The 57671-nt window shown below is 61.1% G+C and carries 47 protein-coding genes and 2 pseudogenes (2 of these 49 only partly in view); 29 read left to right on the top strand and 20 right to left on the bottom strand.

The genetic code is table 11. The annotated features are described in order from the left end of the window. The 14 genes from hutH to PSH91_RS02255 all read left to right on the top strand — a co-directional run. On the top strand, positions 1 to 191 hold the 3' portion of the coding sequence (gene hutH / locus PSH91_RS02320) for a histidine ammonia-lyase (protein ID WP_047225942.1). The gene continues 1354 nt to the left of window position 1, outside the view; only the last 191 of its 1545 coding nucleotides appear in the window; the start codon falls outside the window, past its left edge; its stop codon occupies positions 189 to 191. After that, the gene (locus PSH91_RS02315) at positions 184 to 609 is read left to right on the top strand and encodes a thioesterase family protein (RefSeq protein ID WP_076382963.1); all 426 of its coding nucleotides are present in this window, start codon (positions 184 to 186) and stop codon (positions 607 to 609) included. Before hutH ends, PSH91_RS02315 begins: the two co-directional genes overlap by 8 nt. Next, positions 606 to 1196 (top strand): outer membrane lipoprotein carrier protein LolA, encoded by a 591-nt coding sequence (locus tag PSH91_RS02310; RefSeq protein WP_305467174.1) that lies wholly within the window; start codon positions 606 to 608, stop codon positions 1194 to 1196. The genes PSH91_RS02315 and PSH91_RS02310 overlap by 4 nt, the downstream gene beginning before the upstream one ends. Continuing rightward, positions 1180 to 3519: an MMPL family transporter gene (locus PSH91_RS02305; protein WP_173407461.1), complete on the top strand. Its 2340-nt coding sequence runs from the start codon at positions 1180 to 1182 to the stop codon at positions 3517 to 3519. The genes PSH91_RS02310 and PSH91_RS02305 overlap by 17 nt, the downstream gene beginning before the upstream one ends. Before the next feature lie 8 nt (positions 3520 to 3527). Further along, positions 3528 to 4673 (top strand): sodium:proton antiporter, encoded by a 1146-nt coding sequence (locus tag PSH91_RS02300; RefSeq protein WP_370695184.1) that lies wholly within the window; start codon positions 3528 to 3530, stop codon positions 4671 to 4673. Beyond that, positions 4660 to 5907, top strand: a complete 1248-nt coding sequence (locus PSH91_RS02295; RefSeq protein ID WP_047225947.1) for an NAD(P)/FAD-dependent oxidoreductase — start codon at positions 4660 to 4662, stop codon at positions 5905 to 5907. The genes PSH91_RS02300 and PSH91_RS02295 overlap by 14 nt, the downstream gene beginning before the upstream one ends. Positions 5908 to 5917: 10 nt before the next feature. Next, positions 5918 to 6646 (top strand): class I SAM-dependent methyltransferase, encoded by a 729-nt coding sequence (locus PSH91_RS02290; RefSeq protein ID WP_047225948.1) that lies wholly within the window; start codon positions 5918 to 5920, stop codon positions 6644 to 6646. Continuing rightward, complete coding sequence (locus PSH91_RS02285; RefSeq protein WP_173407463.1) at positions 6643 to 7125, top strand: DUF3261 domain-containing protein; 483 nt, start codon at positions 6643 to 6645, stop codon at positions 7123 to 7125. Before PSH91_RS02290 ends, PSH91_RS02285 begins: the two co-directional genes overlap by 4 nt. Then, positions 7122 to 8318, top strand: coding sequence for a beta-ketoacyl-[acyl-carrier-protein] synthase family protein (locus tag PSH91_RS02280; protein ID WP_173407464.1), 1197 nt, complete (start codon positions 7122 to 7124; stop codon positions 8316 to 8318). Before PSH91_RS02285 ends, PSH91_RS02280 begins: the two co-directional genes overlap by 4 nt. Then, complete coding sequence (locus tag PSH91_RS02275; RefSeq protein ID WP_092395582.1) at positions 8315 to 8782, top strand: hotdog family protein; 468 nt, start codon at positions 8315 to 8317, stop codon at positions 8780 to 8782. Before PSH91_RS02280 ends, PSH91_RS02275 begins: the two co-directional genes overlap by 4 nt. Then, entirely contained in the window at positions 8779 to 9507 is a 729-nt protein-coding gene (gene fabG / locus PSH91_RS02270; RefSeq protein WP_281459617.1) for a 3-oxoacyl-ACP reductase FabG, read from the top strand. Before PSH91_RS02275 ends, fabG begins: the two co-directional genes overlap by 4 nt. Beyond that, complete coding sequence (locus tag PSH91_RS02265; protein ID WP_047225953.1) at positions 9507 to 10733, top strand: beta-ketoacyl-ACP synthase; 1227 nt, start codon at positions 9507 to 9509, stop codon at positions 10731 to 10733. Before fabG ends, PSH91_RS02265 begins: the two co-directional genes overlap by 1 nt. 239 nt (positions 10734 to 10972) lie before the next feature. Then, entirely contained in the window at positions 10973 to 13420 is a 2448-nt protein-coding gene (locus PSH91_RS02260) for a dermonecrotic toxin domain-containing protein (protein ID WP_305467168.1), read from the top strand. 31 nt (positions 13421 to 13451) lie between these two features. Then, on the top strand, positions 13452 to 15026 hold the full coding sequence (locus tag PSH91_RS02255; protein WP_305467167.1) for a hypothetical protein: 1575 nt from the start codon (positions 13452 to 13454) through the stop codon (positions 15024 to 15026). Positions 15027 to 15117: 91 nt separating this feature from the next. Here PSH91_RS02255 and PSH91_RS02250 read toward each other — a convergent pair whose 3' ends face one another. Beyond that, positions 15118 to 15411, bottom strand: a complete 294-nt coding sequence (locus tag PSH91_RS02250) for an addiction module antidote protein (protein WP_281459619.1) — start codon at positions 15409 to 15411, stop codon at positions 15118 to 15120. 238 nt (positions 15412 to 15649) lie between these two features. Between PSH91_RS02250 and PSH91_RS02245 the strand changes: the two genes are divergently transcribed. Next, the gene (locus PSH91_RS02245; RefSeq protein ID WP_305467165.1) at positions 15650 to 16591 is read left to right on the top strand and encodes a lipid II-degrading bacteriocin; all 942 of its coding nucleotides are present in this window, start codon (positions 15650 to 15652) and stop codon (positions 16589 to 16591) included. A 455-nt stretch (positions 16592 to 17046) separates the two neighbouring features. Here the strand turns inward: PSH91_RS02245 and PSH91_RS02240 are convergent, their stop codons facing one another. Beyond that, the gene (locus PSH91_RS02240; protein WP_173407467.1) at positions 17047 to 17949 is read right to left on the bottom strand and encodes a LysR family transcriptional regulator; all 903 of its coding nucleotides are present in this window, start codon (positions 17947 to 17949) and stop codon (positions 17047 to 17049) included. Positions 17950 to 18089: 140 nt separating this feature from the next. Here PSH91_RS02240 and PSH91_RS02235 point away from each other — a divergent pair, with 140 nt between their 5' ends. Next, entirely contained in the window at positions 18090 to 19343 is a 1254-nt protein-coding gene (locus PSH91_RS02235; RefSeq protein WP_223194559.1) for an MFS transporter, read from the top strand. Between the two features lie 35 nt (positions 19344 to 19378). Here the strand turns inward: PSH91_RS02235 and gspM are convergent, their stop codons facing one another. From gspM to PSH91_RS02175, 12 genes and pseudogenes are all read right to left on the bottom strand, one after another. After that, positions 19379 to 19735, bottom strand: coding sequence for a type II secretion system protein GspM (gene gspM / locus PSH91_RS02230; RefSeq protein WP_305467163.1), 357 nt, complete (start codon positions 19733 to 19735; stop codon positions 19379 to 19381). Between the two features lie 177 nt (positions 19736 to 19912). Further along, positions 19913 to 20980: a uroporphyrinogen decarboxylase gene (gene hemE, locus PSH91_RS02225; protein WP_107321412.1), complete on the bottom strand. Its 1068-nt coding sequence runs from the start codon at positions 20978 to 20980 to the stop codon at positions 19913 to 19915. A gap of 240 nt (positions 20981 to 21220) precedes the next feature. Beyond that, positions 21221 to 22639: an FAD-dependent oxidoreductase gene (locus tag PSH91_RS02220; RefSeq protein WP_047225960.1), complete on the bottom strand. Its 1419-nt coding sequence runs from the start codon at positions 22637 to 22639 to the stop codon at positions 21221 to 21223. Positions 22640 to 22672: 33 nt separating this feature from the next. After that, on the bottom strand, positions 22673 to 27121 hold the full coding sequence (gltB, locus tag PSH91_RS02215; RefSeq protein ID WP_047225961.1) for a glutamate synthase large subunit: 4449 nt from the start codon (positions 27119 to 27121) through the stop codon (positions 22673 to 22675). A 349-nt stretch (positions 27122 to 27470) separates the two neighbouring features. Further along, on the bottom strand, positions 27471 to 29033 hold the full coding sequence (locus PSH91_RS02210) for an AAA family ATPase (RefSeq protein ID WP_305467160.1): 1563 nt from the start codon (positions 29031 to 29033) through the stop codon (positions 27471 to 27473). Positions 29034 to 29043: 10 nt separating this feature from the next. Further along, entirely contained in the window at positions 29044 to 30144 is a 1101-nt protein-coding gene (aroB, locus tag PSH91_RS02205; RefSeq protein WP_047225963.1) for a 3-dehydroquinate synthase, read from the bottom strand. A 147-nt stretch (positions 30145 to 30291) separates the two neighbouring features. Next, positions 30292 to 30810 carry a shikimate kinase AroK gene (aroK, locus tag PSH91_RS02200; RefSeq protein WP_003196983.1) on the bottom strand — a complete coding sequence of 173 codons (519 nt, stop codon included), beginning with the start codon at positions 30808 to 30810 and terminating at the stop codon, positions 30292 to 30294. 4 nt (positions 30811 to 30814) lie between these two features. Continuing rightward, a complete protein-coding gene (gene pilQ, locus PSH91_RS02195) occupies positions 30815 to 32887 on the bottom strand; it encodes a type IV pilus secretin PilQ (RefSeq protein ID WP_047225964.1) in 2073 nt (690 codons plus the stop codon). Then, positions 32884 to 33429 (bottom strand): pilus assembly protein PilP, encoded by a 546-nt coding sequence (locus PSH91_RS02190; protein WP_047225965.1) that lies wholly within the window; start codon positions 33427 to 33429, stop codon positions 32884 to 32886. Before PSH91_RS02190 ends, pilQ begins: the two co-directional genes overlap by 4 nt. After that, on the bottom strand, positions 33426 to 34049 hold the full coding sequence (gene pilO, locus PSH91_RS02185; protein ID WP_047225966.1) for a type 4a pilus biogenesis protein PilO: 624 nt from the start codon (positions 34047 to 34049) through the stop codon (positions 33426 to 33428). Before pilO ends, PSH91_RS02190 begins: the two co-directional genes overlap by 4 nt. Then, positions 34046 to 34616 (bottom strand): annotated as a pseudogene (locus PSH91_RS02180) (PilN domain-containing protein). Before PSH91_RS02180 ends, pilO begins: the two are co-directional and overlap by 4 nt. Further along, positions 34616 to 35680, bottom strand: coding sequence for a pilus assembly protein PilM (locus tag PSH91_RS02175; RefSeq protein ID WP_047225968.1), 1065 nt, complete (start codon positions 35678 to 35680; stop codon positions 34616 to 34618). The pseudogene PSH91_RS02180 and the gene PSH91_RS02175 overlap by 1 nt, the downstream one beginning before the upstream one ends. Before the next feature lie 207 nt (positions 35681 to 35887). Here PSH91_RS02175 and PSH91_RS02170 point away from each other — a divergent pair, with 207 nt between their 5' ends. Next, a complete protein-coding gene (locus PSH91_RS02170; RefSeq protein ID WP_173407570.1) occupies positions 35888 to 38332 on the top strand; it encodes a penicillin-binding protein 1A in 2445 nt (814 codons plus the stop codon). 256 nt (positions 38333 to 38588) lie between these two features. On the opposite strand, the gene PSH91_RS02165 is transcribed toward PSH91_RS02170, so the two are convergent. The 3 genes from PSH91_RS02165 to rpmE form a co-directional block, all read right to left on the bottom strand. Next, positions 38589 to 39857 (bottom strand): malic enzyme-like NAD(P)-binding protein, encoded by a 1269-nt coding sequence (locus PSH91_RS02165; RefSeq protein ID WP_047225970.1) that lies wholly within the window; start codon positions 39855 to 39857, stop codon positions 38589 to 38591. 181 nt (positions 39858 to 40038) lie between these two features. Beyond that, the gene (locus tag PSH91_RS02160) at positions 40039 to 40824 is read right to left on the bottom strand and encodes a thermonuclease family protein (RefSeq protein WP_305467157.1); all 786 of its coding nucleotides are present in this window, start codon (positions 40822 to 40824) and stop codon (positions 40039 to 40041) included. Positions 40825 to 40865: 41 nt separating this feature from the next. After that, entirely contained in the window at positions 40866 to 41087 is a 222-nt protein-coding gene (gene rpmE / locus PSH91_RS02155) for a 50S ribosomal protein L31 (RefSeq protein WP_047225972.1), read from the bottom strand. 292 nt (positions 41088 to 41379) lie between these two features. Here rpmE and PSH91_RS02150 point away from each other — a divergent pair, with 292 nt between their 5' ends. The 10 genes from PSH91_RS02150 to PSH91_RS02105 all read left to right on the top strand — a co-directional run bounded on the left by PSH91_RS02150 (position 41380) and on the right by PSH91_RS02105 (position 54535). Then, complete coding sequence (locus tag PSH91_RS02150; protein ID WP_305467155.1) at positions 41380 to 43599, top strand: primosomal protein N'; 2220 nt, start codon at positions 41380 to 41382, stop codon at positions 43597 to 43599. 209 nt (positions 43600 to 43808) lie between these two features. Then, entirely contained in the window at positions 43809 to 45545 is a 1737-nt protein-coding gene (gene argS, locus PSH91_RS02145; RefSeq protein WP_160893804.1) for an arginine--tRNA ligase, read from the top strand. Position 45546: 1 nt separating this feature from the next. Further along, on the top strand, positions 45547 to 46242 hold the full coding sequence (locus PSH91_RS02140; RefSeq protein ID WP_047225975.1) for an SPOR domain-containing protein: 696 nt from the start codon (positions 45547 to 45549) through the stop codon (positions 46240 to 46242). A 281-nt stretch (positions 46243 to 46523) separates the two neighbouring features. Next, the gene (gene hslV / locus PSH91_RS02135) at positions 46524 to 47054 is read left to right on the top strand and encodes an ATP-dependent protease subunit HslV (RefSeq protein WP_003186641.1); all 531 of its coding nucleotides are present in this window, start codon (positions 46524 to 46526) and stop codon (positions 47052 to 47054) included. 49 nt (positions 47055 to 47103) lie between these two features. After that, a complete protein-coding gene (hslU, locus tag PSH91_RS02130) occupies positions 47104 to 48441 on the top strand; it encodes an ATP-dependent protease ATPase subunit HslU (RefSeq protein ID WP_047225976.1) in 1338 nt (445 codons plus the stop codon). Positions 48442 to 48610: 169 nt separating this feature from the next. Then, positions 48611 to 48988: a gamma-butyrobetaine hydroxylase-like domain-containing protein gene (locus PSH91_RS02125; RefSeq protein WP_076383002.1), complete on the top strand. Its 378-nt coding sequence runs from the start codon at positions 48611 to 48613 to the stop codon at positions 48986 to 48988. Positions 48989 to 49263: 275 nt separating this feature from the next. After that, positions 49264 to 50943 carry a class II poly(R)-hydroxyalkanoic acid synthase gene (phaC, locus tag PSH91_RS02120; RefSeq protein WP_188252165.1) on the top strand — a complete coding sequence of 560 codons (1680 nt, stop codon included), beginning with the start codon at positions 49264 to 49266 and terminating at the stop codon, positions 50941 to 50943. 258 nt (positions 50944 to 51201) lie between these two features. Beyond that, positions 51202 to 52059, top strand: a complete 858-nt coding sequence (gene phaZ, locus PSH91_RS02115) for a poly(3-hydroxyalkanoate) depolymerase (protein WP_047225979.1) — start codon at positions 51202 to 51204, stop codon at positions 52057 to 52059. 112 nt (positions 52060 to 52171) lie between these two features. Continuing rightward, positions 52172 to 53854, top strand: coding sequence for a class II poly(R)-hydroxyalkanoic acid synthase (phaC, locus tag PSH91_RS02110; protein ID WP_160893810.1), 1683 nt, complete (start codon positions 52172 to 52174; stop codon positions 53852 to 53854). A gap of 60 nt (positions 53855 to 53914) precedes the next feature. Further along, complete coding sequence (locus PSH91_RS02105; protein ID WP_305467150.1) at positions 53915 to 54535, top strand: TetR/AcrR family transcriptional regulator; 621 nt, start codon at positions 53915 to 53917, stop codon at positions 54533 to 54535. A 246-nt stretch (positions 54536 to 54781) separates the two neighbouring features. On the opposite strand, the gene PSH91_RS02100 is transcribed toward PSH91_RS02105, so the two are convergent. From PSH91_RS02100 to PSH91_RS02090, 3 genes are all read right to left on the bottom strand, one after another. After that, on the bottom strand, positions 54782 to 55654 hold the full coding sequence (locus tag PSH91_RS02100) for a phasin family protein (RefSeq protein ID WP_076383008.1): 873 nt from the start codon (positions 55652 to 55654) through the stop codon (positions 54782 to 54784). Positions 55655 to 55664: 10 nt separating this feature from the next. Beyond that, entirely contained in the window at positions 55665 to 56087 is a 423-nt protein-coding gene (locus PSH91_RS02095; protein ID WP_076383010.1) for a phasin family protein, read from the bottom strand. Between the two features lie 252 nt (positions 56088 to 56339). Next, entirely contained in the window at positions 56340 to 56615 is a 276-nt protein-coding gene (locus tag PSH91_RS02090; RefSeq protein ID WP_076383012.1) for a polyhydroxyalkanoic acid system family protein, read from the bottom strand. A gap of 155 nt (positions 56616 to 56770) precedes the next feature. On the opposite strand from PSH91_RS02090, the gene ubiE reads away from it, so the two are divergent. Next, positions 56771 to 57541 (top strand): bifunctional demethylmenaquinone methyltransferase/2-methoxy-6-polyprenyl-1,4-benzoquinol methylase UbiE, encoded by a 771-nt coding sequence (ubiE, locus tag PSH91_RS02085; protein WP_047225985.1) that lies wholly within the window; start codon positions 56771 to 56773, stop codon positions 57539 to 57541. Beyond that, positions 57541 to 57671: pseudogene (locus PSH91_RS02080) on the top strand (SCP2 domain-containing protein); it runs 494 nt beyond the window's last position. The gene ubiE and the pseudogene PSH91_RS02080 overlap by 1 nt, the downstream one beginning before the upstream one ends.

Genomic DNA, 57671 nt, shown 5'->3' with positions numbered 1-57671 from the left:
TGGCCGCCAACCAGGGCGTGTGGCTGCGCAGCCGTGCCGAAGATGCCCGACCGCTGCCGCCGGCCTTGGCCGACATGCACGAACAGCTGGCCGTGGATTTCCCGCCAGTCATCGAGGATCGCGCCCTGGAAGGCGAATTGCGCCTGTGCCTGCAACGCATCGCCGAACAACACTGGAGGCTGCATGCGTAGCCAAGGGGTGTTGCACGTCGAAACGCAGATCGTGGTGCCGTTTTTCGATGTCGATTCGATGAACGTGGTCTGGCACGGTCATTACGTCAAGTACCTGGAAGTGGCCCGCTGCGCCTTGCTCGACCTGATCGGCCACAACTACAACGACATGCTCGCATCCGGCTATGCGTGGCCGGTGATCGACCTGCAACTGCGCTACGTGCGCAGCGCCGTGTTCGGTCAGACCCTGACCGTGCGCGCCAGCCTGGTGGAATGGGAGAACCGCCTGAAGATCAATTACCTGATCAGCGACGCAGCCACGGGTGAACGTCTGACCCGCGCCAGCTCGGTGCAAGTGGCGGTGGACGTCGCGAGTCGCGAAATGCTGCTGGCCTCGCCGCGGGTCTTTGTCCAAGCCGTCGAGAGGAAACTACCGTGAAACGCCTGTTCATCTGGCTGCTGTGGGGCTTGGCGCCCTTTGCCCAGGCGTTCGACTTGCAACAGTTGAGCGAACAACTGGCGCGCCCGGACGTGATCCACGGCCAGTTCATCCAGGAAAAACACCTGCGCGCCCTGCCCCAGCCGCTCACCAGCAAGGGCCGTTTCGTATTGGCAAAAAACCATGGCCTGCTGTGGCTGCTGCAAACCCCGCTGCAGCAGGATTACCGCATCACCCCCCAGGGAATCGCCCGGCGCGATGGCGGCACCTGGCAGACACTGCCGAACAAGAGTGCCGGCGCCGAACAGAATCGGTTGTTCCTTGCGGTGTTACAGGGCGACAGCAGCGGCCTGCAACGGGACTTCGACCTCAGTCTGTCGGGCCAACCGCAGCAGTGGAAGCTCACCTTGACCCCGCGCTCGGTGCTGCTCAAACAAATCTTCAACCAGATCAACATCGATGGCGGCGAACTGGTGCAGCGTATCGAACTGCTGGAAACCCAGGGTGACCGTACCGTGCTGCGCATGCAAAACAGCACCAGCGCGAAAGCCTTGAGCGAAGCGGAGCAACATGACTTTGCCGAGTGAACACAAGCTGCCGCGACTGTTCCTGATTCTGCTGTTGGCGGTGATGGCGCTGGCCGGTTGGCAGTGGCGCAATGGCGCGCCGCTGTCGGCCAACCTCATGGAGCTGGTGCCCGGTACCGCTCCTGATGCGCTTGAACTCATCGCCGAACAACGCATGCAAGAACCCCTCAACCGCGAGGTGCTACTACTGGTCGGGCACACCGAGCGCCAACAGGCGATCGCTTTGGCGCAAACCCTTGGCGAGCAATGGCAAGCCAGCGGTTTGTTCGACAAGGTCCAGTGGACGTTGCAGGCCGATCTGCCGGCCTTGCGCGCGCAATTGCTCAAGGGGCGACTGGCAATGCTCTCGGCCGCGGATCGGCAACAATTGATCGATCAGCCCCAGGCCTTCATCCAGCAACGGGTGCAGGCGCTCTTCGATCCGTTCAGCGGCTTCAGCCTGGTGCCGAGCCAGGACGACTGGCTGGGCCTGACCGGGCGCATCCAGAACAGCCAGCCCCAACGCGGTGCGATACAGCTGGACGTGGGCAGCGGCGCGCTGATTGCCGAAGCCGACGGCAAAAACTGGGTGATGCTGCGGGCCCGCACCCATGGCAACGCTTTCGACATGGACCTGCCGCTGCAAGTGGCCGACCTGCTGCAACGCAGCCGTGATCAGGCGGGCCTGGCCCAAGGGCAATTGCTGGCGGCCAGCGGCCTGCTGTACGCCGCCAGTGGCCAACAACAGGCTTCGCGGGAAATCACCTGGGTGGGCGGCGGGGCGACAATCGGCATTTTGCTGTTGCTGTTGCTGGCCTTCCGACGCTTGCGAGCGTGGCTGGCATTCGTGCCGGTACTGGTGGGTATCCTGTTCGGCGCGGTGGCCTGCGTGGCGCTGTTCGGTCGCATGCATGTCATGACCCTGGTGCTGGGTTCCAGCCTGATCGGTGTGGCGGTGGATTATCCGCTGCACTACCTGTCCAAAAGCTGGAGCCTCAAACCGTGGCGCAGTTGGTCGGCCCTACGCCTGACCCTGCCGGGACTGAGCCTGAGCCTGGCGACCACCTGCATCGGCTACCTGGCCCTGGCCTGGACGCCGTTCCCGGCCCTGACCCAGATCGCGATCTTTTCCGCCGCCGGTTTGATCGGTGCTTACCTGACAGCGGTTTGTCTCTTGCCGGCACTGCTCAAGGGCGTGGACTTACACCCGGCCCAGTGGCCGCTGCGGCTGTGCGAACACCTGCTCAGGGCGCGCGAAGCGTTGCTGGCGCGGGTGCGAACACCGGTCTTGTTAGGGCTCTTGCTGATCTTCTGCGCCGGCGGCCTCTGGCAACTGACCACGAAAAACGACATTCGCCAATGGATCGGCACGCCTGAGCAGTTGACCGACGAAGCCCAGGCCATCGCCCGTATCACCGGCTTCCAACCCACCAGCCAATTCTTCCTGATCCGCGCCGATAATCAGTCACACCTGCTGGAACGTCAGACGGTGCTCAACGAGCGGCTGGAGCAGTTGATTGGCCTGGAGAAGCTGGAGGGCTACCTGTCGCTGAACCAACTGGTCAGCCCGCCCGCCGAACAGCAGAAAGTGCGTGACGCCCTGGCCCGGTTGCCGGCGTTCTGGCAACCGCTGCTGGACCTGGGAGTGCCGGTCGCCGCACTGCAAGCCGAACTGACGCAATTGCAGGCCTTGCCGGTGACCGACATCGATACCGCACTGGCCGGCCCCCTGGCCGAACCGTACCGCACACTCTGGCTCGGCCCGACGGCGGAGGGCGTGGCGGCGGTGGTCAGCCTGCAAGGCTTGAATGATGCAGCGCTGCTCAGGGTGCAGACGCTGGATCTGCCCGGCGTACAACTGGTCGATCGTCTGGGGGACCTGAACCGGGTCTTTGCCGCCACGCAAGTCAGCGCCGCCGAATTGAAACTGGCCTCCTGCGTGCTCATCTTGCTGTTATTGACCTGGCCGTTCGGTGTCGGCGGCGCCCTTCGCGTCGTCGCCCTGCCGTTGTTGGCGGCGCTGTGCAGCCTGGCGAGCCTCGGCTGGCTGGGCCAGCCACTGACCCTGTTCGGTCTGTTCGGTCTGTTGCTGGTCACCGCCATCGGTGTCGATTACGCGATCCTGATGCGCGAACAGATAGGCGGCGCCGCGGTGAGCCTGCTGGGCACCCTGCTGGCGGCAGTCACCACCTGGTTGTCGTTCGGCCTGTTGGCAGTTTCCAGCACGCCGGCGGTGAGCAACTTCGGCCTGGCGGTCAGCCTGGGGCTGGCCTTCAGTTTCATGCTGGCGCCGTGGGCCGGGCATCAGACCCACGCGGCAGCGGTTACGGAGCCGGCCCAGTGATCATCCTGATGTTCTGGCTCATGGCCCTGGGGCTGTTCGCGGTGGCGACAGTCATCGGTCGTCGCTTCGGACTGATCCCGATTGTCAGCCAACTGCTGTTTGCGACGCTTGGCCTGCCGTTGCTGATGTACTTCTGGATCGAACCAGGCTGGCAGCTCAACGGCGCGCAACTGGTGGCGCCGGTGTGGCTGAGCAATCTCTACAGCCTCGCCTTCGCCCTGTTGCTGGGGCACATCCTCAGCGACGTGATCGACCTGCGGCTGGACCGCCAGAGCGTGAAAGTCGCCCTGCCCAGCTTCGGCGTTCCATTCGCCTGCGGTTTGGCGACCGCGCTCTGGCTGCTGCCGCCCCAGCCCTGGATCAGTTCCCTGGCGGTGGGGCTGCTGTTTGCGATCACCGCCATTCCGGTGCTGTACCTGTACCTGCGTCACATCGACTACCCGCCCGCCGCCACACGGCGCCTGGTGCAAACCGCGATTCTGATCGACTTGATCTGCTGGAGCCTGTTCGCCCTGGCCCAAGGCAGCCTGCACCTGGCCAGCCTGTTGCTGCCGTTGGCCGGTGCCTGTGTGCCGCTGCTGTTGCGACTGCTTGGCCTGCGCCAGCCGCTGCTGCACAGCGGGATCTTTTTCGCCCTGCTGGTGGTGGCCGAACACTACCGGCTCAACGCGCTGATTGTCGGCATCGGCTATCTGCTGTGCATGGCCGCGCTCAAGGTGCCGCTGGTGTTGCCGCTCAACACGAACTGGATGCAAGGTTTGCAGACCTACCTGGCGATCCCGCTGATCCTCACCTTCGGCATCGTGCAGATCAACGTCCACAGCGCCCTGAGTCGCCTCGACTGGCTCCAGATCGGCGCATTGCTGCTGTTACCCATCGCCAGCAAACTGCTGGGCAACTGGCTGGGACTGGGCTGGGCCGGGGCCTCGTTCCCCGGCGCCAGTCGCTGGCGCGAAAGTGTCTTGCTGAACATTCGCGGCTTGAGTGAAATCGTGTTCCTCAACCTGCTGTTACAACAACAGCTCATCAGCCCGGCGGTGTACTTTGCGCTGATGCTGATGGGCCTGATCGCGACATTGCTGCCGGCCCTGGCCGGCTTCCACCGTATTCCCTCGATTGCCGTCCCGGCCAGGAGCTCCAGTGCCAACAGTTGAAATGGAACGTCGACAGGTCGTCGTCATCGGCGCAGGTCCCTCTGGCGCTATCGCCGCCGCGCTGCTCAAGCGCAAGGGCCACGATGTGCTAGTCATCGAGCGCCAGCATTTCCCACGGTTTTCCATCGGCGAAAGCCTGTTGTCCCATTGCCTGGACTTCGTCGAAGAGGCCGGCATGCTCGAGGCGGTGAATGCCGCCGGGTTTCAGCGCAAGAATGGCGCGGCGTTCGCCTGGGGCGAGCGCTACAGCGCCTTCGATTTCGGCGATACCTTCAGCAAAGGCAAGCCCACCACCTTCCAGGTGCAGCGCGCCGACTTCGACAAGCTGCTGGCCGATCAGGCGGCGTTGCAAGGTGTCGAGATCCGTTATGGACAGGCCATCACCGGCGCCGACTTCTCACTTGCCAAACCACAACTGGGCGTCCAGCGCGAAGACGGCAGCGCGTATCTCGTCGAGGCCGATTTCGTCCTCGACGCCAGCGGCTATGGCCGGGTCTTGCCACGCCTGCTGGACCTTGAGGCGCCCTCGAACTTTCCGCTGCGCCAGGCGGTGTTCACCCACATCGAAGATTGCATCGATGCCCCAACCTTCGACCGCGAAAAAATCCTTATCACCACTCACCCGACCCAACGCGATGTGTGGTTCTGGACCATCCCGTTCAGCGACGGGCGCTGTTCAGTCGGCGTGGTCGCGGCGGCGGAACATTTCGCCGGTCGCACTGACGATCTTGACGCTTGCCTGCGCGGCTTCATCGACGAAACACCAAGCCTGGCCGGTGTACTCAGCAACGCGATATGGGACACCCCGGCGCGAACCATCGGCGGCTACTCGGCCAATGTCAAAACGCTGCATGGCCCAGGCTTCGCCCTGCTGGGCAACGCCGCGGAGTTCCTCGACCCGGTGTTCTCTTCCGGCGTGACCATCGCCATGCGCTCGGCCAGCATGGCCGCTGGGGTGCTGCATCGGCAGTTGCAAGGAGAAAGCGTGGACTGGCAAAGCGAATTCGCCGAGCCACTCAAACGTGGCGTCGACACCTTCCGCTGCTACGTCGAGGGCTGGTACGCCGGCACCTTCCAGGACGTGATTTTCTACACCGACGGCTCGCCAGACATTCGCCGCATGATCAGCGCGATCCTGGCCGGTTACGCCTGGGATGAGCGCAATCCGTTCGTTAGCGAACCCAAGCGGCGCCTGCGCATGCTGTCGGAAATCTGTGCGAGCCCGGCACCATGAGAAAGCAGCCATGAGCTACCTGAGCGACAACTACGTCGAAGAGACCCGCTTCGGTTTCTGGTTCCTGCGCAGCCACACCTGGCAGCACCATGTCTTGCGGGTGGCGATCAATGACCTGCGCAACCTTTTCAGCGGCCCGTTGCCGGTGGCTCCGGTGCTGCTCGATGCCGGTTGCGGCCAGGGCAAGTCGTTCCAATACTTGCGCCAGGTGTTCGCGCCACAACGCCTGATCGGCGTCGACGCCGACCCTCACAGCCTGGACCTGAGTCTTGCGGAAGCCGCACGCCAAGGCATGGCCGTGGAACTGGTCGGCAGCGATTGCGCGACGTTGACGGTGCCTGATGACAGCGTCGACCTGCTGTTCTGCCATCAGACCTTTCATCACCTGGTGGAGCAGGAAAAAGCCCTCGCCGAGTTCTATCGCGTGCTCAAGCCCGGCGGCTATCTGATGTTCGCGGAGTCCACGGCGGCCTACATCGATACCTGGGTGATCCGCTGGCTGTTCCGTCATCCCATGCACGTGCAAAAAAGTGCCGCGCAGTACCTGGAGATGATCCGCGATCAGGGTTTCCAGTTCGAAGCCGCCAACGTCTCGTATCCCTATCTGTGGTGGAGCCGCGCCAGGGATTTCGGCCTTCTCGAACGCTTCGGCCTGCGCCGCCCGCGGCCCTTTGGCGAGCGGGAGGAAACCCTGATCAATGTAGTGGCCCGTAAACCCGTTGAAGGGACTGTCGAATGATTCGTGCGCTGCTTTTTGGCTGCTTGCTGTTGCTCGGTGCCTGCGCCAGTCAGGCGCCGCTGCCGGAACGCACACCAACCCTGGCACTGCCGCTGCAGTTGCATATCGAGCGGCAACTGGCCGGACAGCGCCAGGATTGGCTGCTGGTGATCCAGCGCGAAGGCGCCGGTATCCGCTGGTCGATGCTGGACCCGCTGGGCATTCCCCTGGCCCGCCAACGCCTGGTGGACGGCCAGTGGCAAGCCGACGGACTGCTGCCACCCAATGCCGAAGCCCGTGAGCTTTTCGCCGCGCTGTTGTTTGCCCTAACGCCTGAAACCGAGCTGCCGGGCAACTACCCCACCGCCCGGCAAGAGGCTCGGCAACGAACCCTGGGCCAACGCTGGCAAGTGCGCTACAAGCAACCGCTGGATTTTGAACTGGGCCTGCACGAAGGCCCGCACTACCGCATCATGCCGTTGACCGAGAGTACCCCATGACCGCTTATTTGAATGCCCTGGGGGTAATTTGCGCCCTGGGCCGGGGTAAAGATGAAGTGGCGCGCAACCTGTTTGCCGGCGACTGCGGCGGTGTCCGCGTGCAGGATGGCTGGGTGGCCGAACGTAAATTGCCGGTGGCCTCGGTGCCCGGTGAACTCGCTTGCATACCGCAATCTTTGATCGCGCACCGCAGCCGCAACAATCAGTTGCTGCTCGAAGCGGGGATGCAGATTCGCGATGAGATCGATCAGGCCATCCAGACCTACGGTCGCGCTCGCATCGGTGTCGTGCTGGGCACCAGTACCTCGGGCATCGAAGAAGCCAGTCAGGGCATTGCCCATTACCTGCATGAGCAGCACTTCCCCGACGGCTACGACTACCAGCAACAGGAGCTGAGCGCACCGGCCAACTTCCTTTGCGACTGGCTGGAGCTGAGCGGCCCGTCCTATGTGATATCCACCGCCTGCACATCCAGCGCCCGGGCCTTGATGAGCGCCCGACGCCTGCTCGACCTGGGCCTGTGCGATGCGGTGCTCTGCGGCGGCGTGGACAGCCTGTGCAAACTGACCCTCAACGGCTTTTCGGCCCTGGAAGCGGTATCGGGCGAGCGCTGTAATCCGTTTTCGGTCAACCGCAGCGGCATCAACATCGGCGAGGCCGCGGTGCTGTTTCTCATGAGCAGGACGCCGGGACATCCGGCACCGATCGCCTTGCTGGGTGACGGCGCCAGCTCCGATGCCCACCATATTTCAGCGCCGGAGCCCAGTGGTCGCGGCGCTCGCCAGGCCATGGAAAAAGCCTTGCGTCGCGCCGGCCTGCAACCCGGCCAGATCGATTACCTGAACCTGCACGGCACCGCCACGCAACACAACGACGCCATGGAAAGCCAGGCAGTGGCCGGGCTGTTTCCAGCGGGAGTGCCCTGTTCGTCGACCAAGCCCATGACCGGCCATACCCTCGGGGCCGCCGGGGCGCTGGAAGCGGCGTTCTGCTGGTTGAGCCTGAGTACGCAAAACACCGCCCAGGCCTTGCCGCCGCATGTCTGGGACGGCCAGGCCGATCCTGCACTGCCGGCATTGAAGTGGATCACTACCGACACCCGCCTGAACCCGACATCACCGCGCCGCCTGATGAGCAACTCGTTCGCCTTCGGCGGCAATAACGTCAGCCTGATTATCGGAGACGCCCCATGATTGACTGGCCGCTCGCCGAACTCCTGCCCCACGCCGGCGACATGATTCTCATCGACCGCGTCCTGGCGTTCGATGATGAACAGATCCACACCCTCGCCACTGTCAAGCCCGACGGGTTGTTCAGCCGCGACGACGGCGGGCTGCCTGCCTGGGTCGGCATTGAATTGATGGCCCAGAGCGTCGCCGCGTTTGCCGGTTGTCATGCACGCCGCCGCGGCGACGCCGTGGAGCTGGGTTTTTTGCTCGGCACCCGCAAGTTCGAATGCAATGTCGAATTTTTCCCGGCCGGGACCGAATTGACCATCCACGGTTTGCGCTCGCTGGAAGACGACAACGGCATGGGCGTGTTCGAATGCCACATCAACGCCCCGGGCATTCATGCCATGGCCCGGTTGAATGTGTTCCGGCCACCTCAGCCAGCCCACTACCTTCATGAACCGTCCGCAACAGGAAATACGCCATGACTGAATCCGTACTGGTCACCGGCTCCAGCCGTGGCATCGGCCGTGCCATCGCCCTGCGCCTGGCCCAGGCCGGGTACGACATCGTGCTGCATTGCCGCAGCGGGCGCGCCGAGGCTGAGGCCGTCCAGGTCGAAATCCAGGCGCTGGGCCGCAATGCCCGGGTGCTGCAATTCGACGTGTCGGACCGCAGCGCGTGCAAAACCATTCTCGAGGCTGATGTTGAAACCCACGGTGCCTATTACGGCGTGGTGCTCAACGCCGGCCTGACCCGCGACGGCGCATTCCCGGCCTTGAGCGAGGACGACTGGGATGTAGTGATGCGGACCAACCTGGACGGTTTCTACAACGTCCTGCACCCGGTGATGATGCCGATGATCCGTCGGCGCGCCGCTGGGCGAGTTGTTTGCATCACCTCCGTTTCGGGGCTGATCGGCAATCGCGGCCAGGTCAATTACAGCGCGTCGAAAGCCGGCCTGATCGGCGCGGCAAAGGCGTTGGCAATCGAGTTGGGCAAGCGCAAGATCACTGTCAATTGCGTCGCGCCCGGACTGATCGATACCGCCATGCTCGATGAAAACGTGCCCGTGGAAGAACTGATGAAAATGATCCCCGCCCAGCGCATGGGTACCCCGGAAGAAGTCGCGAGCGCGGTGAATTTCCTGATGTCCGCCGAGGCCGGCTACATCACCCGGCAGGTCCTGGCCGTCAACGGAGGCCTGTGCTGATGAAGCGCGTCGTCGTTACCGGCATGGCCGGCATCACCTCTCTGGGCAGCGACTGGGAAACCATCGCCGCCAACTTCGCCGCCAACCGCAGCGGCATACGACGCATGGATGAATGGGACCGCTTCACCGAGCTGAACACTCGCCTGGCCGGGCCTGTCGATGATTTCCAGGTCCCGACCCACTGGACGCGCAAGCAACTGCGTAGCATGGGTCGTGTATCGCGCCTGGCCGTCGGCGCCGCCGAACAGGCCCTGGCCGATGCGGGGCTGTTGGGCGATGAGTCGATCAAGGACGGTCGCATGGGCGTCTCCTGTGGTTCGTCAACCGGCAGTACCGACGAGATCAAGGCGTTCGGCAACATGCTGCTCAACAGCGTGGCCGAAGGGTTGAACGCCAACTCCTATGTACGGATGATGCCCCACACCACGGCGGCCAATATCAGTATCTTCTTCGGGCTTACCGGACGGCTGATCCCCACCTCCAGCGCCTGCACCAGCGGCAGCCATGGCATCGGCTATGCCTATGAGGCAATCAAGTTCGGTCGCCTGCCGCTGATGCTCGCCGGCGGCGCGGAAGAGCTCTGCCCGACCGAAGCGATGGTCTTCGATGCGCTGTACGCCACCAGCCTGAAAAACGACGCCCCGCAGACCAGCCCACGGCCCTATGACAAGGACCGCGATGGCCTGGTGATCGGTGAAGGCGCCGGCATGCTGGTACTCGAAGAACTGGAACACGCCCTGGCCCGAGGAGCGCGAATCCATGCCGAAATCGTCGGCTTCGGCAGCAACGCCGACGGTCAGCACGCTACCCGTCCCGAACTGAGCACCATGCGCCGGGCCATGGAACTGGCCCTGGAAGACGCTGGCCTGGAACCTGCCGCCATCGGCTACGTCAACGGCCACGGCACCGCCACCGAACAGGGCGACATCGCCGAAACCCTGGCCACCAGCAGCCTGTTTGGCGAACACATGCCCATCAGTTCGCAGAAAAGCTTTCTCGGTCATACCCTCGGCGCCTGCGGTGCGCTGGAATCGTGGTTCAGCATCGAAATGATGAACCGCGATCTCTACGTGCACACCTTCAACCTCGATGAGGTCGATCCCCAGTGCGGCAAGCTCGACTACCTGTGCAATGAGTTCAGGTCCATGAGCAACGAGTACGTGATGAACAACAACTTCGCTTTTGGTGGGGTCAACACCTCGTTGATTTTCCGCCGCTGGCGCTGAGTTGGATTGATATCCCTGTTGCCCGTGATCAAGGAATGAGGGGCTGCGACCGGCATTGATCGGCTTGCACCAGGCAGCCAAACAATCTGTGGGAGCAAAACTTGTCCCCACAGATGCAGTGGCTTCGACCGTTTCGTTCGTACACCGCCTGACACCGCTGCAGGCGGTATCTATCTACCACCCTGCCTGCGTTCTTCTCCCATAGGTTGCTCCTTCCGAAAATTTCTCAGGAAGAGAACATGCTGGAAGACAACCCGTTACAGGCCGACAGTGCCATGGCCACAAGCGCTGCGCTGATAAACCGGCTCAATGCCTCGCAGCAGCAGATGATCCACCTGAACGGCGCCGTTCCCCGTCCGTCGAAGGTGACAGCCCAACATATGGAGTACTGGCTGGCGAAAGCCTTTCCCAGCCTGGCGAACACTCTGGTAGCCAAAGACATACTGGTGTGCCGGCGGCAGGACGAGCCGACTTCAAAACGAACGGTGGTGCAGACTGTTCCCCTCGATACGCTTTTCTGGCGCGCGATCGCCGGCGAGATCAACGCGCGCGAGTTCTTCCTCGAATTGGACAATATCGACATCGTCACGGGTAAGGACGATGCCACGCAAATGCCGGCAGTCCTCAATAGTCGTGACGCAAAGGAAGAGATCAGGCGGCGGATAAGCGTCACGCCCGCGTCTCATGCACGACTGCTGGAGCGGGCGCTGGAGCATTTTTGGGATAAACCTGCCGAGTTCAGCCAAGGCCGCAGTGTCAGCGACTGGCTGGCCGATGAGTTCGGCACGCAACTCAAGGCACAGGCGGATCTCCACCGGCTGGACGCTGTGTTGAGCCTGCCGATGCACAAAGCGGTGGCGGACTTCGCCCTGTCGGCGCCGGACGGCGCGTCCCGTGCCAAGCTGGCGGAGCGTGTCCGGCCCGGGGTCTACGGTTTGAATCTGACCCCCGAAGGGTGGGGGTTCAGCGTACCGATGCCGGGGGCGGTTGCGCTGACGCAGCATGATAATGCCGATCATCCGGGGGGCGCGGTGCTATGCAGCCCGGGTAGCCCACTGGAGGTTTACGCTGACTTGACGACGTTGAAGGCCAGCCTGGTGGAAGACGGCACTCAGGATACGGTGAGCACGGCGTCAATGGCGCAGAACTTTCTCGCTCGCCTGGTCACTGACCTGCGAGCGGCGCAAAAAACCGCCGTGAGCGAGGTTCTATCCAGCGGCCCGGCAGAGGGAGAGAGTCTCACCACCTGGATGGCCAGGATAGATGCGGCGGCGGACCTCAGGCACAAGCTGGATCTGTCCGGCGCCATGGACGAGCGCGAGTTACGGCTGAACCGGAAAAAACTGCACGACTGGCTGCACCGCGACCCTAACGTTATCGGCAGCGACCGTCTGGCCTGGTGGAAGGCCGTGCAGGACTTGCAGCAAACCCTGACAGATTCGCCACCACCGCCGGACCCGGTCACCCTGGCAACCCCTGACGCCCTTCATGACCGGACTCGCACCCTGCTTGCCAGGTTCATCAAGGAGAAGTACCCACCGGTCGATCCTGACCAGGTCTCTCTGAGTATCCGCAAGCATCTGCTCGATCCGCACGCCCCGACAGGCGAGTCGCCATTCGGCTCCGGGCTCTCGTCGGGCAAGGTGAAGGGCCTATTTGATGACCGCCGCTCCCTGACGCAGTGGGCAATGTCCAACCTGACGCCGGAGGAACGCACGGCCAGCGACACCACGGTGGAAGGTCCGCTGAGTTTTGCGCAGATTGTAGAAGTCATTGAACGGGCAAACATCGGTGCCCGGCTCTCGCCCGCGTTGCAGCTCGCAGCCCGGGAACAGCAAGCACAGTGGATGTCCCTGAAGGCCAAACAGATGCGGGCGCAGGCGTGGGCCGCCCATATCTCGGGCGACTTTACCCACGACAAGGACAATACCGGGCTGAACCTGGTGCTGGCGGCGCTGGACAGCCCGACGCCGCAGGGGCGCAGCAAGGTCAACGGACATGAGGTGGTGGTCCGCCAGATCCAGTGGGGTGACAGCGTACTCAAGGAGCTGCTGGCCTTTGGGGTGAAGACCCTTGGCAGCCGGCCTTCGTTGACCCTGTACACACCAGAAGCACCGGACGGCAAGCAGTTCAGGGACGTCGATGCCGGAAGCGACCGGGAGCTGGAGGCGGCCCTGGTGCGGACGCTCACCGCCACGCCGGAAATGACCCGCTGGCTGATTTCGCACCTGCCGCTGCTCAAGCAAGCCGATCAGCTTGCCAGCCTGGTGCCGTCCGCGGAAAACCTGACCCTCAACGAGAAGATCAAGAAAGTGACGCAACCCACGTTCTCCTGGATCAAGCACAGGGTTCAGGACGACTTCGCATTGAAAGTCTATTCGCCCGTGGTTAAAGGCAACCTTTTCAAAGCGCTGCATGAGACGCAGATCACCCAAGCGATCCAGACGGCGGACCTGCTGACCGTGACCAACGCCGAGCGCGACAGCACAGCGGCACAAGATGGGCGCAGGACTGCAGTCATGCTACTGACGGGGGCGATGTCAATGTTCTATGCAGGCCGGCTGGGTGGGGTACTGGGCCGCGCGATTCTGCCCGTGATGACCGGCGGTGCTGCGGTGTCGGCGATAAAGGATGAGGGCGGCAGCTTCAGCCAGTGGACGAGTGATCTTATCAGCGGCGCTCGGTGAGGTACTGGCAGAGGGCGGTCAGGACCTGATCATGTCCCGCGCGGCACGGCGCCGGGGTAAGCCTCGCCCGGCACTTTCAGCCTTGCCCCGCATGCCGGACCCGGAGCTCGAACCGTTCATCCTCAAAGGGTTCGACGGCAAGGGACTGGTGCCCGAGGGGCGCAATCGGTACAGGGACGCCGGTGGGCAGGGCTATCTGAAGCTGGGCAAGGACTACTGCAAAACCGCCATACAAGCAGGCGAACGAATCATCTACGGGCCGAACAACCGTACCGACCAGCGGACGGTAACCTGGGAAAATGGCCGCTGGCAGATCGAAGAACCAAAACGGCTGCTCGGTGGTGGAGTCATACAAAGCCTGTTCGGTCGGACTCCGGAAACCCCGCAACAGAAAACCTATAACGCGTTGGTAGAGGGCGTCCTCGTCGACCATCAGTGGCCGTCTCGGGCAGTGGTGAATACGGCAAAAAAAGTCATCTATTCGATGCCCGAGGAACTGGCAGAGCGTATCGTGCGCGAGAGCATGAATGACATCCACGTACGCGACATAGACACTTATCGCTCACGAATAAACTGGATAAACAAAGGATACCAGGACCTCACGCAACATAAAAAGGCCCACGACAGCCTGCTGTATAAATACAACGTATGGCAGGCCGTCGACTACTGCACCAGAGACATCGACTCCCAGGCAAGAGGGATCCAGCTGACGGCCGCTCAAAAGATAAAAGTATTCGACATGACCCTGCCGCTGAAAAGGGAGCTTTTCGACAGCGAAGGCAACTTCAAGATGATGATGTCCTCCTTGCCCGACAATCTCACCGGCGCGTCATTCATTACCATCATCCCTGAACAGGGGAAAAAGAAAGCCGCCATGACTAAAATCCAGGACGATATTCATGACGTGGTCGAGGCAGCGGAAAAGCGCGTTTGGGTCGATCTGGGCGAGCGGTACTCAGGGACGGGACCCGAGGTGGAAGCGGCCAGGGAACAATATAAACAGAACCCTGAAAATTTCCGGGCGTATAAAAGTAACAAACTCAGCGCGTTCAGGGACGAGATGAAAAAAAGACACAAGCCCGGCCTCCTGACCGAAATCCGCAACCATAAGATTCCTTATGTCATCGTCAACAAGGGCAAGTCGCAGCGGAAAACGTTATTGGTCACCGGCGAGGACATCACGAACTTCAGTAAAAACCTCTCGAACTACGACACGTTTGATATCGAGGTCGTGACCCAAGTCCCGACGAAGAAAGTCACCGGCAAGCCTGCGGCCGCGACCGCCCCCCTCGCTGTTGCGGAAGGCCCGGTTGTCGCAGACAAATTTTCGACAAGCACCAGCCTGCTGGCCGAGTCACAGATGTCATATGACACTTTTACTGAGGCAGCCAAAACGAAAATAACGGAAATCATGGCTGACATTCGTGCAGGCCGGGTCACCACCAAGCGCATCAACCGGTATTACTGGTACGACATGGCGCAACTGTCACCCGGGAGTGGCAGAGGCGCATGGCGCGCTGCCTTTGAACGCAAGGGCGATACCTGGACCCTTCAAGGGTTTTATGACTATCACGTCAATAGGCCTGCGACGGTATGGGAGGGTTAAGGAATACGGTAAATAGTTGGGCCGATGCTGAGGCTGTAACGAAGAAGGGCGCCTTATGGCGCCCTTCACAAACAGACTGGCTTGTCATTCATCATGCTGACCTGTTCAGGTGCTGGCATGCAGTTTCAGTCCCAACGCTTTGACAACTTTTCAAAATAGTGCCGAACTCAGGATTTCCTTCCCCCGACAAGGCGCGGTAAAGATTTTCCCGGGACAGCCCGACATCACGGGCCAATTCCGCGAGCTCGTGCAATGGTTCCCAAGGCTTTGCGATGAATGCAGGATCGTCTCCTGCCTCCTCCATGCATGCGTCCAGGTAGTTAGCCATGTCCTCTTCGGTCTTGAGGTACTCGGCAGAGTCCCAGCGAGTGAGTTGTTCGGTCATGGGTTTTGCTCCTGCCAGGATTTCGCTGCGCCTGGTCTGTTTCTCAGGAGGGTACTGAATTCGTCGCCAAGCCTAGGCAGGCAACTTCCGCAACTTTCGTAATCCATTTCCCAAGCGGCCATTAGGTCATTGAGCCAACTCCTGCCCTATGCTTAAGTAAAAGTCCAGACAAACATACAAAACTACAAAACTACAAAACTACAAAACCGCAGACTTTAAACTCAAAAGGATTTGAACCATGAAACAGAAAGAAATCACTTTACCCGCCACTGATATCACGGGCACTTGGAGAGGTTCCTTAGGTGGATACTGGTCTACGGACGGAATTATCATTGACGGAACTTATATATATCCACCTCCTCAACCCGACGTATTGACAGAAGATGATGACCTCTACATAACCGACCTTATAAAAACTCAAACGGGACTGGATGATTTCACCTTCAACCTTAGAATCCTCGACAAAGCCATAAACCATAAAAACGCCTACGGCGCAATAAAAGACATATGGCGAATTGTCGAAAAAGAGCGCGGCTGGGTAGCACCTTACTGGCGTATAAATGATGTATTTTTTAAAAACAAAATGATTAGCTTCAGCCTGGCTGATGCGCTTGAAAGAAGCGGCTTTACGTCTAGAGAAGCCATCATCGCTGTGGCCAACTCAAAATACGCCCGCAGTACAACATTCAAACTCGAAACACCAAAATTATCTGGAGGCACATTCAGCCCAGTAAAAGCATTAGCACACTATTTATGGGGGAAGGGTGAGAAGCTCGAAGTCGACATAAATAGCATTGGCTTACAAATAAAAGAACACAACCTGTCTTTATTAAAACAGACAATTGAACATACCAAGACACCCGGAAAGTATCACCTCGTGGATCCAAAGGTGGGTTATGACACCGGTAGAGACAGTTGGATCAGTGGTGCTTATCTGGGGCGAATCACTCTTCGCGTCGAAGGTGACTTCATTCGCCACAAGGACACCTCCTGGCAATTTCTGGGAACAGTCAAGACCTACCATGATTTTTATGATTTCAATAAAAGCAATAGACCGCTGGCACTGGAACAATTAACTACCGCCGGCAGGGTTCTACCAGGAAAAAGTTACGAAATCGATATATCAGGCGAACACAAAATACACTTGATAGGGAAGGGTTTCCAGACCCCGAATTTTTAAGCGAAACGCCATGACCATGGGCAACACTTTGTTATCGACAATGAGATAAATCATGAAAACCCACAACTATTTATCGCTCTATTTAATCAGCCTTTCAACCACTCCATTCATCGGCGGCTACAATTTATACTCGAACTTCACAAACAATCTTTACGCTGCCGACCATGATATTATCGCCATCCCATTTTCAGCGATTATTGGCACCCTACTCATATCACTACTATGCCTTCTCTTCCAGCACCCTTATCGCTTGAAAAAAATAAACAATTCGCCCAGCAACCTCCTCACAAAGCTCGCGAGCTACGTCTCCACCGCTTTAACCGTAGCCATATTGGTCCACCATGTAAGCTACTGGACATCCCCACACCACTTGCAGATTTTCAGCATATTCTTAATCACTCTCTGCCTTTACATTTATTACCAACTTCAACTTTATGGAGTCATCGGTACCTACTCTAAGAAACAGACAAATCCACGACATTAGTCAACAACTCCACAAACGCCCTTGCCATCGGCGAGCACTGATCCTTGCGTTGCACCAGCCACACCGCCGACATTGCCGCCGGATCAAGCAGTGGCCGGTAGACCACGCCGTCAATACGCATGCGCTGGTAGGACGCCGGCAGGACCGAGACGCCCAGCCCCGCCGCCACCAGGCCGATGATGGTCATGGCCTCACCGGCCTCCTGGGCGAAGTTCGGGCTGAAGCCGGCGTCGCGGGCCAGGCTCAGGAGTTGTGCATAGAGGCCGCTGCCGTAGCTGCGGGGGAAGAACACGAACGGTTCCTGGGCCAGTGCAGAGAGGAACAGGCCCCCTTCGCTGCCCTGGGCCAGTGGATGCTTGGAACTGAGCACGGCCACCAGCGGCTCGCGGCTCAATTCGATCTCCCGCAGGGAGTCGGGCAGCGGCAAGGGCCGCATGATGCCCACCTCGATTGCCTCGTCCACCAGGGCGTCAGCCACTTGGGTGCTGCTCATTTCCCGAAGGTTCAGGTGTACAGCGGGAAAGCGCTGGCGAAACGTGAAAATCGCCTGGGGGATGGTGGAGTTGAAAGGCGCCGATGATGTGAAGCCGATTTTCAGCTCGCCCAGTTCGCCCAACTCTGCGCGGCGGGCGACATCGGCGGCCTTGTCGACCTGAGCCAGCACCTGTCGGGCCTCTTCGAGAAACAAACGTCCGGCTTCACTCAGTTCGACGCGACGATTGGTGCGATTGAACAGCCGCGCGCCGATCTCTTGCTCCAGTGCCTGGATCTGCTGGCTAAGGGGCGGCTGGGAGATGCCCAGCGCCAGCGCGGCGCGACCAAAATGCAGTTCTTCGGCAACGGCTATGAAGTAACGCAGATGACGCAGTTCCATAAGCAATCCAATAGGTCGTAGAACGTCTTAAACAGGTCGAACAATATATTGGATAGAAACATTAACCGGCTATATGCTTTTTCCATTGCCTGCCTGGTCGTGCTCCTGCGAGGTTCACCGTGAAAACTGCTGTCGCTCCACTGGCCCATGAGATCCCTCCGCCTGCCGATGATGGCGTCACCGGACGCAAAGACATCTACATCGAAAAAGGCACACCGTTGTTCATGCGTACGGTGCTGGCGTTGTTTTGTGGCGGTTTTGCGACCTTCGCCCTGTTGTATTGCGTGCAACCGATGATGCCGCTGCTCTCCGAAGAGTTTTCCATCAATGCCGCCCAGAGCAGTCTGATCCTGTCGGTGGCGACCGGCCTGCTCGCCGTCGGGCTGCTGATCACCGGCCCGATTTCCGATCGCATCGGCCGCAAGTCAGTGATGGTCGCGGCGCTGTTTGCCGCGGCGTTGTGCACCATTGCCAGCGCGATGATGCCGACCTGGCAGGGTGTACTGGTGCTGCGCGCTCTGGTGGGGTTGTCGTTGAGCGGCGTGGCGGCAGTCGCGATGACTTACCTGGGTGAAGAAATCCATCCCAAGCACATTGGCCTGGCGATGGGCTTGTACATCGCCGGCAACGCCATCGGAGGCATGAGCGGCCGCTTGATCGCCGGGGTGCTGATTGACTTCGTCAGCTGGCACGCCGCGATGCTGGTGGTCGGTGGCCTGGCCTTGATCGCGGCGGCGGTGTTCTGGAGGATTCTTCCCGAGTCACGCAATTTCCGCCCCCGCTCGCTGCATCCGCGCAGCTTGCTGGACGGTTTCACCATGCACTTTCGCGATGCCGGGTTGCCGCTATTGTTTCTCGAAGCTTTCGTATTGATGGGTGCATTCGTGACGCTGTTCAACTACATCGGCTATCGCCTGCTGGCCGGGCCTTATCACTTGGACCAGGCCTTTGTCGGGTTGCTCTCGGTGGTCTACCTGTCGGGTATCTACAGCTCGGCGAAAGTCGGCGCACTGGCCGACAAACACGGCCGTCGCAAAATGCTCTGGGCGACTATCGCGCTGATGCTGGCCGGTCTTGCGCTGACCATGACCACGCCGCTGTGGCTGGTGATCCTGGGCATGCTGGTGTTCACCTTCGGCTTCTTCGGCGCTCACTCGGTCGCCAGCAGTTGGATCGGCCGCCGCGCAACCAAAGCCAAGGGACAGGCCTCGTCGTTGTACCTGTTCAGCTACTACGCCGGCTCCAGCGTCGCAGGTACGGCTGGCGGGGTAGCCTGGCATCTGGGCGGATGGAACGGTGTCAGCCTGTTCATCGGCGGCTTGCTGGTGGTGGCGTTGCTGGTGGCGGTGAAACTGGCGAAGTTGCCGGTGTTGCCGGGCAACGCTCAGGTTTGAGCGGACACTGTTCAGGCGCTGGCCCGCCGCTCAAGTCATTGCCCCAACACCATCCGCGCGTCCAGGACACCGTTGCGCACTTCCAGGCTCAGCACCTGCAAGGAGGCGCCGTCCCGCTCGTGTCGATCCAGCCAGTCGAGCAGTCGATTGGCATCGCCACTGACGGCAAGCCGTAACGAATCACCGTCGATCTCCAGCTCCGCCAGCTCCAGCCCCGCGGCCGTCGCACTGTCGTTAATCCTGACGGACAAAGAGCTCGTGGCGGTCGTAGCGCCGGTGGGTTCCAGGCGCTGGATCCGGGCAGCGAGTTCGGCCTGCTGCCAATACTGACGCTCGGCCAGGTCGAGCCGATGTCGGGTGGGCTGCCAGATCGAGGTAAATAGAAGGAACAATCCCTGAATCTATTTTTCCGAGTCCAGAAGAAAAACTTCTTACAGGCAAAGTTAGTTACTAAACAAAAGAAAACAGATAAACCGACAAACATAGCCAACTTGTTTCATTGAATAATTAGCAGGCAAAAAAAAGCCTGCCTGGAACGAATCCCGACAGGCTGGATGAGCGAGCTACGATCAGTCGTGGTATTGCGCCGACAACTCATGCACCGCGCGCAGGAAAGCACCGGCGTGTTCCGGATCGACTTCCGGCGTAATGCCATGGCCAAGGTTGAACACATGACCGCTGCCCTTGCCATAGCTGGCGAGGATGCGCCCGACTTCGTTGCGGATGGCTTGCGGTTTGGCGTAAAGCACAGTCGGATCCATGTTGCCTTGCAGAGCGACTTTGCTGCCGACACGCTCGCGGGCGTTGCCAATGTCGCAGGTCCAATCCAGGCCCAGAGCGTCGGCACCGGCATCGGCGATGCTTTCCAGCCACAGGCCGCCGTTCTTGGTGAACAGGATCACCGGTACTTTACGACCTTCATGTTCGCGGATCAGGCCGCTGACGATCTTGCGCATGTAGGCCAGGGAAAACTCCTGGTACGCCGCCGCCGAGAGATTGCCGCCCCAGGTGTCGAAGATCTGCACCGCTTGCGCACCGGCCAGGATCTGCCCGTTGAGATAGGACGTCACCGACTGGGCCAGCTTGTCCAGCAGCAGGTGCATGGCTTGCGGGTTGTCGTAGAGCATCGCCTTGGTCTTGCGGAAGTCTTTCGACGAGCCGCCTTCGACCATGTAGGTGGCCAGGGTCCAGGGGCTGCCGGAGAAGCCGATCAGCGGCACGCGACCGTTGAGTTCTCGACGGATGGTGCTGACCGCGTCCATGACATAACCCAGGTCCTTCTGCGGATCGGGGATCGGCAGGGCTTCGATGTCGGCCAGAGTGCTGACGACTTTCTTGAAGCGCGGGCCTTCGCCGGTCTCGAAGTACAGACCCTGGCCCATGGCGTCGGGAATGGTGAGAATGTCGGAAAACAGAATCGCCGCGTCCAGCTGCGGGTAACGATCCAGCGGCTGCATCGTGACTTCGCAGGCGAACTGGGGATTCATGCACAGGCTCATGAAGTCGCCGGCCTTGGCCCGACTGGCGCGGTATTCCGGCAAGTAGCGACCGGCCTGACGCATCATCCACACGGGGGTGACGTCTACGGGTTGCTTGAGCAGGGCACGGAGGAAACGGTCGTTCTTCAGGGCAGTCATGTCGGCATCCGGAAAAAAAGTGCGGGCATTTTCTCAGAGCGCGACGCAAAAGGCACGGCAAGAGCCGTGCCTTTTATCTATCGGGGCAATTTGTCGCGGTATCAGGCAACACCTAAAACCACTGTGGGAGCGAGCTTGCTCGCGATGAGGGCATCACATTCAACATTTTCGTCGACTGATTCGCCGCTATCGCGAGCAAGCTCGCTCCCACATTTGATTGCATTCCCATTCAGGAAATGATCAGACCCCCAAGTAATCCAGAATCCCTTCCGCCGCATTGCGGCCTTCGAAGATCGCCGTCACCACCAGATCGGAACCCCGAACCATGTCGCCGCCGGCGAATATCTTCGGGTTACTGGTCTGGTGCTTGTACTGGCCTTGCTCCGGGGCCACGACGCGGCCCTGGCTGTCGGTCTGGATGCTGAACTGCTCGAACCACGGTGCCGGGCTTGGGCGGAAGCCGAAGGCGATGACCACGGCATCGGCCGGGATGATCTCTTCGGAACCGGGGATCGGCTCGGGGCTGCGACGACCGCGGGCGTCCGGTTCGCCGAGACGGGTCTCGACCACCTTCACGCCCTCGACCTTGTCTTCACCGACAATGGCGATCGGCTGGCGGTTGTAGAGGAACTTCACGCCCTCTTCCTTGGCGTTCTTCACTTCTTTGCGCGAGCCGGGCATGTTCGCTTCGTCACGACGATAGGCGCAGGTCACCGACTTGGCGCCCTGGCGAATCGAAGTGCGGTTGCAGTCCATCGCCGTGTCACCGCCGCCGAGCACCACGACCTTCTTGCCTTTCATGTCGACGAAATCTTCCGGCGACTTTTCAAAGCCCAGGTTGCGGTTGACGTTGGCGATCAGGAAGTCCAGCGCGTCGTAGACGCCCGGCAGGTCCTCGCCGGCAAAGCCGCCCTTCATGTAGGTGTAGGTGCCCATGCCCATGAATACGGCATCGTACTCTTCGAGCAGTTGCTCCATGGTCACGTCCTTGCCTACTTCGGTGTTCAGGCGAAACTCGATGCCCATGCCGGTGAAGACTTCGCGACGATTGCTCAGCACGGTCTTTTCCAGCTTGAACTCGGGGATGCCGAAGGTCAGCAGGCCGCCGATTTCCGGGTTCTTGTCGAACACCACCGGGGTCACGCCACCGCGCACCAGCACATCGGCGCAACCCAGGCCCGCCGGGCCCGCGCCGATGATCGCCACGCGCTTGCCGGTCGGCTTGACCTTGGACATGTCCGGGCGCCAGCCCATGGCGAACGCGGTGTCGGTGATGTACTTCTCCACCGAACCGATGGTCACCGCGCCAAAACCGTCGTTGAGGGTGCATGCACCTTCACACAGGCGGTCCTGCGGGCACACCCGGCCGCAGACTTCCGGCAGGGTGTTGGTCTGGTGGGATAACTCGGCGGCCTGGAGGATGTTGCCCTCGGCCACCAGCTTCAGCCAGTTGGGAATGAAGTTGTGCACCGGGCACTTCCATTCGCAGTACGGGTTACCGCAGCCCAGGCAGCGGTGGGCCTGGTCGGCCGACTGCTGGGGTTTGAAAGGCTCGTAGATTTCCACGAACTCTTTCTTGCGTTGACGCAACAGTTTCTTCTTCGGATCCTTGCGCCCGACATCGATGAACTGGAAGTCATTACTCAGACGTTCAGCCATTGTTAAAACCTCATCAAACTCTTCAGGCGCATATCACTGCGGGTTGGCACGGGTGCTGGAAAGCAACGATTTCAGGTTGGCAGCCTTGGGCTTGACCAGCCAGAAACGACGCAGATAGTCATCGAGGTTTTCGGCGAGTTCACGACCCCACTCGCTGTCGGTTTCCTCGACGTATTCGTCCAGCACGCGCTGCAAGTGGCTGCGGTAGGCTTCCATCGCCTCGCCGCTGATCCGCTGGATTTCCACCAGTTCGTGATTGACCCGGTCAACGAAGGTGTTGTCCTGGTCGAGCACGTAGGCGAAACCGCCGGTCATGCCAGAGCCGAAGTTGTAACCGGTCTTGCCCAGGACACAGACGAAACCACCGGTCATGTACTCGCAGCAATGATCACCGGTGCCTTCCACCACAGTGTGGGCCCCGGAATTACGCACGGCGAAACGCTCGCCCGCGGTGCCGGCGGCGAACAGCTTGCCGCCGGTAGCGCCGTACAGGCAGGTGTTGCCGATGATGGCACTGTCCTGAGTCTTGTAGACGCTGGCCTTGGGCGGAACGATGACCAGTTTGCCGCCGGTCATGCCCTTGCCCACGTAATCGTTGGCATCGCCTTCCAAGTACATATTCAGGCCACCGGCGTTCCAGACGCCGAAGCTCTGGCCTGCAGTGCCCTTGAAGCGGAAGGTGATCGGCGCCTTGGCCATTCCCTGGTTGCCGTGCTTGCGCGCGATTTCGCCGGAGATCCGCGCGCCGATGGAACGGTCGCAGTTGCAGATATCCAGGTCGAACTCGGCACCACTGAGGTCGTTGATCGCCGAAGCGGCCATGTCGACCATCTTCTCGGCCAACTCACCCTTGTCGAACGGCGGGTTGCGATCAACCTGGCAGAACTGTGGTTTGTCCGCCGGGATGAGATCGCTGCCCAGCAACGGCGTCAGGTCCAGGTGATGCTGCTTGGCGGTCTGGCCCTCGAGCACTTCCAGCAGGTCGGTACGGCCGATCAGCTCTTCGAGCGAGCGCACGCCCAGCTTCGCCAGCCACTCGCGGGTTTCCTCGGCGACGTAGGTGAAGAAGTTCACCACCATGTCGACGGTACCGATGTAGTGGTCCTTGCGCAGCTTTTCGTTCTGGGTCGCCACACCGGTAGCGCAGTTGTTCAGGTGGCAGATACGCAGGTACTTGCAACCCAGGGCGATCATCGGCGCGGTGCCGAAGCCGAAGCTCTCGGCGCCGAGGATGGCCGCCTTGATCACGTCCAGGCCGGTTTTCAGGCCGCCATCGGTCTGCACCCGGACCTTGCCGCGCAGGTCGTTGCCGCGCAGGGTCTGGTGGGTCTCGGCCAGGCCCAGTTCCCACGGCGCGCCGGCATATTTGATCGAGGTCAGCGGCGATGCGCCGGTGCCGCCGTCATAGCCGGAGATGGTGATCAGGTCGGCGTAGGCCTTGGCCACACCGGCGGCGATGGTGCCAACGCCGGCTTCTGCCACCAGCTTCACCGAGACCAGCGCCTTCGGGTTCACCTGCTTGAGGTCGAAGATCAGTTGCGACAAGTCTTCGATCGAATAGATGTCGTGATGCGGCGGCGGTGAGATCAGGGTCACGCCGGGTACTGCGTAACGCAGCTTGGCGATCAGGCCGTTGACCTTGCCGCCGGGCAGTTGGCCGCCTTCGCCGGGCTTGGCGCCCTGGGCAACCTTGATCTGCAGCACTTCAGCGTTGACCAGGTACTCCGGTGTCACACCGAAGCGGCCGGTGGCCACCTGCTTGATTTTCGAACTCTTGATAGTACCGTAGCGCGCCGGGTCTTCACCGCCTTCGCCGGAGTTGGAACGCGCGCCGAGGCGGTTCATGGCTTCAGCCAGGGCTTCATGAGCTTCCGGAGACAAGGCACCCAAGGAGATACCGGCGGAATCGAAGCGCTTGAGCACCGATTCCAGCGGCTCGATTTCGCTGATGTCCAGCGGCGTGTCCAGGGTCTTGACCTTTAGCAGGTCGCGAATCATCGACACCGGACGGTTGTCCACCAGCGAGGTGTATTCCTTGAACTTGCCGTAGTCGCCCTGCTGCACGGCGGCTTGCAAGGTGTTGACCACGTCCGGGTTATAGGCGTGGTATTCGCCACCGTGGACGAACTTCAGCAGGCCGCCTTGCTGGATCGGCTTGCGCGGGCTCCAGGCTTCGGCCGCCAGGGCTTTCTGTTCGGCTTCGATGTCGACGAAACGCGCACCCTTGATGCGGCTCGGCACGCCACGGAAGCTCAGCTCGCAGACTTCTTCGGACAGGCCGATGGCCTCGAACAGTTGCGCACCGCGGTACGAAGCGATGGTCGAGATCCCCATCTTCGAGAGGATCTTGAGCAGGCCCTTGGTGATGCCTTTGCGGTAGTTCTTGAACACCTCATAGAGGTCGCCCAGCACTTCACCGGTACGGATCAGGTCACCCAGCACTTCATAGGCCAGGAACGGATACACCGCCGAGGCACCGAAACCGATCAGCACCGCAAAGTGATGCGGATCGCGAGCGGTGGCGGTTTCCACCAGGATGTTGGAATCGCAACGCAGGCCTTTTTCGGTCAGGCGATGGTGCACCGCACCGGTGGCCAACGACGCGTGGATCGGCAACTTGCCCGGGGCGATGTGACGGTCGGTCAGCACGATCTGGGTGCGACCGGCGCGCGCGGCTTCTTCAGCCTGGTCGGCAACGTTGCGGATCGCCGCTTCAAGGCCGACGCTTTCGTCGTAGTTCAGGTCGATGACCTGACGCTGGAAACCCGGGCGGTCGAGGTTGGTCAGCGAGCGCCATTTGGCCGGGGAAATGACCGGCGAACTGAGGATCACACGCGAGGCGTGTTCCGGCGACTCCTGGAAGATGTTGCGCTCGGCACCGAGGCAGATTTCCAGGGACATCACGATCGCTTCGCGCAGCGGGTCGATCGGTGGGTTGGTCACCTGAGCGAACTGCTGGCGGAAATAGTCGTACGGCGTACGCACGCGCTGGGACAGCACGGCCATCGGCGTGTCGTCGCCCATGGAACCGACCGCTTCGTAGCCCTGCTCACCCAACGGACGCAGCACCTGGTCACGCTCTTCGAACGTCACCTGGTACATCTTCATGTACTGCTTGAGCTGATCGACGTCGTAAAAAGCCGAACCGTGATCGTTGTCCTCCATGGTCGCCTGAATGCGCAGGGCGTTCTTGCGCAGCCATTGCTTGTACGGATGACGGGACTTGAGACGGTTGTCGATGGCGTCGGTGTCGAGGATCTGGCCGGTTTCGGTGTCCACGGCGAAAATCTGGCCCGGGCCCACACGGCCCTTGGCGATGACGTCTTCGGGCTGGTAGTTCCAGACACCGATTTCCGAAGCCAGGGTGATGAACCCGTTGGTGGTGGTTACCCAGCGCGCCGGACGCAGACCGTTACGGTCGAGCAGGCACACGGCGTAGCGGCCGTCGGTCATGACGATACCGGCCGGGCCGTCCCACGGTTCCATGTGCATGGAGTTGTATTCGTAGAACGCACGCAGGTCCGGGTCCATGGTCTCGACGTTCTGCCAGGCCGGCGGCACCAGCATGCGCACGCCACGGAACAGGTCGATGCCGCCGGTGACCATCAGTTCCAGCATGTTGTCCATGCTCGAGGAGTCCGAGCCCACACGGTTGACCAGCGGGCCGAGCTCTTCCAGATCCGGCATCAGATCGTTGGCGAACTTGGTGCGACGGGCCAGCGCCCAGTTGCGGTTGCCGGTGATGGTGTTGATCTCGCCGTTGTGGGCGAGGAAGCGGAATGGCTGGGCCAGCGGCCATTTCGGCAGGGTGTTGGTGGAAAAGCGCTGGTGGAACACGCAGATCGCGGTTTTCAGGCGCTCGTCGCTCAGGTCCGGATAGAAGGCGGTCAGGTCCGCCGGCATCATCAGGCCTTTATAGATGATGGTCTTGTGGGAAAAGCTGCAGATGTAGTGATCGGTGTCGGCGGCGTTGGCCACGGACGAACGACGACGGGAGCTGAACAGCTTGATCGACATGTCCTGGTCGCTCAGGCCTTCGCCCGCGATGAACACTTGTTCGATCTGCGGCAGACGCTCAAGGGCCAGGCGGCCGAGGACGCTGGTGTCGATCGGCACCTTGCGCCAGCCCACCAATTGCAGGCCGGCGGCCAGGATCTCGCGGTTCATGTTTTCGCGAGCCGCTTGGGCCTTCACCGGGTCCTGATTGAAGAACACCATGCCCACCGCGTACTGCTTGGGCAGGGTCACGCCAAACGTTTCCTGGGCAATGGCACGCAGGAACTCGTCAGGCTTTTGAATCAGCAAGCCACAACCGTCACCGGTCTTGCCGTCGGCGTTGATCCCACCGCGGTGGGTCATGCAGGTCAGGGCCTCAATGGCCGTTTGTAAAAGGGTATGGCTGGGTTCGCCCTGCATATGAGCAATCAGGCCGAAACCGCAGTTATCCTTGAATTCATCTGGTTGGTACAGACCTGCTTTCATAGACACTTTCTCACCAGGCTGCCTCTTATCGAGGCAAATTTCTTTTCAATTCAGCCAGTTGCGTGCCGCGCCGAACGTACGCCAGCTTTGCGGGGGCAAAAGGGAGGTCATTGTACACACCGACACAAGGGCTCACAAATTTGACGACGAAACGTCGAAAATCCATGTCGCATTTGTGAAAGGTTTAAAGCTATACGCTGTGCTAGTCAAAACTTTTTTGGGTTCGACCGCTGCGACTCAAACGCTACTGTGACGCAGACACCACAAGGCGCGCGGCCTGAAAGGTCGCTCGCCCTTGCGGAAATTTTGAGGTGCCGGGAGAGGCGGCCTGGGTAAGGCCGCCGAATCTTCAGCGAGTTGCTGCCAGTTCCTGTTGGACGCTGGCGACAGTGCGAGGCCAAGGTTTACCAGCCTGAACCTTCGCTGGCAAGGCCTTGATGGCGGAAACGGCTGCATCACGGTTGGCGAAATTGCCGTAGGTGATGACATAAAGCGGTTTGCCGTTGAGCATTTTCTTGAAATAACGGTACTCGCCGCCCTGCTCCTTGACGAACTTTTGCGCAGACGCTTCGGAGCTGGTGCCGAGGATCTGTACCACGTAGCTGCCTGGAGCCTGACCGGCGTACCAGTTACCGCCAGCGGCCTGAGTGGCCGGCTTGGCGGCCGGGGCTGGAGCAGGTTTGGCGGTGGCCACCTGGGCGGGAGCCGGCGCAGGCTTGGCAGCCGGAGCGGGCGCCGGGGCTGGGGCTGGAGTTGGAGTTGGCGCCGGGCCAGCCGGCACACCCGCCGGTGGGGCGCTGGTGGTCACGGTTGGCGGCGTATCGCTGGTGTCATCGATCGGTGGTGGCGCGCCGTCATCACCCTCGGTGATACCGCCAGCGGCCTCAGCCAAGGGACTGCGCATGACCGGTTGCGACTGGCCGACCAGCGGCAGCGGCATCGGCTGAGTGTTACCGGCGAACTCCACCTCCGGAGCACCGCCATTGGGCTGCGCTGCGTCCTGGCCCAGAGGCAGTTGTGCCTGCTCGTTGGCGGGTGCGCCGGTGGTCGGCGCCTTGCTGCGACCCGGCATCAGCCAGGCGGCGGCGATCGCGACCACGACGACGGCGGAAATCGCCAATACGTGTTTCTTCGGCATGTTGAACCCCATACTTGGACGCTTTACCGCTGAGCGGCTGGCAATCATGACTTCGATGAGAGCATCGCGGGCCACCTGGTTAATATTTCCAGGCCAGCCATCGGAGCTTTCGTGAATCTCAGAGATCTGATCCGCGGTGAAAAGTTCGATGCCCCGACCGGCGCCTTCAAGGCGTTGGGCCAGGTATTCACGGGTTTCTTCTTCGGTGTAGGGCGCCAGCTCAATGACGTGGAAGCGCTCTTGCTCAAGATTCAGCTGCTCCAGATCGGCGATCAGCGACGACTCACCAAACAGGAAGACGTGGGGACGGCCTTCCGGCGCACCGGCAGCCAGAGCCAGCAAGGCTTCCAGGGCCGACTCGTCGAGTTGCTCGGCGTCGTCCACCAGCAGATAGACTTCCTGCCCGGTCAGCGCCAGTTGCACGATCTGATCCAGAATCGCACCGACTTCAGCCTGGGCGACATTCAGCGCCTGGGCCACCTGACGCAACACACCGGCTGCATCACCGGCGCCGCGGGCCGACACCACCACGCTTTGCACCGACTGTTTGTTGGTGCTGGCCACCAGGGCCTGGCGCAGCAAGGTCTTGCCGCTGCCTTGAGGGCCGGTGACCACCAGCAACAGCTGGCTGTAACGCGCCAGGTGATGCAACTGGCCCAGAACCGGTTTGCGTTGGGCGGGGAAAAACTTGAAGCCTGGAACCCGTGGCGCGAAAGGGTCATGACTCAACTGGAAATGGCCGAGGAAAGCCTCGTCGGCATGCAAACTAGTCATCGGAATCTTATTAACCTTTAAGCTGAGCCAGGGCGCGATAATCCGCTCCCAGCGTGGCCTGTAGAACCTCTTTCGGATAATCGTCGGTCACCACAGCTTCGCCCATGTGGCGCAGCAGCACCAGACGCAGGCGACCGTCGATCACTTTTTTGTCGATTGCCATGTGTTCGAGAAAATCGGCTTCGGTCATTTCTTCGGGCGGAATCACCGGCAACCCGGCGCGCTGGAACAGAGCAATACCGCGATCGCGCTCCTGTTCACTGATCCAGCCTAAACGCGCGGACATCTCCAGGGCCATGACCGTACCGGCCGCAACCGCTTCGCCATGGAGCCAGACACCATAGCCCATGTGGGTTTCGATGGCGTGGCCAAAGGTATGCCCCAGGTTGAGCGTGGCGCGCACGCCCGACTCGCGCTCATCGGCACCGACCACCGCAGCCTTGGCCGCACAGGAACGTTCGATAGCGTAGGTCAGCGCAGCCTGATCCAGCGCACGCAGGCGGTCGACGTTTTCTTCCAGCCAGCCCAGGAACGGTTCGTCGCAGATCAGCCCGTACTTGATGACTTCAGCCAGCCCCGCAGACAGCTCGCGGGCGGGCAATGTATTGAGAGTCGCGGTGTCGATCAGCACCACGTTGGGCTGGTAGAAAGCACCCACCATGTTTTTGCCCAGCGGATGGTTGATCCCGGTCTTGCCGCCCACCGACGAGTCCACCTGGGACAACAGGGTCGTGGGGATCTGGATGAAATCAACACCGCGCTGATAGCAAGCGGCGGCGAAACCGGCCATGTCGCCGATCACGCCGCCGCCCAAGGCCACCACCGTGGTGCGGCGGTCATGCCGCGCGGTCAGCAGGCCATCGAAAATAAGCTGCAGGGTTTCCCAATTCTTGAAGGCTTCGCCGTCAGGCAGCACCACGGAAATGACCGAGAAAGCCGACAGGCTGCGGGTCAGACGCTCCAGATACAAAGGTGCGACGGTTTCGTTGGAGATAATCGCCACTTGCCGTCCGGCGATATGCGGCGCCAGCAAGTCGGGCCGGTCCAGCAAACCTTCGCCAATGTGAATCGGGTAGCTGCGCTCGCCCAGGTCGACCTTAAGTGTCTGCATGTGTCCCCACAGTGAAGATGGAATCAGGCGTCCTGCCTGCAATTAACGAAAGTCCACGGTGCCTGTTGTGATGTCAATCGATGGCCATCGGCCACGTCCCGGCGGGCCATGACGGGACGCCGAGGATAGCGCATTTCCCGCGACGCATTAACGGGGTGGCAGTTGCTGCAGGCGATCAAGAATGTCCAGCACCACCATCCGCGGCGGCCGCTCGTCGGTTTCCACCACCAGATCAGCAATCTCCCGGTACAGCGGATCACGCAGCTCCAGCAGGTCGCGCAAGGTCTTGGCCGGGTCGGCGGTGCGCAACAGCGGACGGTTACGATCCCGGGCGGTGCGACCCACCTGCTGCTCGACGGAGGCGTGCAGATAGACCACTCGTCCGCCGGCATGCAATGCCCGACGATTGGCCTCGCGCATCACCGCGCCGCCACCGGTGGCCAGTACCACGCCGTCGAACGCGCACAGTTCGGCGATCATCGCCTGCTCACGGTCACGAAAGCCGGGCTCGCCTTCCTTATCGAAGATCCATGGGATATTGGCACCCGTGCGCAATTCAATTTCCTTGTCGGAATCTTTGAATGGCAGGCGCAGCTCTTTGGCCAGCAAACGGCCGATGGTGCTTTTTCCAGCGCCCATCGGCCCAACAAGAATCAAATTTCGCACAGAATCAACGACTCACAGCAATCGCCTGGTTATTCATGATACGCGGAGTGAGGAACACCAGCAGCTCGGATTTTTGCTCCGAAACCACATCACGCCGGAAAAGGCGGCCAAGATACGGCACATCGCCAAGAAATGGCACCTTATCTACGACCTTGCTCTGAGTATTTGAGAAAACCCCGCCAATCACAATGGTCTCGCCGTCATTGACCAGCACCTTGGCGTTGACTTCGTTTTTCTTGATTGGCGGCACATCATTCACCTTGTTCAGGTAATCCGGCTCATCCTTGGTGACCTTGACCTCCATGATGATGCGGTTGTCCGGGGTGATCTGCGGGGTCACCTCCAGAGACAGCGAGGCCTCCTTGAACGACACCGAGGTGGCACCACTGGAACTGGCTTCCTGATAGGGAATCTCCGTGCCCTTGAGGATTTTTGCCGTCTCTTTGTCGGACGTCACCACCTTGGGCTGAGAGACGATTTCCCCGTTGCCGGTTTTCTCCATGGCCGTCAATTCCAGGTCCAGCAGTACATTGTCGGTGATGAAGGCGATGCCGATGCCGGAGGTATTGCCCGACGCGCCCAGATCGACAAACGGCTGGTTGGTGCTGGTGCTGCCAGGCGTGCCGATGGTGGTGGAGTCGCCGGTGGTGACCCCTGAAGTGTTCCAGTTGCCTTTGTTCTGGATCGATCCACCCCAGCGCACGCCCAGGCTCTTGTCGTAGTCAACGTTGGCCTCGACAATCCGCGCCTCGATCATCACCTGGCGCACCGGGATATCCAGCTGCGCCACGATCCGGCGCAGTTCGTCGAGCCGGTCCTGGGTCTGGTAGGCAATGATGTTGTTGGTTCGCTCATCGACCGTGATCGTACCGCGCTCATCGGCCTTGGCTTCGGCGCTGGTCACCGACTGGAACAGCTTGGCGATGTCCGCAGCCTTCGCATAGTTGACCTGCAACAGCTCACGCCGTAGCGGCGCCAGGTCGGCAATCTGCTTCTGGGATTCGAGTTCCTGGCGCTCACGGGCCGCGATTTCGTCGGCGGGAGCGACCAGCAGCACATTGCCGACCTTGCGCTTGTCCAGCCCTTTGGTCTTGAGCACCAGGTCCAGCGCCTGGTCCCAAGGCACATTTTGCAGGCGCAGGGTAATGCCGCCCTGCACCGTGTCACTGGCCACCAGGTTGAGGTTGGTGAAATCGGCAATCAGTTGCAGGACCGAGCGCACCTCGATGTCCTGAAAGTTGAGGGACAGCTTTTCACCGCTGTAGGCCTCGCGACTGGCATCGCGTTTTTGCAGATCCTCGACTGTCATGGGTCGGACACTGACGGTCAGTTTGTTGTCCGTCTGGTAGGTGGAGTAATCGAAAGTACCGCTGGGTTCGATGCTGATGGTGGCCCGGTCGGCGCCGGCACTGGCATTGACGAACTGCACCGGGGTGGCGAAGTCCTTGACGTCCAGGCGCACGCGCAGCGGTTCGGGTAACCGGGTCTTGGCGAAGTTGAGGATGATCTTGCCTTCACGCTCCTGGATGTCCGGGGCGATCGAGGGGTCCGACAGATCGATCACCACGTTGCCTTCGCCCTGGGTGCCGCGCTGGAAATCTACCCCTCGGATCGCCTTGCCCACCGGCGCACTGGCTCTGGTGGGCACCGCGCTGGGAGCCGCCGGGCGTGGCGCCTGGGCAGTAGCGCTGGCAACCGCTCCCTTGCCGACCACCACGAGCAGGCTGTTGCCCTCCACCCGCGCGGTATAGGGCGCAAGCTGGGTAAGGCCAATGATCAGACGGGTACGATCAGCCGCCTCGACCACCGTGGCGCTTCGCGCATTGCCAGCACCAAGATCATGTCTCTTGTGGGCCAACTGGCTGGTCACCCCCGGCAGATCCAGAGCGATCCGGGCCGGCTGCTCGGTCGTGTAGCCCCGAGGCGCAGGGGGCGGCCCGTCGAAGGTGAGTTTCAACTCGATGCGGTCCCCCGGCAGCGCCGCGACATCCAGCGTTTTCAGATTGACCGCATGAACCATCGGCGACAACAGCGCTATCCATAGCGAAATACCGAGGGCTGAAAAAAACCTGTTCATTGTTCGAGTTCCACTATTGAGTGCTCTTTCAGAGGAATGGTCCGTGGCCGTTCCAGCCAGGCGCCCTCGCCATCAGGAACGATTTCGACCACCTCGACCTGGGTGGCGCTAATGCCGACGATCCGCCCGTCGTTGCGTCCCAGATAGTCACCGACCTTGAGCCGGTGCACCCCGCCCGCGCCGCGCAGGAGCGCGAAGGAGCCGCTGACGTTGGAAATCGTCCCGACCATTTCAAACTGCTCGATGTTGAAGCCTTCCAGGTATTGCTTGACCCGAGTCGGGTCGGGCCGGACGTTGCGTGCACCCTTCTGGCGGCCGGCCTGATCCACCCTGACCTGCCGTGAAAACGGGCTGCGCAGGTCGGCGGCGCTGTAAGTGAAGGTTTCGTAAGGCCTGAACGTCGGCGTTGGCTCGATCTTGCCGGGCGGGCGCAGCCGCACTTCGTTCATGTAGGCGTCCAGGTCGCCGAAGCCGTTATCGTTGTTGCAGCCCGTCAGCACGACCAGCCCCGCCAGCAGGATAATGCGCCAAGCCGGCTTCATGGCTGCACCTCCTGCTCGTTGTACCGGTAGGTCTTGGCCTGGATGCTCATGCGCAGTTTCGCTCCTGCGTCGGGCTCCATCGGGGCGATGTCGAAATCGTGCAGCGTGACGATCCGTGGCAGTCCGGCAACGCCGCTGACGAAGGTTGCCAGGTCATGATAGTCGCCGGTCACCGTAATCTGGATCGGCAGTTCGATGTAAAACGGCTGGGTGACCTCCGGTAACAGCTTGATCTCCTCGAACTCCAGACCACTGCCCAGACCGGTACGGGTGATGTCCTCCAGCAGGCCTGGCACTTCGGTGTCACTGGGCAATTGCCGCAACAGCACGCCGAAGGAGGCTTCCATCTGCTTCATCTGTTCGGTGTAGCGCTCCAGGTTCGCGGCCATGTGAGCTTTGCCCGCAAACTGTGCCTTGAGGGTGTTTTCTTCTCCGCGCACTTGCTGCAGTTGGTTCTCCAGGTCACTCAAGGCAAAGTTGTAGCCCAACCCCAGCACCAGGATGACCAGCAGGATGCCGCTCAACCATTTGACCGGCATCGGCCAGGAGCCAATGTTGTTGGTATCCAGCTCACTGATGTCGATCTTGCGCAGCGCTTCGAACCACTCTCCCGGCTTCATTGGGCGTCCTCGACAATGGCCGGACGGGTCTGGCGAACCGTCAGCTGGAAGACGTTGGCCTGATCGAGCTGACCGGCCGTGGTGGCCTTGACTTCCGTCAGGCTGGGCGCATCGAACAGGTCCGATGAGTCCAGGTTACGCATCAGGTCCGAGACCCGGTTGTTCGATTCCGCCGCGCCCTTGATGGAGAGGGTCTTGTCTTCCATCTTCACTTCGGTGAAATACACCCCGTCAGGCAGGGTGCGCGCCAGTTGATCGAAGATGCGCCCGCTCACCGGCCGGTTACCCTGCAAGTCCTGAATGATGCGCATGCGCTCCAGCAGTTGCTGGCGGCGGGCCTTGAGTTCGCTGATCTGCTTGATGCGCTCGTCCAGCACGGCTATCTGCTCGCTGATATGACTGTTGCGAGCCATCTGGTGGTCAATGGCACTGTCCAGGTAGCGGACCGCAATCAGCGTCAGGCCCACCGCACCGACCAATGCGCCCACCAATGCCAGCAAAAAGCGTTTGCGACGCTCCTCCCTCACGCAGCTCCTCTCGCCAGGGAAGAAGGTTGATCCGCGCCATCAGTCGAAGCTCCTGAGGGCCAGCCCGCAGGCAATCATCAAGGCCGGTGCGTCACTGGCCAGGGCACCGGCGTTGACCTTGCTGCCCAGGGCCATGTTGGAAAACGGGTTGGCCACCTGGGTCGGCGTGCCCAGGCGCTGTTCGATCAGCCGGTCCAGGCCCGCGACCGAGGCGGTGCCTCCAGCCAAGAGGATGTGGTCCACCGCACTGTACTGGCCCGAGGCGAAGAAAAACTGCAAGGACCTCGATACCTGTTGCACCAGGGCCTCGCGAAAAGGTTGCAGGACCTCACCGAGGTAATCGTCCGGCAGGCCACCCTGCTTCTTTGCCTGCCCGGCCTGCTCGGGTGACAGGCCGTAGCGGCGCTGGATTTCCTCGGTGAGCTGGCGACCGCCGAACAATTGTTCGCGGGTATAGATGATGCGCCCGTTATGCAGCACGCTCAGGGTGGTCATGGTGGCGCCGATGTCGATCACCGCCACCGTCAGCCGCTCCTGGGACGCGGCCAGTTGCGTGGCAAGCAGCCCGAAGGCGCGCTCCAGCGCGTAGGCCTCCACATCGACCACCTTGGCCGTGAGCCCGGCGAGCGCCAGCGCAGCCTCGCGAACTTCGACGTTTTCCTTGCGACAGGCGGCCAACAGCACCTCGACCCGCTCGGCGCTGCGCGGTGAAACGCCCAGGACTTCGAAGTCGATGGCCACCTCGTCCAGCGGATAAGGAATGTATTGATCGGCTTCGATCTTGAGCTGGTTTTCCATGTCGTCGTCGGAAAGTCCGGCGTCCATCTCGATGGTCTTGGTGATCACCGCCGACCCCGCTACAGCCACCGCCACGTTACGCAAGGGTGTTCTGGCCTTGGCGAGCACCCGTGACAATGCCTGGCCCACGCCCTCGAGCTCGGCGATGTTCTTTTCGACCACGGCGTTGGCCGGCAACGGCTCGACCGCGTAAGACTCGACACGGTAGCGGTCACCCTGGCGGCTCAACTCGAGCAGCTTCACCGACGTGGAACTGATGTCTATCCCCAAAAGCGTATGGGCTTTTTTATTGAAGAGTCGTAGCACTACCAATTCCCTATGACTATCCGTGAGTTACGGACTCTCTAATATGCGTTGCGTTCAATCACTCCGGCCCGACGGACGTCCGGGTGGCGTTACCGACGAAAAAAAATGCTTATAATGCCCAGCGTTTTTTTTCGCTTTGTTGCAAGCACGGGTCCTTCCCTGCACCTGGCGCCTTTTCATTCTTTGCCTGGATATCCAAAAGCCTTGATTCGTCTGCTGAAATTTTTCGGATGGTCCATCCTCGCCGTTTTCTGCGGACTGCTCCTGGGTCTGAGCGGTGCGTTTCTTTACCTTAGTCCGGGATTGCCGTCCGTGGAGGCGCTGAGAAGTATTCAGTTGCAGATTCCATTGCGGGTGTACAGCAGCGACGACAAGTTGATCGCAGAGTTTGGCGAAATGCGCCGCACGCCGATCCGTTTCGCCGACATTCCCCCCAATTTCATCAATGCGTTACTAAGTGCTGAAGACGACAACTTCGCCAATCACTACGGCGTCGATCCGGGCAGCCTGATGCGGGCGGCTAGCCAGCTGATCAAAAGCGGCCATATCCAGTCCGGTGGCAGCACCATCACCATGCAGGTGGCGAAAAACTTCTTCCTGACCAGTGAGCGCAGCTTCTCGCGCAAGACCACCGAGATCCTCCTGGCCCTGCAAATCGAGCGACAGCTGACCAAGGACGAGATCCTGGAGCTGTACGTCAACAAGATCTACCTGGGCAACCGCGCCTACGGTATCGAGGCGGCGGCGCAGGTGTATTACGGCAAGTCGATTCGTGATGTGAGCCTGGCGCAAATGGCGATGATCGCCGGCCTGCCCAAGGCACCGTCGCGCTTCAATCCACTGGCCAACCCGGCGCGCAGCAAGGAACGTCGCGACTGGATCCTGGGGCGCATGTACAAGCTGGGCAAGATCAGCGAGGCCGAATACACCGCAGCGATCAATGAGCCTCTGAACGCCAGCTACCACGTGCCGACCCCCGAGGTGAACGCGCCGTACATCGCCGAAATGGCCCGTGCCGAGATGGTTGGGCGTTATGGCAGCGACGCCTACACCGAGGGTTTCCGCGTGGTCACCACGGTGCCGAGCAATCTGCAGGAGATGGCCAACACCGCGCTGCACGAGGGTCTGATCACCTACGATCAGCGCCACGGCTACCGCGGGCCTGAATCGCGCCTGCCAGGCAAGACCAAAGAAGCCTGGGCCGAGGAATTGACCAAGCAGCGCACCATCAGCAGCCTGGAACCGGCGATCGTCACCCAGGTGGACAAGGACGGCATCATGGTGCTGACCCGCAATGGCGAGCTGGAAGAGCACGTGAGCTGGGAGACCATGAAATGGGCCCGCCCATTCCTCAACACCAACAGCATGGGCGCCAACCCCCGACAACCGTCGGACGTCGCCCAGGTGGGTGATCTGATCCGGGTACAGCGCCAGCCGGACAACACCCTCAAGTTCAGCCAGATCCCGGCCGCCCAAGGCGCCCTGGTGTCGCTTGACCCGCAGGACGGCGCCATCCGGTCGCTGGTCGGTGGCTTCGCCTTCGAGCAGAGCAATTACAATCGCGCGATGCAGGCCAAGCGCCAGCCGGGTTCAAGCTTCAAACCGTTCGTGTACAGCGCCGCCCTGGATAACGGCTACACCGCCGCCAGCCTGGTGAACGACGCACCGATCGTGTTTGTCGACGAATACCTGGACAAGGTCTGGCGCCCGAAGAACGACACCAATACCTTCCTGGGTCCGATCCGCATGCGCGAAGCGCTGTACAAGTCGCGTAACCTGGTATCGATCCGTTTGCTGCAGGCGCTGGGTGTGGACCGTACCATCGACTACATCAGCAAGTTCGGCTTCAACAAGCAGGACTTGCCGCGCAACCTGTCCCTGGCCCTGGGCACCGCAACCCTGACCCCGATGGAAATCGCCACGGGCTGGAGCACGTTCGCCAATGGCGGATACAAAGTCACCCCGTACCTCATCGACAAGATCGAAAGCCGCAACGGCGACACGTTGTTCCTCGCCAACCCACCACGGGTGCCTTCAGGCGAACAGGCCAGCGACGGCGTCGCCGCACCGGCCAGCGAGACGTTCACGGTAGAGGCAACACCAGGTGAAGCCACGACAGCGCCAGCCGTGCCGCAAGCGCCGGTCATCGCCGAGCGCATCATCGATGGCCGCACCACCTACATTCTCAACAGCATGCTGCAGGACGTGATCAAGCTCGGCACCGGCCGCCGCGCCCTGGCCCTGGGCCGTACCGACCTGGCCGGCAAGACCGGCACCACGAACGAATCCAAGGACGCCTGGTTCTCGGGCTACAACGGCGATTACGTCACCACCGTCTGGACCGGGTTCGACCAGCCTGAAAGCCTCGGTCGGCGCGAATACGGCGGCACCGTGGCGCTGCCGATCTGGATGAGTTACATGGGCGCTGCCCTCAAGGACAAACCGCCACACACCCAACCGGAACCCGAAGGCATCCTCAGCCTGCGGGTTGACCCGGTCAGCGGCCGAGCAGCCACCCCAGGCACTCCGGGAGCGTACTTCGAGCTGTTCAAGAGCGAAGACACCCCACCGTCAGTCAACGAGCTGGGCAACGGCGTAGCGCCAGGCAGCCCGCTACCGGCGGATGAGGCGGCGCCGATCGATTTGTTCTGATCGGGCCTCTTGCAAAAAGCCCCGCCTTCGAAAGAAGCGCGGGGCTTTTTTCAGGCCCTCAAATTACACACTCCCCTGTAGGAGCCGAGCTTGCTCGCGATGGCGGCAGGTCAGCTTGCATCCATGCTGAATACCAGACTGCAATCGCGAGCAAGCTCGGCTCCCACAGGATTTGCGGTGGTCACACAAAATCGGCAGGTACAAAAAAGCCCCGACTCAAAGAGAGCCGGGGCTTTTTATTGAACGCTACAACGGCTTAACCGTTGAACACGTCATCCACGCTCTTGAGCGGGTAGTTCTTCGGATACGGCAGGGTAGCCACGCCGGTCTCGATCGCGGCCTTGGCCACGGCGTCGGAGATCAGGGTGATCAGGCGTGCATCCATTGGCTTGGGAATGATGTACTCACGACCAAATTCCAGCTTGATGCCGCCGTAGGCATCGCACACTTCCTGAGGCACTGGCAGCTTGGCCAGTTCGCGTAGGGCGTTGGCGGCCGCGACTTTCATTTCTTCGTTGATGCGCTTGGCGCGAACGTCCAGGGCACCACGGAAAATGAACGGGAAGCCCAGTACGTTGTTGACCTGGTTCGGGTAGTCCGAACGGCCGGTGGCCATGATCACGTCGCTGCGGGTAGCGTGAGCCAGTTCCGGGGAGATTTCCGGGTCCGGGTTCGAGCAGGCGAACACGATCGGGTTCGGCGCCATGCGCAGCAGGTTTTCCGGGCTCAGCAGGTTCGGACCCGACAGGCCAACGAATACGTCGGCACCGTCCAGCGCGTCGGCCAGGGAGCGCTTGTCAGTGGCGTGGGCAAACACGGCCTTGTACTGGTTCAGGTCGTCACGGCCGGAATGGATCACGCCGGTACGGTCAACCATGAAGATGTTTTCGATCTTGGCGCCCATGCTCACCAGCAACTTCATGCAGGAGATGGCCGCAGCGCCGGCACCCAGGCAGACGATCTTGGCTTGTGGCAGGGTTTTGCCAGCGATTTCCAGGGCATTGATCATGCCGGCCGCGGTCACGATCGCGGTGCCGTGCTGGTCATCGTGGAACACTGGAATGTCGCACTGCTCGATCAGGGCACGTTCGATCTCAAAGCACTCAGGCGCCTTGATGTCTTCCAGGTTGATGCCACCGAAGGTAATGGAGATACGCTTGACGGTGTCGATGAAGGCTTGCGGGCTTTCGGAGTCGACTTCGATGTCGAACACGTCAATACCGGCGAAACGCTTGAACAAAACGCCCTTGCCTTCCATGACCGGCTTGGAGGCCAATGGGCCGAGGTTACCCAGGCCGAGAATCGCGGTGCCGTCGGAAATGACTGCCACCAGGTTGCCCTTGCCGGTGTATTTGTAGGCCAGCTCAGGGTCGCGAGCGATTTCGCGTACTGGTTCGGCTACGCCGGGGCTGTAGGCCAGCGACAGATCGCGGGCAGTAGCGGTGGCCTTGGTGAGCTCGACACTCAGCTTCCCTGGACGAGGATTAGCGTGATATTCGAGAGCGGCAGTTTTCAGATCAGACATGTGGGCATTCCGCTTTTTACTGTGTTGGACAGACGGACCGCCGAGGATACGCGCCTCGCAAAGTCCCTACAAGACTGACCAGTCACCCCTGTCAAGCGCGCCCCCCTACGACTTTGGGCCAAGAGCCGCAGAACACAAGGCCTACATGCATACAATCCGAAGCATAAATGTCTACAATTTTTTATCGAGACGCGCGACTCAACATCCCTGAATCGGTCAACGGCAGTAACCAGCGCGCCTGCCCCGGCTCAAGCCCGCCGCGACGCGAACGGTCGACCACCCAGCCACGCGCTTCGATCCGCTTGCCTTTGAGTCGCTCGAGCGACGCCATATCGAAGCGACTCACCAGATTGGGGGCAACGCGCAATACAACCGGCCCCTCCAACTGGAGCCAAATACCGCCGCGATTGCGCGAGACGTCGATCACGCGGCCAGTGAGCACGGCAAAGCCTGGTGCCTTGATATTGTGCGCCTCAAGCACAGGCGAACGCTTCCACACCCCGACGCCCGCTTCCCGCGCCTGGCGTTCGGCAGCGCGCTGACAATGCGCCAGATCGACATTCGGCGCGACCACCACGTGAAATCCCAAGCCCTCGGCGAGCAACTGCGCTTCCAGATTCTGACCGTCGGCGCTGTAGACATGGGCCAGCGTGCGACCGTAGCGATCCTTGCCTTCCTTGCCGGGCAGCAGCCCCACGCGCCCCGCACTGGCGCCCACCAATGCCTCAAGGCGCCGGCGTGCAGCGACGGCGAACGGCTCATCGGAACGCCCTCGACGCCCCAGTTCAGGACTATTGAGACCGATCATGCGCACGCTGCGGCCATCAGCCAGGCGCAGGGTATCGCCGTCCACCACCTTCTGGACCGTCACATGGGCCAGGCCAGGTGGCGCCGGGCAGAAGGCCTGCGCGCTGCTCAGCCAAATCGCGGACACAAAAAAGGCGCCCGCAAGGGACGCCTTCTTCATCAGTCTGGAGCAGCCGAAACGACCATCCAAAATGATTAGCCTCAGGCTTTTTTGGTAGCGCCAAAAGCACCGAAACGATCGGCGAACTTCTGAACGCGGCCGCCGGTATCCAGAGTCTTTTGCTTACCGGTGTAGAACGGGTGGCATTCGTTGCAAACGTCGATCGACAGGGCTTTGCCGTAGGTCGAACGAGTTTCGAACTTATTGCCGCAGCTGCAGGTCACGGCAATTTCTGGGTATTCCGGATGGATATCGGTTTTCATGGGGTTTTCCTCAGGCTAGCGTGCCGCCACCCAACACTATTGTTGAATACCGCACGTAATTAGGCCGCGGATTCTACCAGACAACATCAATCACGCAAGCTATGACTTGTACCAACCGTCTGCTAGGCTCCCCGCCTCATGCGCAAGCTCTTCTGTGGGAGCGAGCCTGCTCGCGATGGCGGTGGATCAGCCGCATGGGTATTGATTGACACTCCGCCATCGCGAGCAGGCTCGCTCCCACAAGGGTTGTGCCAAGCCTTCTGAATTTGTCTGTATATCGAGACCCTCCCGCGTGCCCGACGCCATCCTGCGCCTCGCCCTGCCTTCGCCTCTGCGCCGCCTGTTCGACTACCGGGCCCCGGCCGGGGTCCTGCGTGAGCAGTTGCATCCGGGCATGCGCCTGCGGGTGCCGTTCGGCCGACGGGAGATGATCGGGATTCTGGTCGAGGTCGCCGACCACAGCGAAGTCCCGGCCGACAAACTGAAGCCGGCCCTGGCCTTGCTCGATGCGACGCCGCCGCTGCCCGCCTCGCTGTTCAAGCTGTGCCTGTGGACCTCCCAGTACTATCAACACAGCCTCGGCGACACCCTGAGCTGGGCGCTGCCGGTATTGTTGCGCCAGGGCGAACCGGCCGAGGCACGCCAGGAGCGGTTCTGGTCGGTAACACCGGGCGCCTCGCTGGACGACCCGCGCATCGCCCGCGCCCCGCGTCAGCGTGAGGCCCTGGCGACCCTGGCCCAGCATCCCCACGGCGTGGCCCATCAGCTATTGAGCAAACTGATGCTCAGCAAGGACAGCCTCGACCTGCTGCTGGCCAAGGACCTGGTCCAGGTAGACATCCGCCGGCACGCTCCGGGTGTTCGCCATGAGCATTGGCTGGCCCAGCCGGAACTGCCGCTCAATGCTGAACAGCGGGCCGCCTGCGAGGCGATTCGCGCCGGTTTCGACAGCTATCACGCCTTTTTGCTGGCCGGCGTCACCGGCAGCGGCAAGACCGAGGTCTATCTGCAACTGATCCGCCAGACCCTGGAAGCCGGCAAGCAGGCCCTGGTGCTGATTCCGGAAATCAACCTTGGGCCACAGACCCTGGCGCGCTTCGAACAACGGTTCAACGCGCGGATCGCCCTGGTGCATTCGGCGGTCAACGACCGAGAACGCCTGGAAGCCTGGCTCGCCGCCCGGGACGGTGAGGCCGACATCATCATCGGCACCCGCTCGGCCCTGTTCACACCGATGAAAAACCCCGGCCTGATCATCATCGACGAAGAACATGACGGCTCTTATAAGCAGCAGGAAGGCCTGCGCTACCACGCCCGCGATCTGGCCCTGGTGCGGGCGCGCCAGGAAAACATTCCCATTGTTCTCGGTTCAGCCACGCCGTCCCTGGAAAGCCTGCACAATGCCTACACCGGACGTTACGGGCTCCTGCGCCTGAACGAACGGGCCGGCGGCGCCAAGCAGCCACGGTTTCTGCGCCTGGATGTAAAGAGTCGTCCGCTGGACAGCGGCATTTCCGGGCCGATGCAACAAGCCATCGGCCAGACCCTGGCCGCCGGGCAACAGGTCTTGGTGTTCCTCAACCGCCGGGGTTTCGCCCCGACCCTGCTGTGCCATGACTGCGGCTGGATGTCGGGCTGCGAACGCTGCGACGCACGCATGACCGTGCACCAACGCCACGGCGAGCTGCGCTGCCATCATTGCGGCCACGCCGAACGAGTGCCGAGGCACTGCCCGCAGTGCGGCAAAGTGGACCTGCGCCCGGTGGGGGCCGGCACCGAACGCGCTGAAGAACGGCTGGGCATCCTGTTTCCCGATTACCCGGTACTGCGGGTCGATCGCGACAGCACTTCGCGCAAGGACGCCATGAATCAGTTGTTCGCCACGATTCAGAAAGGCCAGCCGTGCATCCTGGTGGGCACCCAGATGCTCGCCAAGGGGCATCACTTTCCTCGGGTCACGCTGGTGTCGATCCTTGATGCCGACGGCGGACTGTTCTCCGGTGACTTCCGTGCCAGCGAGCGCATGGCGCAGTTGATCGTTCAGGTCGCAGGCCGGGCCGGACGGGCCGAGGAGCCGGGCAAGGTAATTATCCAGACGCACCTGGCCGACCATCCGCTGCTGATACAACTGACCGAACAAGGCTACTTCGCCTTCGCCGAGCAGGCCTTGAGCGAACGTCGCGGCGCTGGCCTGCCGCCGTTTGCTCACCTGGCGTTGTTGCGGGCCGAAGCCCATAAGCCCGGGCAGGCCGAAGCGTTCCTTGACGAAGCCTGCGGCGAGGCCGAACGCTTGCTGGGGCAACAGAACCTCACCGGCATCGAACTATTGGGCCCGGTACCGGCTCCGATGGAACGACGGGCCGGGCGTTACAGGGCTCAACTTCTACTGCAGGCCAATGCCCGGGCCCCTTTGCATCGGCTATTAAGTACCTGGCTGCTGGCGCTGGAGCAGATGCCCAGCGGGCGGGCGGTGCGCTGGTCGCTGGATGTGGATCCGGTGGATTTGTATTGACCCAGGCATCCTCATCGCGAGCAGGCTCGCTCCCACATTGGAATGCAATTTCCTGTGGGAGGAGCCTGCTCGCGATGAGGCCCGAATAGCCACCACACATCCCCACCCGACCCGCTACAGTTGGCAAGCTTGCCTTCGCCACGGATAATGCCCAGTTTTTCCACCAGCGCATCGAAGCGCCGCCGCGCCTGCGGTTGAAAGAGAAGACCATGAAAGACACCATTCGCCAGCTCATCCAGCAAGCCATCGCCCAACTCGTCGCTGAAGGTGTGCTGCCAGAAGGCCTGTCGCCGGCGATTCAGGTCGAAAACACCCGTGACAAGACCCACGGCGACTTCGCCAGCAATATCGCGATGATGCTCGCCAAACCGGCCGGCATGAAACCGCGGGACCTGGCCGAAAAGATCATCGCCGCGCTGCCGGCTGACGAAAACGTCAGCAAGGCTGACATTGCCGGCCCAGGCTTCATCAATTTCTTCCAGAACACCCAGGCCCTGGCCTCACGCCTGGACGCGGCCCTGGCCGACGAACGCATCGGCGTGCGCAAGGCCGGTCCGCTGCAACGCACCGTGGTCGACCTTTCGGCCCCCAACCTCGCCAAGGAAATGCATGTCGGCCATCTGCGCTCGACCATCATTGGTGACGGCGTGGCCCGGGTACTGGAGTTTCTCGGCGACACGGTGATCCGCCAGAACCACGTCGGCGACTGGGGCACCCAGTTCGGCATGCTGATGGCCTACCTGCAGGAAAACCCGATCACCAGCGATGAGCTGTCGGACCTGGAGAACTTCTACCGCGCCGCCAAGCAACGCTTCGACGAGTCGCCCGAATTTGCTGACCGCGCCCGTGGCCTGGTGGTCAAGCTGCAGGCCGGCGATGCCGAGTGCCTGGCGCTGTGGAGCAAGTTCAAGGACATCTCCCTGTCCCACTGCCAGAAAATCTACGAGCTGCTGAACGTCAAATTGACCATGGCCGACGTGATGGGCGAAAGCGCCTACAACGATGACCTGATCAACGTGGTCAACGACCTCAAGGCCAAGGGCATGCTGGTGGAAAGCAACGGCGCCCAGTGCGTATTCCTCGAGCAGTTCAAGACCGCTGACGGTGAGCCGCTGCCGGTGATCATCGTCAAGGCTGACGGCGGCTACCTCTACGCCACCACCGACCTGGCGGCCGTGCGCTACCGCAACAACGTGCTCAAGGCCGATCGAGTGCTGTATTTCGTCGACCAGCGCCAGGCCCTGCACTTCCAGCAAGTGTTCGAAGTCGCACGCCAGGCCGGTTTCGTGACCCGTCCGATGGAGATGGAACACATGGGCTTCGGCACCATGAACGGCGCCGACGGCCGTCCGTTCAAGACCCGCGACGGTGGCACGGTCAAGCTCATCGACCTGCTGAGCGAAGCCCAGGATCGCGCCTACACCCTGGTCAAGGGCAAGAACCCGGACCTGGCCGAAGACGAACTGCGCCAGATCGCCAAGGTCGTGGGCATCGACGCGGTGAAATACGCCGACCTGTCCAAGCACCGCACCAGCGACTACAGCTTCAACTTCGACCTGATGCTCAACTTCGAAGGCAACACCGCGCCCTACCTGCTGTACGCCTACACCCGCGTGGCCGGTGTGTTCCGCAAGCTCGGCAAGAACTTCGATGAGGTCGACGGCCGGATTGTGCTTCAAGCCCCTCACGAACAGGAGCTGGCGGCGAAACTGGCGCAGTTCGGTGAAGTGCTGAACAACGTCGCAGACAAAGGCACCCCACACACCCTGTGCGCGTACCTGTACGATGTGGCCGGTCTGTTCTCCAGCTTCTACGAGAACTGCCCGATCCTCAACGCCGAAACGCCAGAGCAAATGCAGAGTCGCCTGCGCCTCGCCGCACTGACCGGGCGCACCCTCAAGCAAGGCCTGGAACTGCTGGGCCTGGAAACGCTGGAGCGCATGTAAGTTGGCCGCCAAGAAAAAACCTGCACCCAAACGCGGCGCCAGTCGTTACCAGCCCCCAGCCAAACAGCCGATTCCCGGCTGGTTGTGGATGGCTATCGGCCTGACCGTCGGCGCTTTCATTGTGTTTCTGATGAAACTGGAGCCGGGCCAGGGCGATGACGTCAAGCGCGTGCGCCAAGAGCAACAGAAAGCCACGCGCATCGCCGAGGCCAACAAGACCCCGCCGAGCCCGACGCAACCGGTCAAGCCCAAGTACGACTTCTACACCCTGCTGCCGGAATCGGAAGTCATCGTGCCGCCCGATGCCGTGCCGGAGAAAACCCTGCCGACGCCACAGGTGCCCACCACGCCGGTAACTCCGGCCGAAGCGGCGAAGATCGACACCGCTCGCGCTCAGGCAGCCCTGGCCGGCATCACGCCGCCGCCGGCTCCGCCAGTGCAGAAAGCCGCTCCGGTGACCAAGTTCTTCCTGCAGGCCGGCTCGTTCCGCAAGGAAGCCGACGCCGACAAGGTACGCGCGCAGATCATTCTGCTGGGCCAGTCCGTGGCGGTGGAGTCCGGCACGGTGAAGGAAGAAACCTGGTATCGGGTGCTGGTCGGTCCGTTCAGCAACCGCGAAGAACTGACAAAAGCCCAAAAACAATTGGCCGGCAGCGGTTTCAGCAACCTGTTGTTACAACAGCGCCAGAGCCGCTGAAGCAGGTGAACGCAGCCCTGTGGCGAGGGGATTTATCCCCGCTGGGCTGCGCAGCAGCCCCTAAAGGCTTGATGCGATAGACCTGCCATACCGCGTCGCAGATCTTAGGGGCGCTGCGCGCCCCAGCGGGGATAAATCCCCTCGCCACAGGGGCCGTGATCAGCCCTCAAAGCAAAACAAGCCACTCGTCCCCTCTCCCACCCCACAGTTGAAAAAACCCACGCCACCCCCATATGAGTTCCATCCGGGCATTTTCGCCCCGCTGCGTGGAGACTCTTCCCTTGACCACCATCGTTTCAGTCCGCCGTCATGGCAAAGTCGTCATGGGCGGCGACGGCCAGGTTTCACTAGGCAACACCGTGATGAAAGGCAATGCGAAGAAAGTCCGCCGCCTGTACCACGGCCAGGTCATCGCCGGCTTCGCCGGGGCCACCGCCGATGCTTTCACCCTGTTCGAGCGTTTCGAAGGCCAGCTTGAGAAACATCAGGGCCACCTGGTGCGTGCCGCCGTGGAACTGGCCAAGGAATGGCGTACCGACCGCTCCCTGAGCCGCCTCGAAGCCATGCTCGCGGTCGCTAACAAGGACGCCTCGCTGATCATTACCGGTAACGGTGACGTCGTTGAACCCGAGGATGGCCTGATCGCCATGGGTTCCGGCGGCGCCTACGCCCAGGCCGCAGCCAGCGCCCTGTTGAAAAAGACCGATCTGTCGGCCCGCGAAATCGTCGAGACTGCCTTGGGCATCGCCGGCGACATCTGCGTCTTCACCAACCACACCCAGACCATTGAGGAGCAGGATCTCGCGGAATAAGCCTGGCCCTGTGCCACGGCTCATTCCTGCTTGAGGACCGCCAAATACTATGTCCATGACTCCCCGCGAAATCGTCCACGAACTCAACCGCCACATCATCGGCCAGGACGATGCCAAGCGCGCCGTCGCCATCGCCCTGCGTAACCGCTGGCGTCGGATGCAGCTGCCTGAAGAGCTGCGCGTCGAAGTGACCCCCAAGAACATCCTGATGATCGGCCCGACCGGTGTCGGTAAAACCGAAATCGCCCGTCGCCTGGCCAAACTGGCCAACGCGCCGTTCATCAAGGTCGAAGCCACCAAGTTCACCGAAGTCGGTTATGTCGGTCGCGACGTCGAGTCGATCATCCGCGACCTGGCCGATGCCGCCATCAAGTTGCTGCGCGAACAGGAAATCACCAAGGTCCGTCACCGCGCCGAAGATGCCGCCGAAGAGCGCATCCTCGACGCGCTGCTGCCGCCAGCGCGCATGGGCTTCAACGCCGAATCCGCTGCGACCCAGGACTCCAACACCCGCCAGCTGTTCCGCAAGCGCCTGCGCGAAGGCCAGCTCGACGACAAGGAAATCGAGATCGAAGTGGCCGAAATGGCCGGCGTCGACATCTCCGCGCCGCCCGGCATGGAGGAAATGACCAATCAATTGCAAAGCCTGTTCGCCAACATGGGCAAGGGCAAGCGCAAGAACCGCAAGCTCAAGGTCAAGGAAGCGCTGAAACTGGTTCGCGATGAAGAAGCCAGCCGCCTGGTCAACGAAGAAGAGTTGAAGGCCAAGGCCCTGGAGGCCGTCGAGCAGCACGGCATTGTGTTCATCGACGAAATCGACAAGGTCGCCAAGCGCGGCAATGTCGGCGGCGCCGACGTGTCCCGCGAAGGCGTGCAACGCGACCTGCTGCCACTGATCGAAGGCTGCACGGTCAACACCAAGCTGGGCATGGTCAAGACCGACCACATCCTGTTCATCGCCTCCGGTGCGTTCCACCTGAGCAAGCCCAGCGACCTGGTGCCCGAGCTGCAAGGTCGCCTGCCGATCCGCGTCGAGCTCAAGGCCCTGACGCCGGAAGACTTCGAACGCATCCTGAGCGAACCCCACGCGTCCCTGACCGAACAGTATTGCGCCCTGCTCAAGACCGAAGGCCTGAACATCGAGTTCGCGCCGGAAGGCATCAAGCGCCTGGCGCAGATCGCCTGGCAGGTCAACGAGAAGACCGAGAACATCGGTGCCCGGCGCCTGCACACCCTGCTCGAACGCCTGCTCGAGGAAGTCTCGTTCAGTGCCGGCGACCTGGCCAGCGCCCATAACGAAGCGCCGATCCTCATCGATGCCGAGTACGTCAACAGCCACCTGGGTGAATTGGCAGAGAACGAAGACCTGTCGCGGTATATCCTGTAAGTCACCGACAGGTTTCCTCGGACCTGTGGGAGCGAGCTTGCTCGCGATGGCGGCGTATCATTCAACCAATGCGTTGACTGTCAAACCGCTATCGCGAGCAAGCTCGCTCCCACATGGACCTTTGTCGTTTTTGCAGATCAAGGCTCCCTTCAGAAACGGATCAGAGGCCATGACCAAACTCCCCAGCGCCATCAACCTGCACAAAGCCTCCAAGACCCTGACGCTCAAATACGCGCCGGACGAGGAGTATCACCTGCCCGCCGAATTCCTGCGGGTGCACTCGCCTTCCGCCGAGGTCCAGGGCCACGGCAAACCGATCCTGCAATACGGAAAAATCGGCGTCGGCCTGACCAAGGTCGAACCGGCCGGCCAGTACGCACTGAAATTGACCTTCGACGACGGTCACGACAGCGGACTGTTCACCTGGGACTACCTGTACCAGTTGGCGGTACGCCAGGAGGACCTGTGGAACGATTATCTTGCCGAACTCAAGACGGCCGGAAAAACCCGCGACCCGAACGAGTCGGTCGTCAAGCTGATGCTCTAACTCAAGGGCTGGCGCTTTAGGGCGAATTTTCTAGACTCATCTGCTTGAATGCCCCCGCGGCAACGTCAATGACTGGCCTGCTTGCGAAAAAAATTAAACTCGGGTAACCAATGGAGCTGGCAAGTTCCCTGCAAAGGAATCGGCGAATTCCTTGCACATGTTTCCTCATTGCCTCGATGCGGAATTAACGGTCACCCGAGCAGCGTACCTGGCATTGGCTATGGGCTTTCTGGCATGGCCCAGGTACTCGTCTGAAGGACAATGGAGCGTCGTAGATGAGCAACAAGAACAACGATGACCTGAAGTACCAAGCCTCGGAAAATACCCTGGGGTTGAATCCTGTCGTCGGCTTGCGCAGAAAAGATCTGCTGGCCTCTGCCCGAATGGTGCTGACCCAGGCCATCAAACAACCGCTGCACAGCGTCAAGCACGTCGCCCATTTCGGCGTCGAACTCAAGAACGTCCTGTTCGGCAGATCCGAGCTGCAACCTGCGGGCGATGACCGTCGCTTCAACGACCCGGCCTGGAGCCAGAACCCGCTCTACAAACGCTATCTGCAAACCTACCTGGCGTGGCGCAAGGAGCTGCACGCCTGGATCGACGAGAGCAACCTTTCGCCCCAGGACATCAGCCGCGGGCACTTCGTGATCAACCTGATGACCGAGGCCATGGCCCCGACCAATTCGGCAGCCAACCCGGCGGCGGTCAAACGCTTTTTCGAAACCGGCGGCAAGAGCCTGCTGGACGGCCTTTCGCACCTGGCCAAGGACCTGGTGCACAACGGCGGGATGCCGAGCCAGGTCGACATGGGCGCATTCGAAGTCGGCAAGAGCCTGGGCGTGACGGAAGGCGCCGTGGTGTTTCGCAACGACGTGCTGGAGTTGATCCAGTACCGACCCATCACCGAACAGGTCCACGAGCGCCCACTGCTGGTGGTGCCGCCGCAGATCAACAAGTTCTACGTCTTCGACCTGAGCCCGGACAAGAGCCTGGCGCGCTTCTGCCTGCGCAGCAATGTGCAGACGTTCATTGTCAGCTGGCGCAACCCCACCAAGGAGCAGCGCGAGTGGGGCCTGTCGACCTACATCGAGGCGCTCAAGGAAGCGGTGGACGTGGTCACGGCCATCACCGGCAGCAAGGATGTGAACATGCTCGGAGCCTGCTCGGGCGGCATCACTTGCACCGCGCTGCTGGGGCATTACGCCGCCCTGGGCGAGAAGAAGGTCAACGCCCTGACCCTGCTGGTGAGCGTACTCGACACCACCCTGGACACCGACGTGGCGCTGTTCGTCGACGAGCAGACCCTGGAGGCGGCCAAGCGTCACTCCTATCAAGCCGGCGTGCTTGAAGGTCGCGACATGGCCAAGGTCTTCGCCTGGATGCGTCCCAACGATCTGATCTGGAACTACTGGGTCAACAACTATCTGCTGGGCAACGAGCCGCCGGTGTTCGACATTCTGTTCTGGAACAACGACACCACCCGGCTGCCGGCGGCATTCCATGGCGACCTCATCGAGATGTTCAAGAACAACCCGCTGATCCGGCCCAATGCACTGGAAGTGTGCGGCACACCGATCGACCTCAAGCAGGTCACCGCCGACATCTTCTCCCTGGCCGGCACCAACGACCACATCACCCCTTGGAAGTCCTGCTACAAATCCGCGCAGCTGTTTGGCGGCAAGGTGGAATTCGTGCTGTCGAGCAGCGGTCACATCCAAAGCATCCTCAACCCACCGGGTAACCCCAAGTCGCGCTACATGACCAGCGAGGACATGCCGGCCAAGGCCGAGGACTGGCAGGAGAACTCCACCAAGCACACCGATTCCTGGTGGCTGCATTGGCAGGTGTGGCAGGCAGAACGCTCGGGCAAACTGAAAAAGGCACCCACGGTGCTGGGCAACAAGACTTATCCGGCGGGAGAAGCGGCGCCGGGCACGTATGTGCATGAGCGGTAACTGGTGCAACTCGTCTGTTGCAGCCGTGAGGTTACTCACGAAAGCATGTCAACAGCCGACATTAATGCAAGGCCCACGCCGCTGGTGAACGCAAACTTGCGTTAACAGTAGATCCAATGTGGGAGCGAGCCCGCTCGCGATAGCGGTGCGTCAGGCAACAGTGATGTTGAATGCAGCGGCCTTATCGCGAGCAGGCTCGCTCCCACAGGGATCGGGGGAAAAATGAAAGACAGCGACCCAACCCACAGGGCTTGAAGCATGCCGCAACCGTACATCTTCCGTACCGTCGATCTGGATGGCCAGACCTTGCGCACCGCGGTACGCCCCGGCAAGCCTCATTTGACGCCCCTGCTGATTTTCAACGGCATCGGCGCCAACCTTGAGCTGGTGTTCCCGTTCATCCAGGCCCTGGACCCGGACCTGGAAGTCATCGCCTTTGACGTTCCCGGCGTCGGCGGCTCGTCGACGCCCAGCCGGCCGTATCGCTTTCCCGGCCTGGCAAAACTCACCGCGCGGATGCTCGATTACCTCGATTACGGACAGGTCAACGTGATCGGCGTGTCCTGGGGCGGCGCCCTGGCCCAGCAATTTGCCCATGACTACCCTGAGCGCTGCAAAAAGCTGGTGCTGGCGGCCACCGCCGCTGGCGCAGTGATGGTGCCGGGCAAACCGAAAGTGCTGTGGATGATGGCCAGCCCCCGGCGCTACGTGCAACCGTCCCACGTTATGCGTATCGCCCCACTGATCTACGGCGGCTCGTTCCGCCGCGACCCCAGCCTGGCGGCCAGCCATGCGGCCAAGGTGCGTTCGGCCGGCAAGCTGGGTTATTACTGGCAATTGTTCGCCGGCCTGGGCTGGACCAGCATCCACTGGCTGCACAAGATCCACCAGCCGACCCTGGTGCTGGCCGGCGACGACGATCCACTGATCCCGTTGATCAACATGCGCATGCTGGCCTGGCGCATCCCCAACGCCCAGTTGCACATCATCGACGACGGCCATCTGTTCCTGATTACCCGGGCCGAGGCTGTGGCGCCGATCATCATGAAGTTTCTGGAGGAAGAACGTCAGCGCGCGGTCATGCACCCGCATCCCGCGCCGCTGGGTGGCGGCTGACACCGCCCAAAAGCGCCTGGCAGGACGCCGGATCGCGCAACTACCCGGAACAGCGACTATGTTGTCTGGTTCGGTGTGTTTGTTTTTAGCCTGATGACGAAGGAGTTGACTCATGCGCGACAAACCGGCGAAGGGTTCCATGCCCGCCCCTGCCAACTTCATCAACGCACAAAGTGCGGTCACCGGCCTGCGGGGCCGGGACCTGCTTTCCACCCTGCGCAGTGTTGCCGTACACGGCTTGCGCAACCCAGTGCACAGCGCCCGGCATGCGTTGAAGTTGGGCAGCCAGTTGGGCCGCGTGCTGCTAGGGGAAACCCTGCACCCCACCAACCCCAACGACAAGCGTTTCGCCGATCCCACCTGGGAGCTCAATCCGTTCTACCGTCGCAGCCTGCAGGCCTACCTGAGCTGGCAGAAACAGATGAAGAGCTGGATCGACGAATGCGACATGAGCCCCGATGACCGTGCCCGGGCTCACTTCGCTTTCGCCCTGCTCAACGATGCCGTATCGCCTTCCAATACCTTGCTCAACCCGCTGGCGGTCAAGGAGCTGTTCAATTCCGGCGGTACCAGCCTGATTCGTGGCATCAGCCACTTGGTGGACGACCTGCTGCACAATGACGGGCTGCCGCGGCAAGTCACACCTCATGCCTTCGAAGTCGGCAAGACCCTGGCGACTACACCGGGGGCGGTGGTGTTTCGCAACGAAATGCTCGAGCTGATCCAGTACAAGTCCATGAGCGAAAAGCAATACGCCAAGCCGTTGCTGATCGTGCCGCCGCAGATCAACAAGTTCTACATCTTCGACCTGAGCCCTTCCAACAGCTTCGTCCAGTACGCCCTGAAAAACGGTTTGCAGGTGTTCATCATCAGTTGGCGCAACCCCGATGTACGTCATCGCGAATGGGGCCTGTCCAGCTATGTCGAGGCGACGGAAGAAGCCATGAATGTCTGCCGGGCGATCACCGGCGCCCGTGAGGTCAACCTGATGGGCGCCTGCGCGGGCGGCATGACCATCGCTGCCCTGCAAGGCCATCTGCAAGCCAAGCGCCAACTGCGCCGGGTCGCCAGCGCCACTTACCTGGTGAGCCTGCTGGACAGCCAGATGGAGAGCCCGGCCACACTGTTCATTGACGAGCAGACCCTGGAAGCCGCCAAGCGCCGCTCCTATCAGAAAGGCATCCTCGATGGCCGCGACATGGCCCGGGTGTTTGCCTGGATGCGTCCCAATGACCTGATCTGGACTTATTTCATCAACAACTACCTCCTGGGCAAGGAGCCGCCGGCGTTCGACATCCTCTACTGGAACAACGACTGCACCCGACTGCCGGCGGCCTACCATGGCGACCTACTGGACTTCTTCAAGCACAATCCCTTGACCCACCCCGGCGGCCTGGAAGTGTGCGGCACACCGATCGACCTGCAAAAAGTGACGGTGGACAGCTTCAGCGTGGCGGGCATCAATGACCACATCACGCCATGGGACGCGGTCTATCGCTCAACGCTGTTGCTCGGTGGCGAGCGGCGCTTCGTGCTGTCCAACAGCGGTCACGTCCAAAGCATTCTCAACCCGCCGGGCAACCCCAAGGCCAACTACGTCGAAAACCCGAAACTGAGCAGCGACCCGCGAGCCTGGTATTACGACGCCAAGCACATCGAGGGCAGTTGGTGGACCCAGTGGCTGGGTTGGGTCCAGGAACGCTCCGGCGCCCAACGCGAAACACAGATGACCCTGGGCAACGCGAACTACCCGCCCCTGGAAGCGGCGCCGGGAACCTATGTGCGCGTGCGCTAAGGGCTCACTCCACGGCCAGACACTGGGCCGTGGCACGATTTCCATCACTAAGAAGACCGGATGAAAACCCGCGACCGCATTCTTGAATGCGCCCTGCAGTTGTTCAATGAGAAGGGCGAACCGAACGTTTCCACCATGGAAGTCGCCAACGAAATAGGCATCAGCCCAGGCAATCTCTATTACCACTTTCATGGCAAGGAGCCCCTGATCCTCGGGTTGTTCGAGCGCTTCCAGGGCGAACTGGCACCGCTGCTGGACCCACCGGCAGATGTACAACTGGAGCCGGAAGATTATTGGCTGTTCCTGCACCTGATCGTCGAACGGCTGGCTCAATACCGGTTTCTGTTCCAGGACCTGTCGAACCTGGCCGGACGCCTGCCAAAACTGGCCAAGGGCATCCGCCAGTTGCTCAACGCCCTGAAACGCACCCTGGCCTCGCTGCTGGCGCAACTCAAGGCCCAGGGGATGCTGGTCAGCGATACCCAGGCATTGGGGCAACTGGTGGAACAGATCACCATGACCTTACTGTTCTCGCTGGACTATCAGCGAATCCTCGACCGCGAGGGTGAAGTTCGACTGGTGGTCTATCAGGTCATGATGCTGGTAGCGCCGCATCTGCCGCCGGCGGCAAAGGTTGCCACCGAGCAACTGGCGTTGCGGTACCTGGAAGAGCACGACTAACGACCAGCAGAGGAAGATCCCTTGTGGGAGCGAGCCTGCTCGCGATGGCGGACGCACATCCAACATCAATGTGGCTGACACACCGCTATCGCGAGCAGGCTCGCTCCCACATTTTCTGGGTGATTTCAATATTTGCATCACCACCAGCCCCCTGTGGAAGCAAGCCCGCTTCTGCGGTGCATTCAAATGCATACGCATAAAAAAACCCGACCTTCACAGGCCGGGCGTTTTTGTTTGCCCTGGATATCAGGACTGGGTGGTAGGCGTCGATGGAGCCGGCGCAGCGGTCGGGGTAACCGCCGGAGTCGGAGCCGAAGCGGAGTTCGCGGGGCTCGTCGGGGCGGCCGGTTTGGCGGCAGCAGTCGGCGCCTTCGGTGCGGCAGCTTTTGGCGCGGCCGGTTTTTTCACCGCAGGCTTTTTCGCCGCGGCGGGTTTGGCCGCCGCTTTTGCCGCAGGCTTGGCAGCAGGTTTGGCGGCCGCGGTTTTGGCAGCCGGCTTGGCCGCTGCTTTGGTCGCGGGTTTGGCTGCTACCGGCTTGGCCGCTGCCTTGGCGGCAGGTTTGGCGGCTGCGGTTTTCGCCGCCGGCTTGGCCGCTGCTTTTGCCGCAGGCTTAGCGACGGCTTTCGCCGCGGCCTTGACCAATGGCTTGGCTGCCGTCTTGGTGGCAGGTTTGGCTGCCGCAGTCTTGGCCGCCACTGGCGCGACCTTGGCGCCGGTGAGTTTTTCGATCTGCTTGGTCAGGGTGTCGACCTTGCTGTGCAGCGCCTTGACTTCATTGCGGCTCGGCACGCCCAGCCGAGAGATCGCGCTGTTCAGGCGCTTGTCGAAAGCCCCTTCCAGTTCGTCCCACTTGCCCAGTGCGCGATCCTTCACACCGCCGATTCGCGACTTGGCGGACTCGACGGAGTCCTTGGTGGCATCGACTTGTTTGCCGACCGCCGTCTTGGTGAGTTTTTCGGCCTTCTCGCCGTCCTTAACCAGGGACTCGAAGAGTTTGCTGCCGTCAGTGTCAATCTTCGAGTACACGCCTAAACCAGCAAGCCAGATTTTGCGGGAGTATTTTTCAATCTTCCCGGCCCACGAGCTGCCTTCTTTTTCGGTGATTTTTTTGCCAGCCATCCCGTTCTCCTTAATGTTTACGCGCGACACGTTCAAGCAATGCCGTCAGCTCATCGAGCTTAGCAGAGAGTGTCTCAACGTCATGTTTAGACGGAATGCCGATACGATTCAAGGCACTTGCAACACGGGCGTCGAATACCTTCTCGACTTTATCGAGTTGTACTTCAACCCGGGCCTTGAACGTGTTGACGTCAGTCTTGGCTTCAATCAGTTCGCTGTTGGCCGCCTCGAGTTTTCCGGCAATGTTCTTTTTGCCTTTGGTTTCAACAACTTCACCGGCTTTTACCAACTCCTGGAAGTACTCGCTGCCTTCCTGGCCGACCTTGGTGTAGGCGCCCAGGCCCGCCAGCCAGATCTTGCGCGCGTACGTTTTCACGTCGCTGAGCGTGGAAGATTCAACGTCGGTTTTTTTCTTCAAAATAACTTTGGCCATGGTGCACCTCACTCGATAACAGGTTTGAGGAACTGCCCGTACACGGTCGGGCTCAGGCACAAAGTAGTGACAATAATTAGAAACGGCACCCTAACTACTGCCACAGAATCCGAGGTGATGACTTCCCCTGTGGGAGCGAGCCTGCTCGCGATGGCGATAGACCGGCAACATTGATGTTGAATGACACGCCGCTATCGCGAGCAGGCTCGCTCCCACAGGTGAATGAGTGATGAACTTGAGTCATCTCTTCAATCAAGCCAATGCTTTATCCAACGCCTTTTCAATTTCCGTCTTGATCGTGCCGCTCATGGCCGACATCAACATGCCCAGTTCGACATCGACACGGATCGAGTCCTCGCCCACATGCACCTCGCCTTTGACCCCGGAGCGCTTGAGCTTCAGCGTGTCGCCCGACCACTGCGGCTCCAGGCCATAGCTGTCGGACAGTTTCTGCGCCAACTGGTCGGCTTTCGCGCGGGCCGCTTCCTTGCCCAGGCCATGGGCACGCTCAACTGTTATACGGGCCATCTGATGACTCCTGTTTTATCGGGACTTGCCTGCACGTTTCTGACCCTGGCTGCGTCAAAACGTCCCGGCGGTCGCTCATCTTACCTTCAGGCTTGCCAAGACAAAGCCCTCCACCGGGATTAGAATGTCCCGCATTCTTTTTTGGTGACAGCGATATGACTGATCAGCGCAAAGGCAGCGATGCCGAACCCACCACTCACTTCGGCTTCAAGAACGTGCCGGAAAGCCAGAAGGCGGAAAAAGTCGCTGAGGTTTTCCACTCGGTAGCCGCCAAATATGACTTGATGAACGATCTGCTCTCGGGTGGCATGCACCGTCTGTGGAAGCGTTTCGCGATCGAACTGTCGGGTGTGCGCAGCGGCAATCGGGTGCTGGACATCGCCGGCGGCACCGGCGACCTGACGAAGAAGTTCTCTCACATTGTCGGGCCGACCGGTCAGGTGGTGCTCGCTGACATCAACGAGTCCATGCTCAAGGTCGGTCGTGACCGCCTGCTGGACCTGGGTGTGGCCGGCAATGTCGAGTTCGTCCAGGCCGACGCCGAGAAGCTGCCCTTCCCGGACAACCATTTCGATTGCGTCACCATCGCCTTCGGCCTGCGCAACGTCACCCACAAGGAAGACGCCCTGCGCTCGATGCTACGAGTCCTCAAGCCCGGCGGCCGTCTGCTGGTGCTGGAATTCTCCAAGCCGACCAACGCGCTGATGTCCAAGGCCTACGACGCCTACTCGTTCGCCTTCATGCCACTGATGGGCAAGCTGATCACCAACGACTCGGAAAGCTATCGCTACCTGGCCGAATCGATCCGCATGCACCCGGATCAGGAAACCCTGAAGTCGATGATGGTCGAGGCCGGTTTCGACCGCGTGACCTACCACAACATGACCTCGGGCATCGTGGCCCTGCACCGCGGTATCAAGCCCTGATGCTGCTCACCGGCCTGCTCGCCAGCGTCGAACTCGGCGTCAATCGCGTCCTGCGCCTGGACAGTACGGCGCTGGCGCGCCTGGCGCACTTGAGCGGCAAGGTGATTGCCGTGGATTGCCGCAGCCCCGC

This window comes from Pseudomonas sp. FP1154 (assembly GCF_030687245.1).
Taxonomy (GTDB): domain Bacteria; phylum Pseudomonadota; class Gammaproteobacteria; order Pseudomonadales; family Pseudomonadaceae; genus Aquipseudomonas; species Aquipseudomonas rhizophila.
Note: the sequence above shows the minus strand (reverse complement) of the source record. Positions and strands in the feature narration are given on the sequence as shown.

Bases quoted from the DNA above. Each gene is read 5' to 3' on its own strand.
- pilQ (WP_047225964.1), bottom strand. From the start codon at position 32,887: ATGAACAGGTTTTTTTCAGCCCTCGGTATTTCGCTATGGATAGCGCTG.
- PSH91_RS02260 (WP_305467168.1), top strand. From the start codon at position 10,973: ATGCTGGAAGACAACCCGTTACAGGCCGACAGTGCCATGGCCACAAGC.
- PSH91_RS02165 (WP_047225970.1), bottom strand. From the start codon at position 39,857: ATGTCTGATCTGAAAACTGCCGCTCTCGAATATCACGCTAATCCTCGT.
- PSH91_RS02220 (WP_047225960.1), bottom strand. From the start codon at position 22,639: ATGGCTGAACGTCTGAGTAATGACTTCCAGTTCATCGATGTCGGGCGC.
- ubiE (WP_047225985.1), top strand. From the start codon at position 56,771: ATGACTGATCAGCGCAAAGGCAGCGATGCCGAACCCACCACTCACTTC.
- PSH91_RS02275 (WP_092395582.1), top strand. From the start codon at position 8,315: ATGATTGACTGGCCGCTCGCCGAACTCCTGCCCCACGCCGGCGACATG.
- phaC (WP_188252165.1), top strand. From the start codon at position 49,264: ATGAGCAACAAGAACAACGATGACCTGAAGTACCAAGCCTCGGAAAAT.
- PSH91_RS02105 (WP_305467150.1), top strand. From the start codon at position 53,915: ATGAAAACCCGCGACCGCATTCTTGAATGCGCCCTGCAGTTGTTCAAT.
- PSH91_RS02290 (WP_047225948.1), top strand. From the start codon at position 5,918: ATGAGCTACCTGAGCGACAACTACGTCGAAGAGACCCGCTTCGGTTTC.
- phaZ (WP_047225979.1), top strand. From the start codon at position 51,202: ATGCCGCAACCGTACATCTTCCGTACCGTCGATCTGGATGGCCAGACC.
- hemE (WP_107321412.1), bottom strand. From the start codon at position 20,980: ATGACTGCCCTGAAGAACGACCGTTTCCTCCGTGCCCTGCTCAAGCAA.
- PSH91_RS02300 (WP_370695184.1), top strand. From the start codon at position 3,528: ATGTTCTGGCTCATGGCCCTGGGGCTGTTCGCGGTGGCGACAGTCATC.
- PSH91_RS02190 (WP_047225965.1), bottom strand. From the start codon at position 33,429: ATGAAGCCGGCTTGGCGCATTATCCTGCTGGCGGGGCTGGTCGTGCTG.
- PSH91_RS02255 (WP_305467167.1), top strand. From the start codon at position 13,452: ATGTCCCGCGCGGCACGGCGCCGGGGTAAGCCTCGCCCGGCACTTTCA.
- PSH91_RS02125 (WP_076383002.1), top strand. From the start codon at position 48,611: ATGACCAAACTCCCCAGCGCCATCAACCTGCACAAAGCCTCCAAGACC.
- gltB (WP_047225961.1), bottom strand. From the start codon at position 27,121: ATGAAAGCAGGTCTGTACCAACCAGATGAATTCAAGGATAACTGCGGT.
- rpmE (WP_047225972.1), bottom strand. From the start codon at position 41,087: ATGAAAACCGATATCCATCCGGAATACCCAGAAATTGCCGTGACCTGC.
- aroB (WP_047225963.1), bottom strand. From the start codon at position 30,144: ATGCAGACACTTAAGGTCGACCTGGGCGAGCGCAGCTACCCGATTCAC.
- PSH91_RS02100 (WP_076383008.1), bottom strand. From the start codon at position 55,654: ATGGCTGGCAAAAAAATCACCGAAAAAGAAGGCAGCTCGTGGGCCGGG.
- PSH91_RS02240 (WP_173407467.1), bottom strand. From the start codon at position 17,949: ATGGAACTGCGTCATCTGCGTTACTTCATAGCCGTTGCCGAAGAACTG.
- PSH91_RS02315 (WP_076382963.1), top strand. From the start codon at position 184: ATGCGTAGCCAAGGGGTGTTGCACGTCGAAACGCAGATCGTGGTGCCG.
- PSH91_RS02095 (WP_076383010.1), bottom strand. From the start codon at position 56,087: ATGGCCAAAGTTATTTTGAAGAAAAAAACCGACGTTGAATCTTCCACG.
- PSH91_RS02305 (WP_173407461.1), top strand. From the start codon at position 1,180: ATGACTTTGCCGAGTGAACACAAGCTGCCGCGACTGTTCCTGATTCTG.
- pilO (WP_047225966.1), bottom strand. From the start codon at position 34,049: ATGAAGCCGGGAGAGTGGTTCGAAGCGCTGCGCAAGATCGACATCAGT.
- argS (WP_160893804.1), top strand. From the start codon at position 43,809: ATGAAAGACACCATTCGCCAGCTCATCCAGCAAGCCATCGCCCAACTC.
- PSH91_RS02210 (WP_305467160.1), bottom strand. From the start codon at position 29,033: ATGACTAGTTTGCATGCCGACGAGGCTTTCCTCGGCCATTTCCAGTTG.
- fabG (WP_281459617.1), top strand. From the start codon at position 8,779: ATGACTGAATCCGTACTGGTCACCGGCTCCAGCCGTGGCATCGGCCGT.
- hslU (WP_047225976.1), top strand. From the start codon at position 47,104: ATGTCCATGACTCCCCGCGAAATCGTCCACGAACTCAACCGCCACATC.
- PSH91_RS02285 (WP_173407463.1), top strand. From the start codon at position 6,643: ATGATTCGTGCGCTGCTTTTTGGCTGCTTGCTGTTGCTCGGTGCCTGC.
- PSH91_RS02280 (WP_173407464.1), top strand. From the start codon at position 7,122: ATGACCGCTTATTTGAATGCCCTGGGGGTAATTTGCGCCCTGGGCCGG.
- PSH91_RS02245 (WP_305467165.1), top strand. From the start codon at position 15,650: ATGAAACAGAAAGAAATCACTTTACCCGCCACTGATATCACGGGCACT.
- phaC (WP_160893810.1), top strand. From the start codon at position 52,172: ATGCGCGACAAACCGGCGAAGGGTTCCATGCCCGCCCCTGCCAACTTC.
- PSH91_RS02090 (WP_076383012.1), bottom strand. From the start codon at position 56,615: ATGGCCCGTATAACAGTTGAGCGTGCCCATGGCCTGGGCAAGGAAGCG.
- PSH91_RS02160 (WP_305467157.1), bottom strand. From the start codon at position 40,824: ATGAAGAAGGCGTCCCTTGCGGGCGCCTTTTTTGTGTCCGCGATTTGG.
- PSH91_RS02250 (WP_281459619.1), bottom strand. From the start codon at position 15,411: ATGACCGAACAACTCACTCGCTGGGACTCTGCCGAGTACCTCAAGACC.
- PSH91_RS02265 (WP_047225953.1), top strand. From the start codon at position 9,507: ATGAAGCGCGTCGTCGTTACCGGCATGGCCGGCATCACCTCTCTGGGC.